Raw genomic sequence first — 57,671 nt, 5'->3', positions numbered from 1 at the left:
ATGGAAGATGTCCTCAACGACTGCGTGAAGCAGAAGGGCTGCCAGATGGGCACCCTGCTGGCCAGCTACAAGCGCCTGCTCAAGCATGATGCTGATGCCGCTGCCAGCGATGACGTGGCCGATGAAGGTGGTGACCGCCTGGAAGCCGACCCCGACCATATCGGCCCGCTTACCGCCGACGTGCCGGAGGCCGCGCGCTGCAGCGCTGCTCAACGACAAGCGACATGCCTTCGACAGCATGGTCGAATACAACCCGGCGGTGCAGGCCGGCATCCGCCGCTGGCTGACCGACATGCGCCCGGCGCTGCTGACCAGCTACGAGAACTACCAGAACCTGCGCGCGGTGATGTGGCCGGAGTGGGAAAAGCGTGGTCTGCCGGAGGCGCTGCTGTTCGGCATCATGGCCAAGGAGTCCAACGGCCGTGTGCATGCCTCCTCGCGTGCCGGCGCCGCCGGGCTGATGCAGTTCATGCCGGCCACCGGCCGCCGCTTCGGCCTGGGCCCGGACGGCACCGGCTTCGACACGCGCTTTGACGCACGCAGTGCCGCCGAGGCCAGCGCCAGTTATCTCAACGAGCGCCTGCGCGAACTGAACAACAACGTGGAAATGTCGGTGGCCGCCTACAACGGTGGCGAAGGCCGCGCCGCGCGCGTGTTCAAGCAGAGCGGTGGCCAGAGCTTCTGGACCGACAGCGTCTACAACCAGTTCCCCGGTGAAACCAAGGACTACGTGCCGATGGTGATCGCCGCGGCCTGGATCTTCCTGCACCCGCAGCAGTACGGTGTGGAGCTGCCGAAGATCAGTGCGCAGCCGGCCACGCTGCGCCTGGCCAAGTCCACCACCATCTACGAACTGACCATCTGCCTGGGCAGCCACGGCACCCGTGATGGCTACATGCGCGCTGCGCAATCTCAATCCGCGCTATGAGGCCGATGGCTGGATTCCGGCCGGCACGCTGATCAACGCCACCACCCGCATTGCCGGCCTGTACCAGCGCAACTGCGTCAGTGGCCCGCGTGCCGACCTGGCCCGCACCCTGATCACCGCCGATCTGAACGCGGCGATCAAGCGCCCGACCGCCGCCAGCTACACCGGCAGCGTGGCCGTGGGCGGCGTGGTGCCGGTGGCCGACGCCGCGGCCTCCACCAGCGTGCCGACCACACCGGTCGCTCCGGTGGCCACGCCGCGCCCGGCGGCGCGCCCGAAGCCGGTGCGCAGCCACAAGGTGGGCCGGGGTGAAACCCTGGGCGCCATCGCGGCCAAGTTCCAGTGCGACGTGCCGACCCTGGCCCGTGCCAATGGCCTGAAGGCCCCGGCCTACAGCCTGCGCCACGGCCAGACGCTGAAGCTGCAGGGCTGCGACAAGTAATCCCCCCGACCCTGGAATCCGCATGGACCTCGAAGACACCCGCAACCTGTTCGCCAACCTCCGCGAAAACACCGACTGGGACATCACCGGCCCGTTGCTGTGGGGGTACTTCTTCGTGCACTCCACTGCCGAGCCGTTGCAGGCACTGGCGCAGCACCTGCAGGCGCAGGGTTACACCTTCGTGGAATTGTTCGAGCAGGATCCGGAAGAGGGCGACGCGCCGTTCCACGTGCTGCATGTGGAGCGCGTGGAGATCCACGACGAAGCCTCGCTTGACCGCCGCAACCAGGAATTCGCAGCGCTGGCCGCGGAGAAGGGCGTGGAAGACTACGACGGCATGGACGTCGGCCCGGCCCCGGCCCTGCAGTAACGCGCGTACCGGTAGTGCCGGCCGCTGGCCGGCAATGCTCGTCGCGTTGGATCAACGGAGATGCCGGCCAGCGGCCGGCACTACCGAAGCCTCAGCGCAGCTTCGCCAGCGCCTGGCCCAGCTGCACCGGGCTTTCGGCGCCCAGCTGCGGGGCGAACTCGGCTACGCCCGGCGGCAGCAGCACGATCACGGTCGAGCCGTAGTTGAAGCGCGCCATCTCGGCGAAACGCTCCAGCTGGATGCCCTGGCCGCGGTAGTCCTTGCGGGTGATGCGGTCACCGTAGGCCGGAATTTCTTCGCCGCTCCACACGGTTTCCACGCCGGACACCAGCAGCGCACCGACCATCACGCTGACCATCGGGCCGAAGCTGGTATCGAAATGGCAGACCAGGCGCTCGTTGCGCGCGAACAGGCGCGGCACGCCGTTGACGGCGGCCGGGCCGACGCTGAACAGGCGGCCAGGCACGTGCACGGTTTCGCGCAGGGTGCCGGTCCACGGCATGTGCACGCGATGGTAGTCGCGCGGCGACAGGTACACGGTGGCGTACAGGCCGTCGTTGTACGGCTTGGCGTCCTCGTCACTGCCCAGCAGTTCGGCGGCGGTGAACGACTGGCCCTTGGCCTGGAAGATGCGGCCGGCCTCGATCTTCCCCAGCTGGCTGATGCGGCCGTCGGCCGGCATCACCAGGCTGCGCGGATCGGCATCGGCCACGCGCGCACCCGGCTTCAGCGCACGGGTGAAGAACTGGTTGAAGGTCGCATAGCTGCGCGGGTCCGGGTTGGCCGCTTCGTCCAGGTTGACGTTGAACTTGCGGGTGACCGTGTCGATCAGCCAGCGCGATACGCGCGGATCGTCCGAGTACGCCAGCGAACGCGCCATCGAGGACAGCAGGCGGTGGGGCAGGGCGTACGTCAGGGCGGTGGTGAGGCTCATGGGGCGGTTTTCTCGGTCAGCTTCTGCAGGTCGCGGGCAATGGCCGGCGCGTTGAACGGGGGCCGCACCAGGCCGGCAAGGCGGCCCTGCGGGTCGAGCACGGCCAGGCTGGCCGAGTGCTCGACGGTGTAATCCTCGGGGTTCTCGTCGAAGTGCTTGCCCGACACCTTCTGGAACACGAAGCCCAGCGAGGTGGCGAAGCGCTCCAGCGAGGGCACATCGGCGGTGGCGGCCAGGGTGTCCTTGTGGAAGCCGTGCACGTACTCGCCGAGGCGGGTGGCGCTGTCACGGTCCGGGTCGACCGAGATGAACAGCACGCGCGGGCGCAGGCTGTCGGGCAGGGCCTCCCACTGGTTCTGCGCGCCGGCCAGCTCGGCCAGGGTGGTCGGGCAGACGTCCGGGCAGAAGGTGAAGCCCAGGAACACCAGGGTCCAGTGACCCTTCAGTTCGCCCGGGATCAGGCGGGTGCCGTCGGACTGGGCCAGATTGAAGTCGGGCAGTTCGCGCGGCTGCGGGTACAGCGTGATCGCTTCGGTGGCCGGGGCATTGGCCGGCGGTTTCGGCGCGAACACCTGCTGGGCGGCCAGCAGGCCGAGACCCGCCGCCAGGGCGATCAGCAGGATGATGCCGGCGTTGCGATTGAACATGGGAGCCCCCGCGCGAAGTGGGCTCCATCATACCGGCTGCGGCCCGATCGTTTCTGCCGCAACGGATGCCGCCGCGGGCGCCAGCCCCTATAATCGAGGGCCACTTTGCCCGCAGTACCGCCATGACCGCTGAAACGGCCGCCGAACTCCACACGATCATCGATCTGATCCGCTACGGCACCAGCCGTTTCAACGAAGCCGGGCTGACCTTCGGTCACAGCTACGACAATGCGCTGGACGAGGCCACCCAGCTGGTGCTGCACAGCCTGCACCTGCCGCACGACCTCGGCCCGGCGTACGGCCAGGCGCGCCTGCTGCAGGAAGAGAAGGTGCGTGTGCTGGAACTGTTCCAGCGTCGCATCGACGAACGCATCCCGGCCGCCTACCTGACCGGTGAGGCCTGGTTCGCCGGTCTGAGCTTCAAGAGCGACAAGCGCGCCCTGGTGCCGCGCTCGCCGATCGCTGAACTGATCGAGTGCGGCTTCGAGCCGTGGTTGGCCGGCCGCGATGTCAGCCGTGCGCTGGACCTGTGCACCGGTTCGGGCTGCATCGCCATCGCCATGGGCCACTATTACCCGAACTGGGAAGTGGACGGTGTCGACCTGAGCGACGACGCGCTGTCGCTGGCCGAGGAAAACAAGGAACGCCTGCAGGCGCACAACGTGACCCTGCTCAAGTCGGACCTGTTCAACGGCCTGACCGGTCGCCACTACGACCTGATCGTCACCAACCCCCCGTACGTCACCAACGACGAGACCGATGCCCTGCCGCAGGAATACTCCTACGAGCCGGAGATGGGCCTGCGTGCCGGCGACGACGGCCTGGACCTGGTGCTGAAGATCCTGCGCGATGCGCCGCTGCACCTGAGCGAAGACGGTCTGCTGATCTGTGAAGTGGGCGAATCCGAGCAGCACCTGATCAAGCTGCTGCCGGAAGTCGACTTCGCCTGGATCGAATTCAAGGTTGGCCAGATGGGCATCTTCGCGGTCGAATGCCGTGAGCTGATCGCCCACAGCGCGCATCACCGAACTGGCGGCGCAGCGCCCGTGAGTTCCAATTCGTTCGGCAAGCTGTTCACCGTCACCACGTTCGGCGAGTCGCACGGGCCGGCCATCGGCTGCGTGATCGATGGCTGCCCTCCGGGGCTGGCGCTGGACGCGGCCGAATTCGCTCACGACCTGCAGCGTCGCGCTACCGGCAAGAGCCGCCACACCTCGGCGCGCCGCGAGGCGGACGAGGTCGAGATCCTGTCCGGCGTGTACGAGGGCCTGACCACCGGCACGCCGATCGCCCTGCTGATCCGCAACACCGACCAGCGCAGCAAGGACTACGCCAACATCGGCCAGCAGTTCCGCCCGGGCCATGCCGACTACAGCTACTGGCACAAGTACGGCATCCGCGACCCGCGCGGTGGCGGTCGTTCTTCCGCGCGCGAGACCACCATGCGCGTGGCCGCCGGCGTGGTCGCCAAGAAATGGCTGGCCGAGCGCTTCGGCGTGACCGTGCGCGGCTACCTGTCGCAGCTGGGCGACATCACTCCGGCCGGTTTCGACTGGTCGGCGGTGGAAGACAATCCGTTCTTCTGGCCGCACGCCGCACAGGTGCCCGAGCTGGAGGCGTACATGGATGCGTTGCGCAAGTCCGGTGATTCGGTCGGTGCGCGCGTTGACGTGGTGGCCGACAACGTGCCGCCAGGCTGGGGCGAGCCGATCTACGGCAAGCTCGATGGCGAACTGGCCGCCTCGCTGATGAGCATCAATGCGGTGAAGGGCGTTGAGATCGGCGACGGTTTCGCCAGCGCCGCACAGAAGGGCACCGAACATCGCGACCTGCTGACCCCGCAGGGCTTCGCCAGCAACCATGCCGGCGGCATCCTCGGTGGCATTTCCACTGGCCAGCCGGTGGTCGCCTCGATCGCCCTGAAGCCGACCTCCAGCCTGCGCCTGCCGGGCCCATCGCTGGACACGGCCGGCAACGTGGTGGAGGTGGTCACCACCGGTCGCCACGATCCCTGCGTCGGCATCCGCGCCACCCCGATCGCCGAGGCGATGGTGGCGATGGTGCTGATGGACCAGGCGCTGCGTCATCGCGCGCAGTGCGGCGATGTCGGCACGATCACCCCGCGCATTCCCGGGCAGATCGATGGCTGACACGCGGCCGACCGTGTGGGTGAGCCAGCCGCTGATCGACGCGGCCATCGCGCCGCTGCGCGATCTCGTGCAGCTGCGCAGCACCGACACCGTCACCGCCTGGTCGCCCGACCAGATCGCCGAACAGCTGGCCAGCGCCGACGGCGCCATCATCACCCTCAACGAGCGCATTGGCGCGGCACAGGTGGCCGATGCCGCGCAGCTGCAGGTGATCGCCAATGTCGGGGTCGGCTACAACAACCTGGACGTCGACGCGCTCAGCGCGGCCGGCATCCTCGCCAGCAATACCCCGGACGTCCTGACTGAAACCACCGCCGATCTCGGTTTCGCTCTGTTGATGGCCACCGCGCGCCGCATCACTGAATCCGAGCGCTGGCTGCGCGAAGGCCAGTGGCAGCAGTGGTCGTTCCAGACCATGCTCGGTGCCGACATCCACGGCAGCACGCTGGGTATCCTCGGCATGGGCCGCATCGGCCAGGGCATCGCCCGCCGCGGCGCGCATGGTTTCGGCATGAAGGTGCTGTACCACAACCGCTCGCAGCTGCACTCCGCGACCGAGGCGGAGGTGGGGGCCCGTTATGTGGACCTGGACACGCTGCTGGCGCAGTCCGATCACCTGCTGCTGGTGCTGCCGTATACCCCGGCCTCGCACCACCTGATCGATGCCGCCGCGCTGGCGAAGATGAAGCCGTCGGCGACGCTGGTGAACATCGCCCGCGGTGGCCTGGTCGATGAGATCGCGCTTGCCGATGCGCTGGCCAACGGCCGCCTTGCTGCAGCGGGTCTGGATGTGTACGAAGGCGAGCCAAAGGTACGCCCCGAACTGCTGGCGCTGCGCAACGTCGTGCTCACTCCGCACATCGGCAGCGCCTCGCTGGCCACACGCACGGCGATGGTACAGCTGGCCGTGGATAATCTGGTTGCCGGGCTCGGCCTCGACGGCGGTCCGTCGCGCATGCCGAGCGCGATCAACGCTGACGCGGCGATGGCCGCGCGCGTGACTCTGGGCAAAAAAACCGGGAAACGATAGGGAACCTCCGCGCGTCCCGCTTGAGGAGGTTCCCCGAACCCAGCTGTCGTGCGTGTTTTTCCCCATCCCCGTTTTCGTGAGAGTTTCCCCCATGAGCAATGCACAGCGCAGTTTCCACGTCGCCGTCGTCGGTGCCACCGGTGCGGTCGGCGAGACCATGTTGTCGATCCTGGCCGAGCGTGATTTCCCGGTCGGTACCCTGAGTGTCCTCGCTTCCGAGCGTTCGGCCGGCGGCGAGATCGAGTTCAACGGCCAGAAGGTCAAGGTCCAGGACCTGGCCACCTTCGATCCGAGCGGCGTCGAGATCGCGCTGTTCTCGGCCGGCGGCAGCGTGTCCAAGGAATACGCACCGAAGTTCGCCGCCGCCGGTGCGGTGGTGATCGACAACTCCTCGGCCTTCCGTTACGACGATGACGTGCCGCTGGTGGTGTCCGAGGTCAACCCGGAGCAGGTCGCCAACCGTCCGCGCGGCATCATCGCCAACCCGAACTGCTCGACCATGCAGATGCTGGTGGCGTTGGCACCGCTGCACCGCAAGTACGGCATCGAGCGCATCAACGTCTCCACCTACCAGTCGGTGTCCGGCGGCGGCCGTTCGGCCACCGAGGAACTGGGCAAGCAGACCGGCCAGCTGCTGAGCTTCCAGGAAATCGATCCGCAGCGCTTCCCGGTGCAGATCGCCTTCAACCTGATTCCGCACATCGACGACTTCCAGGACAACGGCTTCACCAAGGAAGAGATGAAGCTGATCTGGGAGACCCGCAAGATCCTCGGCGACGACAGCATCCTGGTGAACCCGACTGCGGTGCGCGTGCCGGTGTTCTACGGCCACTCCGAGTCGGTCGCGATCGAGACCCGCGATAAGGTCACCGTGGCCGAAGCACGCGCTGCTGGAGCAGTCGCCGGGCATCGAAGTGGTCGATCGTCACGAAGCCGGTGGTTACCCGACCCCGGTCACGCATGCGTCGGGCACCGACGCGGTGTACGTCGGCCGCATCCGTGAGGACCTGTCGCACCCGCGCGGCCTGAACCTGTGGATCGTGTCGGACAACGTGCGCAAGGGCGCGGCGTTGAATGCCGTGCAGCTGGCCGAGCTGGTCGCCGCCGAGCAGCGCTGATCACAGCGGTTGCCTCACCGGTAGTGCCGGCCGCTGGCCGGTATTGCCGTGATGGGGGCGTGCGTGTGTGCCGGCCAGCGGCCGGCACTACCGAAGGTCTCCCATCGGTGGGTGCGGACCCCGGTCCGCACGCTTTATAGTGTCGCCCATGAATAAACGGGCCAAGGGCGCAAAGCGCCCGCTCACCTATCTGTCCGCCGCACTGCTCGCCCTGGCCAGCAGTTCGGCGCTTGCCCTGGGGTTGGGCGACATCCGGGTCCTGTCCAAGCCGGGCCAGCCCCTGCTGGCCGAAATCCCGGTGGTCTCGGCGGACCCGTCCGAACTGGAAAACCTGCGCGTGGCGCTGGCCTCACCGGTCACCTTCGAACGTGTCGGCCTGCAGCGGCCAACCGGACTGGTCAGTGAACTGCAGTTCGAACTGACCCGCGACACGCAGGGCAGGGCGGTGGTGCGCGTCACCTCGCAGGCGCCGGTGGAGACGCCGTCGCTCAGCTTCCTGATCGAAGCCGACTGGGGCCAGGGCCGCCTGGTGCGTGAGTACTCGGCACTGGTCGATGCGCCGCCCAGTGCGTTGGCCGTGGCCGAGCCGGAAATCGTCGCGCCGGCCGGTACGCTCTCCAGTACCATCGTGCGCGAACCTGCACCGGCTTCGGTGCCAGCAGCAGAGACGCCCACGACGCCGCCACCAGCGGTGGCGCCAGCACCGGCACGCCCGCGTGCGGCCTCCGCGCCAGTTGCTGCACCGGCGGCCGATGGCAGCATCACCGTGCAGCGCGGGCAGACCCTGTCGGAGATCGCCAGTGCGGTGGCACGTGGCAACCAGGTCAGTCGCGACCGCGCGATGATCGCCCTGCTGCGTGCCAATCCCGAAGCCTTCATCCGCGGCAACGTCAACCTGCTCAAGCAGGGTGCGGTGCTGCGCATGCCCGGCAGTGATGCGCTTGCTGCGGTCGACGCTGCCGAAGCGGCGACGCTCGTGCGCGAGCATGCCGCGCAATGGCGGCAGGCACGTACCGTGCCGCAACCGGTGGGCATGGCCGCACCGGTTGCCAGGGCGGCAGCCACGAACGCTTCTTCCCCGGCTGCGGCCAATGGGGCACGACTTGAGATCGCTCCGGCGCTGGCGTCCGACGCCGCGCACGTGGGCACAACCACCGGCACCGCTGCCGGCAGCGAGGGTGACATGCTGGGCAACGAACAACTGCGCCAGGCGCGTGAGGACATCGCCACCCGCGATGCCGAGATCGGCGAGCTGAAGCAGCGCGTGGCCGACCTGGAAAAGCTCAAGGAACAGCAGCAGTCGCTGATCGCGATGAAGGACAACGACCTGGCCGCCGCGCAGCAGCGCCTGGCGCAGGCACCGGATGCCCGCGATGCGGCAACGCCGTGGTACTGGCTGGGGCTGCCGGTCCTGCTGCTGGCGGCGGGCGCCGCCTGGCTGCTGCGTCGTCGCAAGCCGTCGCCGCTGCCGCCGCTGCGTGAGGAAGACGATGCCGCCGGCCTGGCCGCAGCGGTGCCGGCGGGTGCGGCGCTGGATACGCTGGCCGAGCAGTCCTCGTGGTCATCGGCTGTTGCCGGCAATGGCCGCCAGGAACCGGCGATGCCCGACTGGGCGACCGAAACCGAAGTGCACGACGTAGTGGTCGCCGAACCTGTCGCCGAGCGCGCGGTACGGGCCGACTGGCAGGCCGACACGCTGCGCGACGAGGACGCGGTGGCCTTGCCCGAAGCGGTGACCGATCTGCCGCGCTGGGACGATTCCGCAACCACCGCCGACGAGGCTGCCGTCGCCGTGCCGCTGCAGGACGAACGCGTTGTACTGCAGGCGCCGGCCGACGTGGCGGTGCCGGATTACGCACTGCATGCCGAACAGCAGCCGCAGTTCCGCGGCGTGTTCGATCTGCCGGCCGACGCGCATGACAACGAGGCGCCGGCGGATGCCGCTCATCCCGAAGCCATCGACGGCATCGACCATGGCAGCATCGAGGCCTCTCATTCCGACGACATCGCGTCGAGCGCGGCCGCGCCTGCCGGCGACGCCGGCTGGTCGCCACGTGCCGGCCAGGAGCGCCTGGAACTGGCCATTGCCTACCTCGATCTGGGCGACGCGCAGACGGCGCGCACGCTGTTGCTGGAAGTCGCCGAAGGCGGTGACCTGCACAGCCAGGCCCAGGCCCGCGAACTGCTGGCCCGCCTGCCGTGACCGAATCTGCCGACAAGGACCTTGCCATGAGCCGCGAACGCCGCATCGACTACGTTGAATTCGCGTCCAGCGACCCGGCTGCCAGCCGTGCCTTCTTCGAGAAGGTGTTCGGCTGGTCGTTCGTCGACTACGGCAGCGACTACACGGCGTTCGACGATGGCCGCCTGCAGGGCGGCTTCTTCCGTGGCCAGCCGCAGCGGGCCAGCGACAGCGGTGCACCGCTGCTGGTGCTGTATGCCGACGCACTGGCACCGGTCGAGGCCGCCGTGCGCGACGCCGGCGGCGAGATCGTGCGCGCGGTGTTTTCTTTCCCCGGTGGCAGCCGCTTCCAGTTCGTCGAGCCCGGTGGCAACGAACTGGCGGTCTGGTCCGAACGCGATCCGGCGTGAGCGCCGCCCCATCCGCAACATCGAGGTAGCACATGCGTTATGCGCTTGGCGTCGAGTACGACGGCAGCGATTTCAGGGGCTGGCAGAACCTGGGCGAGGGTGGTCCCAGCGTGCAGGCCAGCCTCGAGCAGGCCCTGTCATCGGTGGCTGATGCGCCGCTGCAGGTGATCTGCGCCGGCCGTACCGATGCCGGCGTGCATGGCCAGTGCCAGGTCGTGCATTTCGATACCGACGTGGTGCGCGATCCGCGCGCCTGGATGCTCGGCACCACCACCCGCCTGCCGCGCTCGATCGCGGTGCGCTGGTGCGTGCCGGTGGCCGATGATTTCCACGCCCGCTTCTCCGCGCGTGCGCGCCGCTATCGCTATCGTCTGCTCAACCGCGAGGTACGGCCTGCGCTGGACCGGCAGACCCTGAGCTGGGAGCGCCGTGCGCTGGACGAGACCCTGATGCATGCCGCCGGCCAGGCATTGCTTGGTGAGAATGACTTCAGCGCGTTCCGTTCGGTGCAGTGCCAGGCGCTGCATGCGCGGCGTGAACTGCAGTCGCTGCAGGTCAGCCGTCATGGCGAAGTGATCGAAGTCGCAGTACGTGGCAATGCATTTCTTCATCACATGGTCCGCAATATCGTCGGATCGTTGATCCTGGTGGGCAGCGGCGAAAAACCGGTGGAATGGATCGCCGAACTGCTGGCCGGGCGCGACCGCACCGTAGCTGGTCCCACCGCACCGCCGCAGGGCCTGGTGTTCCTTGGGCCCCTGTACCCCGACAACTGGCATCTGCCCGCCGAGGTCACGCTATGAGCCGTTCCTACTACCGTACGCGCATCAAGTTCTGTGGAATGACCCGTGCCGGCGACGTCCGCCTGGCCGGTGAGCTGGGCGTGGACGCAGTGGGTTTCATCTTTGCCCGCGAGAGCAGCCGCCGGGTTGCACCGGCCGAGGCCCGCGCGATGCGCCAGGCGATCGCGCCGATGGTCGACGTGGTGGCGCTGTTCCGCAACAACAGCAAGGAGGAAGTGCGCGAGGTGCTGCGTACGGTACGTCCGACCCTGCTGCAGTTCCATGGTGAGGAAGACGAAAGCTTCTGCCGCAGCTTCAACATGCCGTACCTGAAGGCGATCGCCATGGGCGGCCGTGAAGAGGTCAACGCCCGCACCCTGCAGCTGCGCTACCCCAGCGCTGCCGGCTTCCTGTTCGACAGCCACGCCCCGGGTGGCGGTGGCGGCACCGGCGTGGCGTTCGACTGGGGCCGCGTTCCGACCGGGTTGCACCGGCCGTTCCTGCTGGCCGGTGGCCTGAACCCTGAGAACGTCTACGATGCCGTGCTGGCGACGCTGCCGTGGGGCGTGGACGTCTCCAGCGGTATCGAGCTGGAGCCGGGCATCAAGGACGGCTACAAGATGCGCACCTTCGTCGAAGAAGTGCGTCGCGCGGATTGCACCGTTCTGGAGTGATCCGCGTCACCTGAGGGGTCACCCGGAATGTCATCGTCGACGGTGCGGCCCGCCGTGCCGTGAAGGCGGGCGAATCCTGAATGCGATGAGTATCACGCTTTCGGTTGATTCAGGTTCCAGCGCCAAAAAGTCGACACCCCCCGAACATCTGATCGGACACAATGCGCCCAGCCTGTCTTGGCTGGGTGCGATGCCGTGTGCGTGTCGCTGGCCGCACCCTTGATATACGCCCTACCTTTCGAACGAGGACGCAATGGATATGCCCCATCTCTCTTCCCGCCGTATCCGCCTGGCCCGCCTGACGCTCGTGCCCAGCCTGCTGCTTGCCTTGGGCGCGTGTGCGGCCGGTGACTCATCCGCCCCGACCGCATCGGCACCGGCCGCTGCCGCACCGGCAGATGCACCTGCCACAGCACCGGCCACGGTTCCGGCGGCAGCACCGGCAGCCGACGGCCTGGCTGCGCTGATCCAGGCCAGTGGCGTGAAATGCAGCAACGCCAGTACAGGCAGCGGCTGCACGGCGGGCGATGTGGACAGCGGTGATTTCTACGATGTCGAACTGTCGCCGGACTGTGGCGACCAGGGTTTCTTCGCTGGCGTAGCCGATGCCAAGGGCGTGGAGACGTTGAGTGCGGTGCCATCCACCGGCAGCAAGGCCAGCGTGACCGCGAAGCTGTCGAAGGGGCAGCTGGTCTGCGTGCAGGGCATCGGACGCACCGGACAGAATCCGCTGTTCTATTACGTCGTTGCGGTTCCCGCTGCGACGGTCGGCAAGTGCAAGGGCAACACGTTGTGTGACACCTATGGCGACAGGCCGATCACTGGCCTGGCGACCACGGGGGGCGAGGCCTGCCATGCGGCGGCGCCGGGACGTTACGCCGGGAACTGCGCACAGGGCTGGGTCAGTGCGGACGTGCTCGACGTGTTTTCCAACGGAATGTAATCACCGCCAGGGGAGCGGTCCAATCAACCACTGGCAAAGGAACAGCTCATGTCGGATCCAAAAATCACCCGGCTGATCAGCAGCGTAGGTACCACGCGCACGCTGGAAATGGACGATGGCAGTGTCGTCGAACGATCAGGCGGCAGCGTCTCGTGGCGCAACAACAATCCTGGCAACCTCAAGTTTGAATTCGCCGGCAGCGCGGACAAGACGGTAACCAATCCGCGTACCCGCGAGCAGGCGCTGGAATCGGCGCAGGGGCGCTACAAGGGCGTGGTCGATCTTGACCAATGGGGCAACGCGGTTTTCGAAAGCTATGAAGCCGGCCGGGTGGCGAAGATCCAGCTGCTCGAACGCCGGTTCGGCGACAAGACCGTGGAGGAAATGCTGCCGAGCTACTCCACCAAGGATTACAGCGGCACCACCCACCACAAGGAGCAGGCGGCCACCATCTATGCCGAAGGCGATCGCCAGGGTGTCGACCTGCGCTCGAAGACCGTCGGCCAGATGAGCGTGCGCGAGCGTGAAGTGCTGGCCGACGGCATTCGCCGTTTCGAGGGCTGGCAGCCGGGCGAGGTTGCCACGCAGCAGCCTCCCACGCGCACACCGGCGGCTGCGCCCGTGCAGACCCAGACCCAACCGCAGGTACAGACGCCTTCGGCGGCGGCGCCCGCTGCGGGCCAGGCCGCGGCTGCAGTCGGCAGTGCCGCACTCTACAACGAGGCCTATCAGCATTTCATGGCCTCAGGCCGCCAGTACGAATACGGGCGCCCGGACCATCCGCGCCCGGGTCGCGACAGCAGCCGGCTGGAGCGTGACCTCGATGGTGACGGACGCTTCGGCGTGGATTGCTCGGCGTTCGTATGGCGCGGCCTGAAGAACGCGGGTTACGACGTGCGTGGCGAGAACGCTGCGGGGTTCACTACGTCGACGCTGTTCAATGGTGCGAACACCACGGCTTACGCACGCGAGCATTTCGATGTGACCTCGGCTGCCGAAGCACGCAAACCGAACGGATCGCTGAAGCAGGGCGACATCCTGATGTTCTCCTCGTCGCAGGGCCAGCATGTCGGCATTTTCAAAGGCTACGACGCGCAGGGAAACATCCAGTTCATCGGTTCACAGGGAAGCACCGGGCCGGCCGAAGTCACCATCCGGCCGGGCGGGTACTGGGATGGCGGAAGCACCCGCATCGTTGGTGCGCTGACACCGAAGCCGGAATTCCAGGTGCGCGCCGCTGCACGGCAATGGCGAACCTGCGCTGTCCCGGCCAACCGCCACCGTGCAGCCGGCTGCATCACACGCGGCCGCCAGCGAGGTGATGAAGCAGGGGCAGCGTGGCGCGGACGTGCAGGCGTTGCAGCAGACTCTCAACCAGCTCGGTGTGCGTGATGCGCAGGGCCATCGGTTGTCAGAGGATGGTCGTTTTGGTGATCACACCCGCGAAGCGGTGATCGCGCTGCAGAAACAGCAGGGGCTGGTGGCCGATGGGATTGTCGGTCGCCAGACCGCTGCCGCGCTGGCGGCGGGCCGTGCGCAGGGCCATGAACCTGCAGCGGCTGTACCGAAGGGGCCGTCGCTGAACGATGCATCGCATCCGGACCACGCACTGCACAACGCCGTCCGCAGCAAGCTTCCCAGCGTGTTTTCCGAAGAGGCTGCCGCCAATATCACCCTGCATGCAAAGCAGAACGGAATCGACGCGGCCGACAAGCTGCAGAGCATCACGGTGCAGGATGGCAAGGCGTTCGTGATGGGCACGACGCCGGGCTTCCGCACCGCGGTGGACCTGGCCCAGGCGCCGCCGTCGCTGGAGCAGACCAGTGCCAAGCTGCTGGCAGATCCTTCGCACCAGCAGCAGGTGCATGAGGAGCAGCAGCGGGTCGCGATGGGCGGTCGCTGAGGCCTGTGTTGCCGGCTCCGGGCGGTGAACGCCGCCCGGGGCCTCGTCTCATTGCAGCTGTGCTGCTGCCCAGTCGGCCAGGGCGTCCACCCGTGCATCGGCCGGGCCATCCGGCCGCGCCAGCACCCAGAAGCCGCCGGTGGCGGTAAACCCCCACGGTGCGACCAGCCGGCCTGCTGCCAGATCTTCGGCCACCAGTGGCTCCGGTGCGATCGCCGGGCCCAGCCCGGCCACGGCTGCTTCCAGCAGGTAGTACAGATGTTCGAAAGCGGTGCCCAGCTGCAGCTTCGCGGTGTCCAGATCGTGCGCCTGCGCCCACGCCGGCCACGCCTGTGGCCGTGAGCTGGTGTGCAGCAGCGTTTCCTGCAGCAGCGCCGAGGGCGGTACCTGCCGCAGGCGCTGCGCGGCCGGATGCGAGGGTGCCACCACCACGCCGACCCGTTCCGGCGCCAGCTCACGCACCTGCCAGCCCCGTGGCCACGGCCCCTGCGCCAGCAGCAGCACGGCATCCAGCGCCGCCTGTGCTTCGGTGAAACTGCCATCCAGCGCCGACCACTGCAGGCGCACGCCGGGCAGGGCGGCCTGCAGCACGGGCAGGCGCGGGATCATCCAGCGCGCCAGTACGCTGCCGCTGCAGCCCAGCACCAGTGCTGGGGCCGCCGTCGGCCGGCGCAGCTCGCGCACGCAGTCTTCGATGCCGCTGAACGCCTCGCTGCACGCAGCCTGCAGTCGCGTGCCCGCAGCGGTCAGACGCAGCCCGCGGCCGGCACGCTGGAACAATGCCAGGCCGAGATGATCCTCCAGCAGCTTCAGTTGCCGGCTGACCGCGCCGTGGGTGACATGCAGGTCCTGCGCGGCGCGCCCAACCCCGCCCAGACGGGCGGTGGCCTCGAACGCACGCAGCGCATTGAGGGGAGGCAGCAGGGAACGACTCATGTGAGATTTCCTGACGATATGCGCCAGATAATATCCATTTTCCGGTCACGACCCGTGCGCTAGAGTATCCACCTGTCTCGAACCAGCGGTCGCTTCCATGTCTGCCTCCCCCATTGCCGACTACCACGCCTTCCCGGATGCCCAGGGCCACTTCGGCCGCTACGGCGGCAGCTTCGTTGCCGAAACCCTGGTCGGCCCGCTGCAGGAACTGGCCCAGGCCTATGACCAGGCCCGCCAGGACCCGGCATTCCAGGCCGCTTACGACCGCGACCTGGCCCATTACGTGGGCCGGCCGAGCCCGATCTATCACGCCCAGCGCCTGAGCGATCATGTCGGCGGTGCGCAGATCCTGCTCAAGCGCGAGGACCTGAACCACACCGGTGCGCACAAGATCAACAACACCATCGGCCAGGCGCTGCTGGCCGCGCGGATGGGCAAGAAGCGCATCATCGCCGAGACCGGTGCCGGGCAGCATGGCGTGGCCAGTGCCACCGTTGCCGCGCGCTTGGGCCTGGAATGCGTGGTGTACATGGGCGCCACCGACATCGAGCGGCAGAAGATCAACGTCTACCGAATGAAGCTGCTCGGTGCGACGGTGGTGCCGGTCACCTCCGGCTCGGCCACCCTGAAGGACGCGCTCAACGAAGCGATGCGCGATTGGGTGACCAACGTGCAGGACACCTTCTACATCATCGGCACCGTGGCTGGTCCGGATCCGTACCCGCGCATGGTGCGCGATTTCAACGCCATCGTCGGCCGCGAAGCACGCGAGCAGATGCTGGCCGAGTACGGCCGCCTGCCGGATGCGATCACCGCCTGCGTCGGCGGCGGCAGCAATGCCATCGGCCTGTTCCATGCCTTCCTCAACGATCGCCAGGTCGAGATCGTCGGCGCCGAAGCTGCCGGTGATGGCATCAGCACCGGTCGCCATGCCGCCTCCATCGCGGCGGGTCGCCCCGGCGTGCTGCACGGCAACCGCACCTATGTGCTGTGCGACGACGACGGCCAGATCATCGAGACCCACTCGGTATCAGCCGGCCTGGACTATCCGGGTGTCGGGCCGGAGCACGCGTTCCTGGCCGATACCGGCCGCGCGCTACCTCGGCATCACCGATGAGGAAGCGCTGCAGGCCTTCCACCTGCTGGCGCACACCGAAGGCATTCTGCCGGCGCTGGAATCCAGCCATGCGCTGGCACAGGCGATCAAGCTGGCGCGTGAGCGACCGCGTGACCAGATCGTCCTCTGCAATCTATCCGGCCGTGGCGACAAGGACGTGCACACCATCGCCGCGCGCGAAGGGCTGGTGCTGTGAGCGCGCTGCTGCGGAACAGCGGGGTGCTTCTGCTGGTGCTGGGCCTGGCCGCGTGCCAGCCGCCGGAACCGCCAGTGCTTGCGCCGGCCGCCAAAGCCACCGCGCAGTCCGCACAGCAGCCGGCCGCCAACGATGACCTCGACCCGATGGCGCGTACGCCGATCGTCGATCCGCCGTCTGCGGAAGAGAGCAACGGCGACAACGCCCCCGCCGTCGCCTCGGTGGCACTGGACCATGCCGGCGAAGTGCTGGTCGGCCAGCACATGGGGGACCTGAAGTCACTGGGGCCCTGGAAGGCACAGGGCGCGAAAGAGTTCTTCGAAGGCGACTGCGAGTACTACGACGGCAGGGGGTTGCCGCCGGGCGTGTCGATGATGACCGACGACGACCGCGTGGTCCGTTTTGATCTGAAGCCGGGCGACGACCCGGAACTGCCGGTTGAACAGCCCGGTCCATTCGGCCTGCGCATCGGCATGACCCGTGCCCAGGCCATGGCGCAGTTCCCGAAGCCGCCGGTATCCAGCCCGCATGCCTACGACGGTGACCAGGGCGAGTACCTCACCTGGCAGGACCCGGGTTCGGACCTGGGTATCCGCCTGGAACTGTTTGAAGGGAAGGTCACCCGGATGTACTGGGGAACCAGCGATGCGATTGAACTGATTGAAGGATGTGCCTGAAATGCCCGTATCCCGACTCGATGCCTGTTTCCTGCGTCTGCGCGAACAGCAGCGCAAGGCGCTGATTCCCTTCATCACCGCCGGTGATCCCTCGCTGGAGGCGACCGTGCCGGTCATGCACGCACTGGTCGAGGCCGGCGCCGACGTGATCGAACTGGGCGTGCCGTTTTCCGACCCGATGGCCGACGGCCCGACCATCCAGCGCAGCTCCGAGCGCGCTGGCGCGTGGTGCTGGCAGCCGCTACGTGCTGCAGGCCGTTGCGCGGTTCCGCGAGCGTGACGCTCAGACGCCGGTGGTGCTGATGGGCTACCTGAATCCGGTGGAGATCCATGGCTACGCGGCCTTCGCAACGGCAGCCGTGGAGGCAGGTGTGGACGGCGTGCCGCTGGTCGACCTGCCGCCGGAAGAAGCCGGCGAAGCGCAGCAGGCCTTCGATGCAGCGGGCCTGGCACTGGTCCTGCTGGCGTCGCCGACTACCAGCGAGGCGCGCCGACAAGCTGCTGGCGCTGGCCCGTGGCTACCTCTACTACGTCAGCTTTGCCGGTGTCACCGGCGCGTCCGAGCGCCTGGACAGCGATGCCGCCAGTGCCCGCCTGCAGGCCCTGCGCGCGCGCGCTTCGGTGCCAGTGGTGGCCGGCTTCGGCATCAAGGATGCCGACAGTGCTGCGGCGATGGCCCGCCAGGCCGACGGCGTGGTGGTCGGCAGCGCGCTGGTGGCGGCGCTGGCCGAAGCGGGCTCGGCTGAAGAGGCCGCACAGCGCTCGAACCTTCCTGGCTCCGCTGCGGCAGGCGCTGGACGCCTGAGGGGTAGTGCCGGCCGCTGGCCGGCACACGCCTGGGCCGCGTGTGCGACAAGGGTTGCCGGCCAGCGGCTGGCACTTTCCCGCACCTAAACGTACGTCCCAGCATGGTTTTTTCCGGCGGCCCCGTGTCCGGCAAGGGGGTGCACGGGCGGGGAAAGCGGAGCTAGACTGTCCGCCTTTGCGGCCCTTGGGCCGCCCTGAACGGAAGTGTCCTCCCGCATGAGTTGGCTCAGCAAGTTGATGCCGTCCGGCATCCGCACCGACAACACCCCCAGCAAGAAGCGCAGTGTCCCCGAGGGCCTGTGGGAAAAGTGCAGCAACTGCGGCAGCGCGTTGTACCGTCCGGAACTGGAAGAGAACCTGGAGGTCTGCCCGAAGTGCGGCCACCACATGGCGATCCGCGCACGTGCGCGCCTGGCCGCCCTGTTCGACGCCGACAGCACCACCGAGATCGGTGCGCGCCTGGGCCCGACCGACCTGCTCAAGTTCAAGGACCAGAAGAAGTACAGCGAGCGCATCAAGATCGCGCAGAAGAACACCGGCGAGTACGACGCGCTGATCGCCATGCGCGGCCTGCTCAAGGGCCGTGCGCTGGTGGCCTCGTCGTTCGACTTCGCCTTCATGGGTGGCTCGATGGGCTCGGTGGTGGGTGAGCGTTTCGCGCTGGCCGCCGAAACCGCGGTCGAGATCGGTGCTCCGTACGTGTGCTTCTCGCAGAGTGGCGGTGCGCGCATGCAGGAAGGCCTGTTCTCGCTGATGCAGATGGCCAAGACCTCGGCCGCGCTGGGCAAGCTGCGTGAAGCGGGCCTGCCGTATATCTCGGTGCTGACCCACCCGACCACCGGTGGTGTGTCGGCCTCGTTCGCGATGCTGGGCGACATCAACATCGCCGAACCGCAGGCGCTGATCGGCTTCGCCGGCCCGCGCGTGATCGAGCAGACCGTGCGCGAGAAGCTGCCGGAAGGCTTCCAGCGCTCGGAGTTCCTGCTGGAGCACGGTGCCATCGACCAGATCTGCGACCGCCGCGAAATGCGCGACCGCCTGTCCGATCTGCTGGCAATGCTGGGCCGTCAGCCGGCGCCGGAGGTGGCTTGATGGGAGGCCGCAAGTACTTCGGTACTGATGGCATCCGTGGGCGGGTCGGCCAGGGCGTGATCTCGGCCGACTTCGTGCTGCGCCTGGGCAATGCCCTGGGCCGTGTCCTGGTCGCCCAGCGCGGCCAGGACGGGCGCCGGCCGATCGTGGTGATCGGCAAGGACACCCGCATTTCCGGTTACATGTTCGAAGCGGCACTGGAAGCCGGCCTGGTCGCCGCCGGCGCCGACGTACAGCTGCTGGGGCCGATGCCGACCCCGGCGGTGGCGTTCCTGACCCGCACGCTGGGCGTGGACGCCGGCATCGTCATCAGCGCCTCGCACAACCCGCATTACGACAACGGCATCAAGTTCTTCTCGGCCCAGGGCGAGAAGCTCGACGATGCCACCGAACTTGCCCTGGAAGCGGCGCTGGACGTTCCGTTCACCACCGCCGAATCGGAGAAGCTGGGCAAGGCATCGCGTGCGCGTGAAGCGGTCGGCCGCTACATCGAGTTCTGCAAGGCCAGCGTGCCGCGCGCGTTCGACCTGCGTGGCGTGCGCCTGGTGCTGGATTGCGCACACGGCGCCACCTACCAGATCGCACCGCTGCTGTTCCGCGAACTGGGGGCCGAGGTGATCGGCATCGGTGCCGAGCCCAACGGCGTCAACATCAACGCCGGTGTGGGTTCCACCCATATCGACAACCTGGCGGCCAAAGTCCGCGAGACCCGTGCCGATCTCGGCATCGCGTTCGATGGTGATGGCGACCGTGTGCTGATGGCCGACGACCAGGGCAACCCGGTCGACGGTGATGACCTGCTGTACATCCTGGCCCGCGCCTGGAAGGACGAAGGCCGCCTGCGCGGCCCGGTGGTCGGCACGCTGATGAGCAACTACGGCGTGGAGAAGGCTTTCGCCGATCTGCAGATCCCGTTCGTGCGCAGCAACGTTGGTGACCGCTACGTGCACCAGGCATTGGTCGAAGGCGGCGGTGTACTCGGTGGTGAAGCGTCGGGCCATCTGCTGTGCCTGGACCGGGCCACCACCGGAGATGGCATCGTCAGCGCTCTGCAGGTGCTGGTCGCGCTGCGCAACAGTGGGCAGACCCTGCGCCAGGCACTGAAGGGCCTGGTGCGGGTGCCGCAGAAGACCGTCAACGTGCGCCTGGGCAATGTCTCAGCCAAGGCCACGGTGCAGTCTGAAAGCGTGCAGTCCGCGCTGGCCGTGGCGCAGCAGGCCGTAGCCGGCCGTGGCCGCGCGTTCCTGCGGCCGTCCGGTACCGAGCCGGTGGTTCGGGTCACCGTGGAAGCCGATGACGCTACGCTGATGCAGCAGACGCTGGACCGCTTGTCCGCTGCGGTGCGTGAAGCCGCCAGCTGAGGCGACTGCACATCCGTACAAAGAATGCGCCCCGGAATTCCGGGGCGTTTTCTTTTGCGGCGGCCCGGGAGGATGGCGTGCTCAGGGCCCCGGCACCATCTTCTTCTGGCGTGCCTTGAACCCATTGAACAGCGGCGCGATCAGCGGGTTGTAACTCAAGCGGATGCGCTTGCGCAGCCAGTTGGCCGGGCGGTTGCGGATCGCAAAACGATAGATGCGTTCCGGGTCGCCACCGATCACGTTGCGGCCGAACGGGTGGGTGGTGTGCAGGTAGCGGAAGCCCTGCTCGCGCGCCACTTCGATGTGATCCTGGTCGAAATCACCGTACGGCCAGCACAAGGTATCGGACACGTCGCCAAGCTTGTCCTGCAGGACTTCGCGCGAGATCGCCAGATCCCGGCTCAGGCCCGCACGGCGCTGCGCACGGTCCAGATCGTCACGGCGCAGCCAGCGGGTGTGGGTATGGGTGTGGCAATGCACTTCGAAGGTGCCGGCGGCGATGGCTGCACGTGCTTCGCTCCAGCGCATCATCACATCGTCACTGCGGTCCTGCTCGTAGATCGCCGCTTCGCAGCCGCGATGGTCCGGCGTCGACGGCAGCGTCGCTCCGGCAATGCCGGCATGCGGACGTTCCGGGCCTTCGCCCATCCAGCCGGTGACCACGAACACCACGGCATGCATGCCGTACTTCTGCAGGATCGGATGGGCATACACCCAGTTGTCCAGGTAGCCATCGTCGAAGGTGATGACGATCGACTTGCGCGGCACCGGCTTGCCGGCCAGGAAGCCGGCGTACTGGTCCAGCGTCAGTGAGGTCCAGCCATTGCCTGCCAGCCACGCGATCTGGCTTTCGAAGTTTTCCGGCGACACGGTGATCATGCCCGGCGAAGGGCTGACATGGTGGTGCATCAGCACCGGAACGGTTCGCGCATCAGCCATGTCCCAGCTCCTTCAGCCACTGGTGGTAGTAGTGTTCGGTGGCTTCACCGTGGCCGTCCGGCGTGAAGCGGTGTGCGCCGTGCATCCAGTCCCAGCCAGCGCGGCCCATCTGCCGCCGCCGTTCCGGGTCGTCCACCAGCAGGCGCAAGGCACCTGTCAGGGCGGCATTGTCTCCCAAACGGGTGAGGATCGCATTGCTGCCATCGACCACCATCTCCGGCACGCCACCCACCCGCGTGGCTACGATCGGTACGCCCACATAAGCCGCTTCCAGGAACACGGTGCCGGCCGCTTCCTTGTGCGAGGCCAGCGCGAAGATGTCGAAGCCGGCCATCAGCCGGCAGGCTCCATCGCGGTAGCCGAGCAGGTGCACCTGGCGCTGCAGGCCGTGCTCGGCGCACATCGCCTGCAGTCGTTCCGTCACGGCCTGGCCATCACCGACGATCACCAGGTGCAGGTCCGGGTTGGCCTTGCACAGCGGGATCATCGCCTGCAGCAGGTCGGCATGGCCCTTGGGCTCGCGCAGTACCGCCACGCAGCCGACCACGATGTCCTGTTCGCCGAAACCGAGTTCGGCACGCACCTGCGCGCGCGTCCTGCAGGCACTGCCAGGGATCGGCCTTGCGGATCTCGCTCCAGCGCGGCGGAACCGCGATCGGCGGCACGATGCCGATGCGCTCGGCCGGAATGCCACGGTCGGCCAGCAGCTGCTTGACGAAGCTGCTGACGGTCAACACCCGGTGCGGAAGCCCGGTATAGGTCAGCAGCGAATTGACCGGGCTCATCAGGTGGCGCGAGCGCACCACCAGCGGCGTGCCGCCCAGGCGTGCACCGGCGGCGGCGATCAGCGCATCGCGGCGGCTGGTGGTGTTGACCACGTCGTAGCGTTCGCGGCGCACCAGTCGCGATACCGACCACACGCCGCGCAGCAGGCGTGCCAGGCCTCCCATGCGCAGCGTATGCACGGTGAAACCGTCGTCGCGTGCCAGTGTGGCCAGGCGCGCATCGGGCTGGCACAGCAACGACACTTCATGGCCACGCGCGCGCATCACCTGCATGTGCCGGAAGATATAGATCTCCTGCCCGCCCATTCCCTTGGCGGCTTCGGTATGCAGGATACGCAGCGGACGGTTCATGCAGGATCGGTCCTTGAAGTTCAGCGGTTGCGGAAGCGGGTCAGCGCTTCCCATGCGGAGCGGATGGCGGCGGCGTCCGGTGCCTGCTGCGACAGCGGACGGTAGTGCCGGTCGAGCGCGGTGGCGTTGCCGAACTTGTCGAACACGTAGATGGCATCGCCATGGCGTACCGCGCGCATGCGACCACTCTCCACCACCAGCGCACGTTCGCTGGTGGTGGGCGCAGCCAGCAGGTCCTGGCCAGTACTGAAGTCGCTCAGGGCGTTCTCGCAGCCCAGTGCGTGGCGCATCAACGTCGGCACCCAGTCCTCATGCGAACTGGTGCGCATCTCATGGCCGCTGGCCTGGCCAGGCCAGTGCAGCACGAACGGCACCTGCAGCTGGTAGTCGGAGAAGTTGCCGTTGTGACCCCAGTAGTTCAGCTTGAGGTCGTTGAACTCTTCGGCATGGTCACCGGTGACCAGCACGATGGTGTTCTCGGCCAGGCCTTGTGCGCGAAGGTCGTCCAGCAGCGAGCCGACCAGGCTGTCGGCGTAGTGCACGGCGGTGCGGTAGCGGTTGAGCTCCGGCGTCGGGTCGTGGTCCGGGCCGAAGGACAGGAAGTCGATCTCCTTGGCCATCGGCGTGGCCACCGGCGGGTAGCTGGCGGGCAGGTGGTAGCCGGCGTGGGTGGAGTCGAGGAACACGAAGCCGAACCACGGGTGCTGCGCGGCCTGGCTGGTGCGGATGTCGTTCTGCAGCGCGGTGACGATGGCTGCGTCACGCTTGTCGGGTGTCAGGGCGGAGGGGCCCTGGTGCAGCTGGTCGCGTACGTCGGCGAAGGCGGTGCGGTCGAACTCCGGGCTGTACAGCGGCGCGCTGCCGTACAGGTGCAGGTCGTAGCCCTGCTGGCCCAGCACCTGGAACAGCTGCGAGCCGCGCTGTTCGTCCAGCATGCTCTGCCAGTAGCCGCCGGGCAGGCCGTAGAGCAGGCCGAACAGGCCGTAGCGAGTGGCGTTGCCGGTGCTGAAATGCTGGTCGTACACGCGCGAAGCCTGTGCCAGTGCCGTCGTATTGGGCATCAGCTGCGGCGTCATGGCGTCCTGGCGCAGCGACTCCAGCACCACCATCAGCACATTCGGCCGATGTGGGTTCTGGCAGCGCAGGGGCTGCAGCGGATACAGCAGCTGCGCATGGCGCGGGTCAGGCAGGCCAGCCTGCTGTTCGCTGACAACGCCCAGTTTGCGCATGAAGCTCTTGGCGGTGATCGGCTGCGCCCAGGGCAGGTAGTTCCACTGCGCGATGACGTCGCGGTCGCCGCGGGCATCGTAGTAGGCGGTGGCGACCTGGCCCCCCCCCATCAGCAGAGCGACCACCGCCCAGGCCTGCAGGACCCGGCGGCGGCGGGGCAGGGCGGGCAACAGCTTCCAGCATGCCCAGGCCAGCAGGCCTTCGGCGGCGAAGATGGCGGCGACCAGCAGTCCGGCCTGCAGCCAGGTTTTCCAGGACAACGCGACCTGGTCCTGCAGCGCGCCGCCGAACACCATGTTCACCACCATGGCATTGAGGTGGAACCGATACAGAGTGAAAACCTTCGCATCAACCAGCAGCAGGCACAGCCACAGGCCCTGCAGCAGCACGGCGCTGATGCTCAGCGTGCGCGTGCTGCGCTGCCACAGGCCCAGCAGCAGCGGCAGCAGGCCTGCGAGGGCACCGAAGGCGAGCAGATGCCCCGGCAGAGCGACGGACAGGTAAACCAGGCCGATTGCGCCACCGGGGTTGTCGGCCAGCGGTACGTTGCCGAGCGTGATCGCCATCGCCAGCAGCGCGTTGCCGGCCACGAACAGCGACCACCAGGCCAATCGGCGCCAGTGACGTGCCGTGCCGGAGGGCAGGGAGGTGTTGGCAGAAGGAGCAGCAGGGCGCATGAAGGACGGAGGCGGCAGGTGGAGCAGGGGCGGGAGTCCCGGTTGTGACGGAATCGTTAATCCGCGCGCGGGTTGCGCATTGTATCGGTTTGTTTCTTCGTATCGAGTGGCGTCCCCCGGGCGATCTGTCACAATGTTCAGGTGGGCCATGAATGCGCTGGCCCTTCCAGACCCAACGACAAGCCAGGAACCGCTGTGAGCCAGATCCCCACCCTCGACATCACCCGTTTCGACAGCGACCGCGAGGCCTTCGTGGCCGAGCTGGGCGCGGCCTACCGCCAATGGGGATTCGCGGGCATCCGCAACCACGGCATCCCGCAGGCCGACATCGACGCGGCCTACGATGCCTTCAAGGCCTTCTTCGCCCTGCCGGAGGAGGTCAAGCGCAAGTACCACGTGGCCGGCAGTGGCGGCGCCCGCGGCTACACCCCGTTCGGCGTGGAGACCGCCAAGGGCTCCAAGCATTTCGACCTGAAGGAGTTCTGGCACATCGGTCGCGAGATCGCCGACGACTCCAAGTACCGCGACGTGATGGCGCCGAACCTGTGGCCGACCGAGGTCGAGGGCTTCCGCGAGCGCGGTTACGGCCTGTACCAGGCGCTGGACAACCTGGGTTCGCGCGTACTGTCGGCGCTGGCCCTGCACATCGGCCTGCCGGAAGACTTCTTCGCCGACAAGACCAACTTCGGTAACTCGATCCTGCGCCCGATCCACTACCCGCCGATCACCACCGACGACATCCCGAACGTGCGCGCCGGCGCGCATGGCGACATCAACTTCATCACCCTGCTGGTCGGCGCCAGCGCCGCGGGCCTGGAAGTGCAGTCGCACGAGGGCGAGTGGGTGCCGTTCACCTCGGACGCGGACACCATCGTGGTCAACATCGGCGACATGCTGCAGCGCCTGACCAACCACGTGTACCCGTCGACCATCCACCGCGTGGTCAACCCCCCGGGTGAGCTGGCGCGCCAGCCGCGCTACTCGGTGCCGTTCTTCCTGCATCCGAACCCGGACTATCTGATCGACGTGCTGCCGTCCTGCATCACCCCGGAGAACCCGAGCCGGTACCCGGAGGCGATCACCGCCCATGGCTTCCTCGAGGAACGCCTGCGCGAGATCAAGCTGAAGTAATGAGAAGTGAGGCCGCCGAAAGGCGGCCTTTTTCTTTAGCAGGGCTGCGCCCCGCACCCGCAGAGGCCAAAGCCAAAGCCAAAGCCAAAGCCAAAGCCAAAGCCAAAGCGGCACTGGGATGTTCCGTGGGGAGGCGGGGAGGTGTCGGATGGCGGGGACGCCGTGAACCCGTCCTGGGGGCTTGGCCGCGGCATCCATGCCGCGGACACCCCGCCATCCGACACCTCCCCGCCTTCGACAGTTTCCCGGTGACGGTGGGTAAATCGCGATTTCCGGTAGGTGTCGACCTTGGTCGACACGGTAGATCCACGCCATGGGTGCGGGCAGCTATCCGCACTGCCGCTTTTGCTTTTGATCTTCTTATTTCTTTCCGTGGCGGGCGGAACCGCCGGAATGTGTCAGAGGCCGGGCGGGTGGGGCTGCGCAGGGGCGTGAGCCGCATGGGCCCGAGGCATGCCTCGGGCGCGTTGGGCAGGACGCCCCACCCGGGTCTTGCTCGTGTGTGCAGGACCGCGCCCACGAGCAAGCGGCGACCGAGCTTACAGGGGTGAGGGCGCTTTGGTTGCGAAGCACTGCTTCGCAAGCGCCAGAACGCACAGCCGCCAGCGGCTGGGCCGGGCCCCGGAGGGGGACTTGCAGCGCCCCCTGCGCAGTCCCACCCGCCCGGCCAAGCCCCAAATCCAACCGGGTTCTCCGCGACCAACCCAACCCCACCCCCGCCACGAGGGGCTGCGCCGTTGGCTGAAAATCCATGTAACCGCTTACACGGAAACGGATTTTTGCCGTAACGGGTATCATGCCCGGCTGACTTCACACAGGAGCCACCCGCTCATGCGCCGCAAGATCGTCGCTGGAAACTGGAAGCTGCATGGCAGCCGTCAATTCGCCAATGAACTGCTGGGGCAGGTCGCCGCCGGGCTGCCGCTGGAGGGGGTGGACGTGGTGATCCTGCCGCCGCTGCCCTACCTCGGGGAGCTGGTCGAGGACTTCGGCGAGACCGGCCTGGCCTTTGGCGCGCAGGACGTGAGCAGCAACGAGAAGGGCGCCTACACCGGCGAGGTCTGCGCGGCCATGCTGGTCGAGGTCGGCGCCCGCTATGGCCTGGTCGGCCATTCCGAGCGCCGCCAGTACCACCACGAAAGTAGCGAGCTGGTCGCGCGCAAGTTCGCCGCCGCCCAGCACGCCGGCCTGGTGCCGGTGCTGTGCGTGGGCGAGACCCTGGAGCAGCGCGAGGCCGGGCAGACCGAAGTGGTCATCGCCGGCCAGCTGGCGCCGGTGCTGGAGCTGGTCGGCGCGGCCGGTTTCGCCAAGGCCGTGGTCGCCTACGAGCCGGTCTGGGCCATCGGTACCGGCCGTACCGCCACCAAGGAGCAGGCGCAGCAGGTGCACGCGTTCATCCGTGGCGAAGTCGCGCGTATCGATGCTAGAATCGCTGATTCACTGCCCATTGTTTACGGCGGTAGCGTGAAGCCCGACAATGCCGGGGAACTGTTCGCGCAGCCGGATGTCGATGGTGGGCTGGTCGGCGGCGCCTCCCTGGTGGCCGCGGACTTCCTGGCCATCGCACGGGCGGCGGCCGCGAACTAATCCTAGAAGTTTTGTCCGAGGGCGGTTTCCAATGCTGATGTTGATCCTCAATGTCGTCTACGTGCTGGTCGCTGTGGCCATGATCGCGCTGATCCTGATGCAGCGTGGCTCGGGTGCGGCGGCAGGTTCGGGCTTTGGTGCCGGTGCCTCGGGTACGGTGTTCGGTGCGCGCGGCGCCTCGAACTTCCTGTCCAAGTCGACCAAGTGGCTGGCTGTCGTGTTCTTCGGCATCAGCCTCTTCATGGCCTGGTATGCCGGTCATGGCAGCCGCCCGGCGGCCGACCAGGATCTGGGCCTGATGTCCGCACCGGCGGCAGTCGCTCCGGCGGCTCCGGCGGGCGAACTGCCGGCCGTTCCGAAGGCTGATGCGGTCCCGGCCGCCCCGGTTCCGGCCGCGAATGTGCCGGCTCAGGCGGAATCTTCGGTTTCTGGTGAAGAAAAGCCTTCGGAAGGCTCCCAGAAAGACTGAAGCCGGTTACAATACGCGGCGCATCGGGAAGATAGTCTGATGTGATCGTTTGCCCAGGTGGCGGAATTGGTAGACGCACTACCTTGAGGTGGTAGCGACGCAAGTCGTAGGGGTTCGAGTCCCCTCTTGGGCACCATTTGTAAGTAAAGCGGGTTCGTCTGGCGCGCAAGGCGCCAGGCAGATTCCCGTCCACTCCCCCATGCCAAAGCGCCTGCAGGCGCGGCGGCAGAGGCAAGAGAGAATCGCTGTGCTGGCCGAATATTTGCCGTCTCTGCTGTTTCTGATCGTTGCCACCGGTATCGGCATTACGCTGATGCTGGTTGGTCGATTCCTCGGTCCCCGCCGCCCCGATCTGGAAAAGCTGTCGCCGTACGAGTGCGGCTTCGAGGCCTTCGAAGACGCGCGCATGAAGTTCGACGTGCGCTATTACCTGATCGCGATCCAGTTCATCGTCTTCGACCTGGAAATCATCTTCATCGTGCCGTGGACCCAGGTCTTCATGGAGCTGGGTGCCCGTTCGCTCATCACCATGGGCCTGTTCGTCGGCATGCTGTTCCTCGGTTTCATTTACGTCTGGAAGAAGGGAGCGCTGGAATGGGAGTGATTCAGACTCTCGATGGCCTCATGAACAACCCCACGCCGGAAGGCCGGGTTGATGACATCCTGCGGCCGGAAGGCGACAACCCGCTGCTGGAAAAGGGCTTCGTCACCACCAGCGTCGATGCACTGCTGAACTGGGCGCGCACCGGCTCGATGTGGCCGATGACCTTCGGTCTGGCCTGCTGCGCGGTCGAGATGATGCATGCCGGCGCCGCGCGCCTGGACCTTGACCGCTACGGCGTGGTGTTCCGCCCGTCGCCGCGTCAGTCCGACGTGATGATCGTGGCCGGTACCCTGGTCAACAAGATGGCCCCGGCGCTGCGCAAGGTCTACGACCAGATGCCGGACCCGAAGTGGGTCATCTCGATGGGTAGCTGCGCCAATGGTGGCGGCTATTACCACTACTCCTATTCTGTGGTGCGCGGCTGTGATCGCGTGGTGCCGGTGGACGTCTACGTCCCGGGCTGCCCGCCGACCGCCGAGGCGCTGGTGTACGGGATCCTGCAGCTGCAGAAGAAGATCTGGCGTACACAGACCATCGCCCGCTGACCCCTTCACCTGACAAGAGCGCGCCAAGCCCCCATGGCAGAGCAAGCATCCTTCATCGACCGACTCTCCGCACGTTTCGCAGGTGCGAAGGTCATCGTGGTCGAACCCCGCGGCGAAGTGACGCTGGAAGTGCCTGCCGCCGAGTGGCACGCCACCGCCCTGGCGCTGCGTGACGAGTTTGGTTTCGAGCAGGCCGTGGATCTCTGCGGCGTCGACTACCTCGGTTATGGCTCCGACGAATGGGACACCGCCGACGTGTCCTCGCAGGGCTTCAGTCGTGGCGTCGAAGGCAAGGCCCAGGGCCGTTTCGCGTGGGGCGAGTTCCCCACCGAGGAAAACGGCGCCGACGGTGCCCGCCCGCAGCACATGCCGACCCAGCGTTTCGCCGTGGTCGCCCAGCTGCGTTCGTACCAGCACAACCTGATGATGCACCTGCGCTGCTTCGCCCCTGACGAAGCGCTGCCGGTGGTGTCCTCGCTGACCGGCATCTGGCCGGGCCTGAACTGGTTCGAGCGCGAAGCGTTCGACCTGTACGGCGTGATCTTCGAAGGCCACCCGGACCTGCGCCGGATCCTGACCGACTACGGTTTCGTCGGTCATCCGTTCCGCAAGGACTTCCCGCTGATCGGCAATGTCGAAGTCCGCTACGACGAAGAAAAGAAGCGCGTGATCTACGAACCGGTCACCTCGGTGGAGCCGCGTGTCGGCGTGCCGCGCGTGATCCGCGACGACGCCCGTCTGCAGACCGCAGAAGGTGAGCGCGCAGGAGGCAGTGAAGTGAGCCACGTACACCAGGCCGGCGAAGCATTCGCCAGCAACGCCGCCGAGAGCCGGCAGGAAATCCGCAACTACACCATGAACTTCGGCCCGCAGCATCCGGCCGCTCACGGTGTGCTGCGCCTGATCCTGGAAATGGACGGCGAAACCATCATGCGCGCCGACCCGCACGTGGGTCTGCTGCACCGTGGTACCGAAAAGCTGGCCGAGTCCAAGCCGTTCAACCAGTCGATCGGCTACATGGATCGCCTGGATTACGTGTCGATGATGTGCAACGAGCACGCCTACGTGCGCGCGATCGAGACCCTGATGGGCATCGAAGCGCCGGAGCGTGCGCAGTACATCCGCACCATGTACGACGAAATCACCCGCATCCTCAACCACCTGATGTGGCTGGGCTCCAACGCGCTCGACCTGGGTGCGATGGCGGTGATGCTGTATGCCTTCCGCGAGCGCGAAGAGCTGATGGACTGCTATGAAGCGGTCTCCGGCGCGCATGCACGCGGCGTACTACCGTCCGGGCGGTGTCTACCGCGACCTGCCGGACCACATGCCGAAGTACAAGGAATCGCGCTGGCACAAGGGCAAGGCGCTGAAGCAGCTCAATGCTTCGCGCGAAGGCTCGCTGCTGGACTTCCTGGAGAACTTCACCGTCGAGTTCCCCAAGCGCATCGACGAATACGAAACCCTGCTGACCGACAACCGTATCTGGAAGCAGCGTACCGTCGGCATCGGCGTGGTCACTCCGGAGCTGGCCCACCAGTGGGGCATGACCGGCGTGATGCTGCGTGGCTCGGGCGTCGCCTGGGACCTGCGCAAGAAGCGCCCGTACGCCAAGTACGATGCCGTCGATTTCGACATCCCGCTGGGCAAGGAAGGCGACTGCTACGACCGCTACCTGGTCCGCGTTGCCGAAATGCGCGAGTCCAACCGCATCATCAAGCAGTGCGTGGCATGGCTGAAAGCCAACCCCGGCCCGGTGATGGTGAAGAACTTCAAGGTTGCTCCGCCCAGGCGCGAGGACATGAAGGACGACATGGAAGCGCTGATCCACCACTTCAAGCTGTTCAGCGAGGGCTACTGCGTGCCGGCCGGCGAGACCTACTCGGCGGTGGAAGCCCCGAAGGGCGAATTCGGCTGCTACCTGGTCTCCGATGGCGCCAACAAGCCGTTCCGCGTGCACCTGCGTGCGCCGGGCTTCGCCCACCTGTCCTCGATCGATTCGGTCGTGCGCGGCCACATGCTGGCCGACGTGGTGGCGATGATCGGTACCTACGACCTGGTGTTCGGCGAGGTTGACCGGTAATGCCGTCCGCCACGCCAACGCCCGCTGCAGGCAGCCGGCGCAAGCCGGCGCCGCAGTTTCTGGAATTTCACGTTATGCATTTCGCTGAGGTCGGCCGATGAAGGCGACAGGTAATTTCGAGGCGGCGCGCGACGTCGACCCGATGGTGGTGCTGAGCGACAAGACCCGCGCTCACATCGATCACTGGCTGTCCAAGTTCCCGCCGGACCGCAAGCGCTCTGCCGTGCTGCAGGGCCTGCATGCGGCCCAGGAGCAGAACGAGGGCTGGCTGACCGACGAACTGATCGCCGGCGTGGCCAAGTACCTCGACCTGCCGCCGGTGTGGGCCTACGAGGTCGCCAGCTTCTACTCGATGTTCGAGACCGAGAAGGTGGGCCGCAACAACGTGGCCATCTGCACCAACATCAGCTGCTGGCTCAATGGCGCCGAGGACATCGTCCGCCATTGCGAGAAGAAGCTGGGCATCAAGCACGGTGAATCGACCCCGGACGGCCGCGTCTACCTCAAGCGCGAGGAAGAGTGCCTGGCCGGTTGTGGCGGCGCGCCGATGATGGTCATCAACGGTCACTACCATGAGCGTCTGACCCTGGAAAAGGTCGACGAGCTGCTGGACGGGCTGGAGTAAGGGCATGGCACATCACCACGAATCCAAGGGTCCGGTCGGCCCCGCGCCGCTGCCGCACCAGGTGGTCTACACCACCCTGCATTACGACACCCCGTGGTCGTACGAAAGCTACCTGAAGACCGGTGGCTACGCCGCCCTGCGCAAGATCCTCGAAGAGAAGATCCCGCCGGAGCAGGTCATCGAGATGGTCAAGGCCTCGGGCCTGCGTGGCCGCGGTGGCGCAGGCTTCCCGACCGGCCTGAAGTGGTCCTTCATGCCCAAGGGCAACATGCAGAAGTACATCCTCTGCAACTCGGACGAATCCGAGCCGGGCACCTGCAAGGATCGCGACATCCTGCGCTACAACCCGCATTCGGTGGTGGAAGGCATGGCGATCGCCTGCTACGCCACCGGTTCGACCGTGGGTTACAACTACCTGCGCGGTGAGTTCCACCACGAGCCGTTCGAGCACTTCGAGCAGGCCCTGGCCGACGCCTATGCAAATGGCTGGCTGGGCAAGAACGTGATGGGCTCGGGCGTGGACATCGACATCTACGGTGCGCTGGGCGCCGGCGCGTACATCTGCGGCGAAGAAACCGCGCTGATGGAATCGCTGGAGGGCAAGAAGGGCCAGCCGCGCTACAAGCCGCCGTTCCCGGCCAACTTCGGTCTGTACGGCAAGCCGTCGACGATCAACAACACCGAAACCTATGGTTCGGTGCCGGCGATCATCCGCAACGGTCCGGAGTGGTTCAAGGGCCTGAGCCTGACCGCCAACGGCGGTCCGAAGTGCTTCTCGGTGTCCGGCTGCGTGCAGAACGGCGGCAACTTCGAAGTGCCGCTGGGCACCAAGTTCCACGACCTGCTGGAAATGGCCGGTGGCCTGCGTCCGGGCCGCACCCTCAAGGGCGCGATCCCGGGCGGCGTGTCGATGCCGGTACTGACCGCGGCCGAGCTGCAGGATCTGCCGATGGACTACGACACCATCCGTGCGCTGGGCTCCGGCCTGGGTTCGGGTGCGATCGTGGTGCTCGACGACAGCGTCTGCTGCGTCAAGTTCGCCTGCCGCATCAGCCAGTTCTTCCACAAGGAATCGTGCGGCCAGTGCACCCCGTGCCGTGAAGGCACCGGCTGGATGCACCGCGTGCTGGAGCGCATCGTCGCCGGCAAGGCCACGATGGAAGACCTGCACCAGCTGAAGGCGGTGGCCGGCCAGATCGAAGGCCACACCATCTGTGCGTTCGGTGAAGCGGCTGCATGGCCCATCCAGGGCTTCCTGCGCCAGTTCTGGGACGAATTCGAGTACTACATCGTCAACGGTCATTCGATGGTTGACGGCAAGAAGGTGGAGGCAGCCGCCGCATGAGCGCGCAACCCGTAAACCCGAACGTGCCACCGGATCACGTGACCATCGAAATCGATGGCAAGTCGCTGGTCGTGCCCAAGGGTTCGATGATCATCCAGGCGGCCGACAAGGCCGGCATTTCGATTCCGCGCTTCTGCTACCACGAGAAGCTGCCGATCGCCGCCAACTGCCGCATGTGCCTGGTGGACGTGGAGAAGTCGCCGAAGCCGGCGCCGGCCTGTGCCACCCCGGTGATGGATGGCATGAAGGTCGCCACCCGCAGCGAGAAGGCACTGAAGTTCCAGCGCTCGGTGATGGAGTTCCTGCTCATCAACCACCCGCTGGACTGCCCGATCTGCGATCAGGGCGGCGAGTGCGAGCTGCAGGACGTGTCGCTGGGCTATGGCCGTTCGGTCAGCCGCTTCAACGAGCGCAAGCGCGTGGTGCCGGACGAGGACATGGGCCCGCTGGTCGCCACCGAGATGACCCGCTGCATCCAGTGCACCCGTTGCGTCCGCTTCACCGCCGACGTTGCCGGTACCTATGAACTGGGTGGCATGTACCGCGGTGAGAACCTGCAGATCGGTACCTTCGACGGCAAGCCGCTGACCACCGAGCTGTCCGGCAACGTCGTCGACGTCTGCCCGGTCGGCGCGCTGACCAACAAGGTGTTCCAGTTCCGCGCCCGCCCGTGGGAACTGACCGCGCGCGAATCGCTGGGTTACCACGACGCGATGGGTTCGAACCTGTTCCTGCACGTGCGTCGCGGCGAAGTGCTGCGCACCGTGCCGCGCGACAACGAAGCGGTGAACGAGTGCTGGCTGTCCGACCGTGACCGCTACTCGCACCAGGGCCTGTACAGCGAAGACCGTGCGGTCAAGCCGCTGCGCAAGGTCAATGGCGAGTGGAAGGAAGTGAGCTGGGCCGAAGGCCTGGCCGCGGCCGCCGAGATCCTCAAGGCCAACCAGGGCGACAACCTGGGCGTGCTGGTGCACCCGTCCACCTCGAACGAGGAAGGCGCGCTGCTGGCCCGCCTGGCCAAGGGCCTGGGCTCGAGCAACATCGACCACCGCATCAACAACCGCGATTTCTCCGACGCCGCAACCGCCGAAGTGTTCGGCCTGCCGCTCGCCGAGATCGAAGGCGCCGACCGCATCGTCGTTCTGGGCAGCAACATCCGCCACGAACTGCCGCTGCTGCACGCCCGCCTGCGCAAGGCGCAGACCACCAACGGCGCGAAGATCCACGTCGTCAACCCGGTGGACTTCGACTTCGCCTTCAGCATCGCCGGCAAGCAGATCGTCGCGCCGTCGAAGTTCGTCGACGCGCTGGCCAACGCCGAGCTGCGTTCGGCGGTGCAGGGCGGCAACAACACCGTGCTGATCGTCGGTGGCATCGCCGAAAACCATCCGCAGGCTGCCGCGATCCGCGCCGCCGCGCGTGACTTCGCCGCTGCGACCGGTGCCAAGCTGTGCCGCATCCCGCAGGGTGCCAACGCCGTTGGCCTGACCCGCGCAGGCGTGCTGCCGGCCGGCAAGGACGTCGCCGCAATGCTGGCGCAGCCGCGCCAGGCCTACGTGGTGTACGGCCTGGAGCCGGGTCTGGACTTCGCCGACGCCCCCGCCGCGCGCAAGGCGCTGGTCGGCGCCAAGGTGGTGGCCTTCAGCCAGTTCGCCTGCGTCTCCACCCGCGACGTTGCCGACGTGATCCTGCCGATCGGTGCGCTGCCGGAAATCGACGCCACCCTGACCAACCTCGATGGTCGCGAGCAGTCGGCGCGTGCCGGCGGCAAGCTGCCGGGCGAGGCCCGTGAGGGCTGGCGCGTGCTGCGCGCCCTGGGCGGTGAGCTGGCGGTAGCCGGTTTCGACTTCACCGACCTGGCCGGCCTGCGCGCCAGCCTGGCCCCGGTGTCGGTCGCCGTTGCCGCCTCGGCACAGCCGGTGGTTGCCGGCGAAGGCCTGGAAGTGGCTTCGACCGCCGCGATCTACCGCACCGATGCGGTGGTCCGTCGCGCCCCGGCGCTGCAGTCGCATCCGCTCAACAACGCCCCGCGCATCGTGCTGAACGCTGAAGATGCCGCTCGCCTGCAGCTGCAGGAAGGGCAGATGGCCAAGGTCGGCACCGATGCCGGCAAGGCCACCCTGCCGGTGGTGATCGACGCCCGCGTCGCTGCGGGTTCGGTCTGGATTGAATCGGGCCACGGCGCGACTGCGCCGCTGGGTGCCGCTCGCGTAACGGTGGTGGCTGCATGAACGAATTGCTGTTGAACGCGGTCGATCCGCTGCACCAGTGGCTGCTTGGCCTCGGTGACATCGGCGCGCTGATCTGGATCATCCTGAAGATCCTGGTGATCACCGTTCCGGTGATCATCTCGGTGGCCTTCTACGTGGTCTGGGAACGCAAGCTGATCGGCTGGATGCACGTCCGCCACGGCCCGATGTACGTGGGCATGGGCATCTTCCAGGCCTTCGCCGACGTCTTCAAGCTGCTGTTCAAGGAAGTGGTCCAACCGAGCAGCGCCAACAAGGCGATCTACCTGCTGGCCCCGCTGATCACCCTGGCTCCGGCCTTCGCGGCCTGGTCGGTGGTCCCCTTCGATTCGCAGATCGTGCTGTCCAACGCCAACGCCGGCCTGCTGTACCTGCTGGCGATGACCTCGCTGGGCATCTACGGCATCATCCTGGCCGGTTGGGCATCCAACTCGAAGTATGCGTTCCTGGGTGCGATGCGCGCCTCGGCGCAGATGATCAGCTACGAAATCGCCATGGGCTTCGCCCTGGTCGGCGTGATGATCGCGTCGGGCAGCCTGAACCTGAGCAACATCGTGATGGCGCAGGCTGGCAATTCCGGTTTCTTCGACTGGTTCCTGCTGCCGCTGTTCCCGCTGTTCGTCATCTACTGGGTGTCGGGCGTTGCCGAAACCAACCGCGCGCCGTTCGACGTGGTGGAAGGTGAATCGGAAATCGTCGCTGGCCACATGGTCGAGTACTCGGGCGGTGCGTTCGCGCTGTTCTTCCTGGCCGAATACGCCAACATGATCCTGATCAGCTTCCTGATCTCGATCTTCTTCCTCGGCGGCTGGCTGAGCCCCATCCAGGGCTGGGTCAACTTCGGCGACGTCTCGCCGCTGGTCGACTGGATCTGGAAGGGCGGTGCACCGTGGCTGTTCGTCAAGGTGTTCTTCTTCGCCAGTGCCTACATCTGGTTCCGTGCAAGCTTCCCGCGCTTCCGCTATGACCAGATCATGCGCCTGGGCTGGAAGGTCTTCATCCCGCTGGCCATTCTGTGGATCGCGGTTACCGCCGTCATGGTGTTCTTCGGCGTGATTCAAAAGGGCGTCTAAGTGATGAACAGGATTACCCATTACTTCAAGAGCCTGCTGCTGCTCGAACTGCTGGGCGGCCTTTGGCTGACGCTGAAGTACAGCTTCAAGCCCAAGTACACGATGATGTACCCGATGGAGAAGTTCCCGCAGTCGCCGCGCTTCCGTGGACTGCACGCCCTGCGCCGTTACCCCAACGGTGAAGAGCGCTGCATCGCCTGCAAGCTGTGCGAAGCGGTGTGCCCTGCATTGGCCATCACCATCGACTCGGCCAAGCGCGAAGACGGTACCCGCCGTACCACGCGCTATGACATCGATCTGTTCAAGTGCATCTTCTGCGGCTTCTGCGAAGAAAGCTGCCCGGTGGACTCGATCGTCGAAACCCACATCCTCGAGTATCACTTCGAGAATCGTGGCGAAAACATCGTTACCAAGCCGCAGCTGCTGGCCCTGGGCGACCGTCTCGAGTCCGAGATCGCCGAGCGTCGCGCCGCCGATGCCGCTTACCGCTGAGGTCGAGAGATGGATTGGGTAAATATCGCTTTCTGGGTGTTCGCCATCGCGGCAACGGTTTCGGCCGGTGCGGTGATCAGCGTGCGCAACCCGGTTCACGCCGTGCTCTGCCTGGTGCTGACCTTCTTCTCCATTGCCTGCGTGTGGCTGCTGGTCGGCGCCGAGTTCCTCGGCGTGGCGCTGGTGCTGGTCTACGTCGGCGCGGTGATGGTGCTGTTCCTGTTCGTGGTGATGATGCTCGACATCGACCCCACCAAGCTGCGTGAGGGCTGGGTCCGCTACCTGCCGGTCGGTCTCATTGTTGCCGTGGCGATGCTGGTGCAGATGCTGATCCTGATCGGCGTGAAGGGCAGGGCGGTGAACCCGTTCCCGGCCGACAACGCCGCCGCGGTCGCTGCCGACAGCTCCAACGTCACCTGGCTGGCGCGTACGCTGTTCACCGAGTACCTGCTGCCGTTCGAGTTCGCCGCCGTCATCCTGACCGTGGCCGTGGTTGCCGCCGTGATGCTGACCTTGCGCCGCCGTACCGGCGTGAAGAGCCAGAACCCGGGTGAGCAGACCATGGTCAAGGCCGGCCAGCGCCTGCGCATGGTCAAGATGGGCGCCGAAGCGCCGGTCGTGCACAGCAACAGCAAGCCGGCCGCCGGCGAGGAGACCCAGCCGTGATTACCCTTGGCCACATCCTTGCGCTGGGCGCGGTGCTGTTCGCCATCAGCCTGGCCGGCATCTTCCTCAACCGGAAGAACGTCATCGTCCTGCTGATGTCGATCGAACTGATGCTGCTGTCGGTGAACATCAACTTCGTCGGCTTCTCGCGTCAGCTGGGCGATCCGTCCGGCCAGCTGTTCGTGTTCTTCATCCTGACCGTCGCCGCCGCGGAAGCCGCCATCGGCCTGGCGATCCTGGTGACCCTGTTCCGTACCCGCCGCACGATCAATGTCGGCGAAGTCGATTCGTTGAAGGGCTGATCCACAGATGGAAATCACTCTCTCCAAGAGTCTGTTGATCGCAGTGGTGCTTGCACCGCTGTTCGGCAGCATCATCGCCGGCCTGTTCGGTCGCCAGGTCAAGCGCTTCGGCGCGCAGACCATCACCATCCTCGGCGTCGCGGTTGCCTGCGGCCTGTCGATGTACACGCTCTACCAGTTGCTGTGGGGCGGCGCGCAGCCGTTCAACCAGAACATCTACACGTTCTTCGAAGTCGGCCAGTACTCGGCCCACGTCGGTTTCATGGTCGACAAGCTGACCGCGATGATGATGGTGGTGGTGACCTTCGTGTCGCTGCTGGTCCACATCTACACGATCGGCTACATGCAGGACGATCCGGGCTACCAGCGGTTCTTCAGCTACATCTCGCTGTTCACCTTCTCGATGCTCACCCTGGTGATGAGCAACAACTTCCTGCAGCTGTTCTTCGGCTGGGAAGCGGTGGGCCTGGTGTCGTACCTGCTGATCGGCTTCTGGTTCAAGCGCCCGACCGCGATCTTCGCCAACATGAAGGCGTTCCTGGTCAACCGCGTCGGTGACTTCGGCTTCCTGCTGGGTATCGCCGGCGTGCTGTGGGTGTTCGGCACCCTGGACTACTCGCAGGTGTTCTCGCAGGCCGGCATGCTGGCTGACCCGCGCGCCCAGCTGCAGATCTGGGACGGCACGATCCTGGGCATGCAGCTGCTGAACGAGCCGGTGATCTGGTCGATCGCCACCGTCATCTGCATCTGCCTGTTCATCGGCGCCATGGGCAAGTCGGCCCAGGTCCCGCTGCACGTGTGGCTGCCGGACTCGATGGAAGGCCCGACCCCGATCTCGGCACTGATCCACGCCGCGACGATGGTGACCGCCGGTATCTTCATGGTCACCCGCATGTCGCCGCTGTTCGAGCTGTCGCAGACGGCGCTGAACTTCGTGCTGTTCATCGGTGCCACCACCGCGTTCTTCACCGGCCTGATCGGCATCGTGCAGAACGACATCAAGCGCGTCGTCGCGTACTCCACGCTGTCGCAGCTGGGCTACATGACGGTTGCACTGGGCGTGTCGGCGTACTCGGCCGCCGTGTTCCACCTGATGACCCACGCTTTCTTCAAGGCGCTGCTGTTCCTGGGTGCCGGCTCGGTCATCATCGCGATGCACCACGAGCAGGACATGCGCAAGATGGGCGGCCTGCGCAAGTACATGCCGATCACCTTCGTCACCATGTGGATCGGTACCCTGGCCCTGGTCGGTACGCCGTTCTTCTCCGGCTTCTACTCGAAGGACACCATCATCGAGGCGGCCGAGATCCACGCCCACATGCAGAACAGCTGGGTGGCCACCTATGGCTACTGGGCGGTGCTGGGTGGCGTGCTGGTGACCAGCTTCTACAGCTTCCGCCTGCTGTTCATGACCTTCCACGGCAAGGAGCGTTTCCGCGACGCGCACGACGATCATGGCCACGGCCATGACGATCACCACGCCGCCGATGCCCACCATGGCGATGCCCATGACGACCACGGCCATGGCCACGGTCCGCATGAGCCGCATGAAACCCCGTGGGTGGTGACCCTGCCGCTGATCCTGCTGGCCATCCCGTCGATCGCCATCGGTTTCTTCAGCATCGGTCCGATGCTGCACGGCACCGACTGGGCCGGCAACCATGCGCACGAGGCGATCAAGGGCCAGGCGCAGACGTTCTTCACCGGCATCGTCGACTTCTACGATCCGGCCAAGAACACCGTCGCGTTCCTGGGTGAAGAGTTCCATGGCCCGGTCGCGTTCGCGCTGCACGGCATGATGCTGCCGCCGTTCTGGCTGACCCTGGCGGGCTTCCTGCTGGCTGCACTGTTCTACCTGTGGAAGCCGGACCTCTCGGGCAAGGCGCGCAAGACCTTCGCCCCGCTGGTGTCGGTGCTGGAAAACAAGTACGGCTTCGACAAGCTGTGGATCGATGGCTTTGCCGGTGGCAGCGTCAAGCTGGGCAAGGTCTCGCGCTGGATCGACAGCAACATCGTCGACGGCGTGGTCAATCTCTCGGCACGTGTTGTGGACGTTGCAGCCGGCGTGCTGCGTCGTACCCAATCCGGTTTCCTCTATCACTACGCCTTCGCGATGATCATCGGCCTGATTGCCCTGCTGGGCGTGCTGATGCATTACCTGCGTTGATGACCTGTACGGAATAAGAAGACGTGTCGAACTGGCCTCTACTCAGTGTCCTCATCTGGCTGCCGATCATCGGTGGCGCCCTGATCCTTGCGATCCGTGATGCACAGACTGCCCGCTGGGCGTCGCTGGGCGTCGCGGTGCTCACCTTCGTTGCAAGCCTCTCGCTGCTGAGCGGCTACAACGCGGGCATCGACGGCCTGCAGTTCGTCGAGACCCATGCCTGGATCCCGGCGTACAAGATCGGCTACAACCTGGGCGTGGACGGCATTGCCGTGGCGCTGATCCTGCTGACCACCCTGGTCAGCGTGCTTGCCCTGATCGGCGCCTGGAGCGCCATCGACAAGCGCGTCAACCAGTACGTGGCGGCCTTCCTGATCCTGGAAGGCGTCACCGTCGGCATCTTCGCCGCGACGGACGCGATGCTGTTCTACGTGTTCTTCGAAGCCATGCTGATCCCGATGTTCCTGATCATCGGTGTCTGGGGTGGCCCGCGCCGCATCTACGCAGCATTGAAGTTCTTCCTGTACACCTTCCTCGGCTCGGTGCTGATGCTGGTGGCGCTGATCTACCTGTACATGAAGGGCGGCAGCTTCCAGCTGGCCGACCTGTACGCGCTGCCGCTGTCGGCCAAGGAACAGACCTGGATCTTCTTTGCCTTCCTGATCGCCTTCGCGGTCAAGGTGCCGATGTTCCCGGTCCACACCTGGCTGCCGGACGCCCACGTGGAAGCGCCGACCGCCGGTTCGGTGATCCTGGCCGCCATCGCCCTGAAGATCGGTGGCTACGGCTTCCTGCGCTTCAACCTGCCGATCGTCCCGGACGCGTCGCAGGAATGGGCCTGGCTGGTGATCGCGCTGTCGCTGATCGCGGTGATCTACGTCGGCCTGGTCGCCCTGGTGCAGGACGACATGAAGAAGCTGATCGCCTATTCGTCGATCGCGCACATGGGCTTCGTCACCCTGGGCACCTTCATCGCCCTGTGGCTGGTGCGTGAAGCCGGCAACGCCGATGCTGCCCGCCTGGGCCTGCAGGGCGCCATGGTGCAGATGATCTCGCACGGCTTCGTGTCCGGTGCGATGTTCTCCTGTGTCGGCGTGCTGTACGACCGCATGCACAGCCGCCGCATCGCCGATTACGGCGGCGTGGTCAACGTGATGCCGTGGTTCGCCACCTTCGCCATGCTGTTCTTCATGGCCAATGCGGGCCTGCCGGGCACCAGCGGTTTCGTCGGCGAGTTCATGGTCATCCTGTCGGCCTTCCAGCGTAATCCGTGGATCGCACTGGGCGCGGCCACCACCCTGATCATCGGCGCCGCCTACACCCTGTGGCTGTACAAGCGCATCTTCTTCGGCGAAGTGGCCAACAGCCACGTGGCCGAACTGAAGGACATCAACGGCCGCGAATGGCTGGTGCTGGGCGTGTTCGCCATCGGCGTGCTGGCCCTGGGCATCTACCCCAAGCCGCTGACCGACCTGATGGAGCCCTCGATCGCGAAGCTGGCGATGCAGATCGCATCCAGCAAGCTGCTGTAATTCCAGGATTTGATGATGACCACCTCGCCGCTGCTGCCATTGACCGCCGCTGACCTGCCACCGCTCGCTCCCGAGCTGGTGCTGATCGGCAGCGCCTTCGCCCTGATGATCCTCGACCTGTTCGTCAGCAACCGGAACAAGATCGTCACCCACCTGTTCTCGCTCGCTGCGCTGGCCGTGGTGCTGTTCATGCTGGCCACCGGCGTGGGCGGGCAGGGCGAGGTCTTCCATGGCATGTTCGTGCGCGATACCGCCGCGGACGTGATGAAGACCGGGATCGTGCTGCTCAGCGGCCTGACCCTGGTCTACGGCTGGCGCTACCTGCGTGACCGCAACCTGTTCCAGGGCGAGATCCCGGTGCTGATCCTGTTCGGCACCGCCGGCATGATGATCCTGGTCTCGGCGGGCAGCCTGCTGATGGTCTACCTGGGCCTGGAACTGCTGGCGCTGTGCTCCTACGCACTGGTTGCCAGCAACCGTGAGAACGGTCTGGCCTCGGAAGCGGCGATGAAGTACATCGTGCTGGGTTCGCTGGCCTCGGGCCTGCTGCTGTACGGCATGTCGCTGATCTACGGCGCCACCGGCAGCCTGCACCTGGACATCATCCGTGACGCCATCCCGCATTCGGAAGAGCGCGTGCTGCTGATCACCGGTGCGGTGTTCATGATCGCCGGCGTCGCCTTCAAGCTGGGTGCCGCACCGTTCCACATGTGGCTGCCGGACGTGTACCAGGGTGCCCCGGCACCGATCGCACTGTTCATCAGCTCGGCGCCGAAGCTGGCCGCCTTCGGCATGGCCTACCGCCTGCTGGAAATGGGCGTGGGTCCGCTGTCGACCGAACTGCAGCTGCTGATCGCCGGCTTGGCCGCGGTCTCGCTGGTCATCGGCAACCTGATGGCCATCGCGCAGAGCAACCTCAAGCGCATGCTGGCATTCTCCACCGTCTCGCACATCGGCTTCCTGCTGATGGGCATCGCCGGTGGTGGCGCGCAGGGCTATGCCGCCGCGCTGTTCTACGCACTGGCCTACGCCATCATGTCCACCGCCGCCTTCGGCGCGATCATCGCGCTGTCGCGTGCCGGTTTCGAAGCCGAGAACATCGAGGACTTCAAGGGCCTCAATGCCCGCAACCCGTGGATGGCCGGCCTGGTGCTGTGCATCATGGCGTCGCTGGCCGGCATTCCGCCGTTCCTGGGCTTCTGGACCAAGCTGGCGGTGCTGGGCGCGGCCGTCAACGGGGGCCTGCTGTGGCTGGCCATCCTCGGCGTGCTGTGTGCCGTGGTCGGCTGCTTCTACTACCTGCGCGTCATCAAGGTCATGTACTTCGATGAGCCGGTGGGCGAGGCCATGCCGCGCAGCAACGACCGCGTGCTGGGCCTGGTGCTGGGCGTGAACGCGCTGGCGCTGCTGGCGCTGGGCCTGGCCTGGAACCCGATCATGGTTTGGTGCCAGCAGGCATTTGCGCATCTTGCATAAAAGTTGACACAAAGCTGCGCGATTCGTGTAATATGCGCAGCCTGAGTTGTCACTGCAGCGGTTCAGCCAGAACATCGTTGCGGTAGCCCTCCTCGAAAGAGAGCAGGGCAGCAGTTCAAACACTTCCGGTGCGGGGTGGAGCAGTCTGGCAGCTCGTCGGGCTCATAACCCGAAGGTCGCAGGTTCAAATCCTGCCCCCGCTACCAACTTCAGATCGGCGCCAACCGGTTTGATGAATGAGGGAAGGCTTGCATGTTTTGAAGCATTCACTCATAATTCCGCTTCTGATGCGGGGTGGAGCAGTCTGGCAGCTCGTCGGGCTCATAACCCGAAGGTCGCAGGTTCAAATCCTGCCCCCGCTACCAAGTAAAGAGATCGCCTTCGAAGTCCTGCTTCGAAGGCGTTTTTCTTTGGGTGGCTGCGTCGTTTCTGCGTGATCGGGGTCAGCTCCCTTTTCCGCGGGAAAGAGGGGCTGACCCCAGGTCCGCACCTTGCACCAGCGCGGTGCAGCCGCTATCATCAGCGGCCTAGCAGTACCCCCTGAAGGCGGCCTCCCGGCGGGAGTCCGGACCCGGAAGGAGGGCCGCAACCGGCAGGCACTGCAGGTTGCAACCGGAATCCAGTCACCGGAGTCTTTCCGGAAAAGGGGCCCAGCGGGCCCTTTGTCGTTTCCGGGGCGTCATGTTTTCACGCCGGCCAAGGCCGGCACCCAACCAAGAGATCAAGGCAGGCTGTGAGCGACAAGGCAACCGACATCGCGAATCTGCTCGCCCCGACCGTTGTGTCGCTGGGCCTGGAGCTGCTGGGCGTTGAGTATCTGCCGGCCCCCGGCGGTGCGACCCTGCGCCTTTACATCGACGTGCCGCTGGCTGAACAGCCCGAGCGCATCATCAATGTCGACGACTGCGAGCGGGTCAGCCGCGAAGTGTCGGCGCAGCTGGACGTCGAAGACCCGATCAGCGGCAATTACACGCTGGAAGTGTCCTCGCCGGGCGTGGATCGCCCGCTGTTCAACCTGGAGCAGTTCGCTCGCCACCAGGGTGAATCGGCCAAGGTCACGCTGAAGCTGCCGCAGGACAACCGTCGTCGCCTGCAGGGCCGTATCGAAGCGACCGACGAGGCCGCAGGCACCATCACCTTCATCGTCGACAAGACCGAAGTGGTGGTGTCGGCCGACAACATCGACAAGGCACGGATCATGCCCGACTGGGTGGCGCTGGGGCTGGCCCCGAGCAAGCCGACCGGTCCGGCACCGAAGCGTCCGAAGCCGAACACGAATTCTTCTTCCAACGAGCCGGCGGCAAAGAAGCCGCGCGCGGAGTGAGCCAATGAGCAAGGAACTGTTGCTGGTAGTCGACGCGGTCGCCAACGAGAAGGGCGTGCCGCGTGAAGTGATCTTCGATGCCATCGAGGCCGCCCTGGCCTCGGCAGCGAAGAAGCGCTATCCCGACGAGGAAGTGCTGACCCGCGTGGTCATCGACCATAAGGATGGCAGCTACGAAACCTTCCGTCGCTGGGAAGTGGTGGCCGATGACGTGGTCATGGAATCGCCGGACCGCCAGATCCGCCTGATGGACGCCGTCGATGAAGCCGAAGGCGTGGACGTCGGCGACTACATCGAAGAGCAGATCGAGAACCCGGACTTCGGCCGCATTGCCGCCCAGGCCGCCAAGCAGGTCATCGTCCAGCGCGTGCGCGAAGCCGAGCGCCAGCAGGTCGTGGATGCATGGAAGGATCGCGTGGGTGAGCTGATCACCGGTGTGGTCAAGCGCGCCGAGCGCGGCAACATCTATGTCGACCTCGGTGGCAACGCCGAAGGCTTCATCCCGAAGGACAAGGGCATTCCGCGCGACGTGCTGCGCGCCGGTGACCGCGTGCGCGGCTACCTGGCCGAAGTCCGTTCGGAACCGCGTGGCCCGCAGCTGTTCATCAGCCGCGCCGCCCCGGAATTCATGATCGAGCTGTTCAAGCTGGAAGTGCCGGAAGTCGGCCAGGGCCTGGTGGAAATCAAGGCCTGCGCCCGCGATCCGGGCGACCGCGCCAAGATCGCCGTGCTCGCCCACGACCAGCGCACCGATCCGATCGGTGCCTGCATCGGCATGCGCGGTTCGCGCGTGCAGGCCGTGTCCAACGAGCTCAATGGCGAGCGCGTGGACATCGTGCTGTGGAACGACAACCCGGCCAACTTCGTCATCAACGCGATGGCGCCGGCCGAAGTGCAGTCGATCATCGTCGATGAAGACAAGCACTCGATGGACCTGGCCGTTGCCGAAGACCGCCTGGCCCAGGCGATCGGCAAGGGCGGCCAGAACGTGCGCCTGGCCAGCCGCCTGACCGGCTGGCAGCTCAACGTGATGACCCAGGACCAGGTCACCGCCAAGTCGGAGGCCGAGCAGGCTTCGGCCCGCCAGCTGTTCATGGACAAGCTGGAAGTGGACGAGGAAATCGCCGGCATCCTGGTGAGCGAAGGCTTCGGCACCGTCGAGGAAATCGCATATGTCCCGGTCGGCGAACTGCTGGCCGTGGAAGGTTTCGACGAAGACATCGTCGAAGAGCTGCGCGCTCGTGCCCGCGATGCGCTGCTCAATGAGGCCCTGGCAGTCGAGGAAGGCCTTGAAGACGGCCAGCCGGCGCAGGATCTGCTGTCCCTGAAGGGCATGGACGAAGCCACCGCGTATGCGCTGGCCGGCCACGGCGTGCGCACCAGTGAGGACCTGTCCGACCTGGCCGCCGACGAGGTCATGGACTTCGGCATCGAAGGGCTGGATCAGGCGCGCCGCTGCGCTGATCCTGGCCGCACGTGCCGAGGAGATCGCCCGACTGGAACGCGGCGAATGAGCCGGCAATGAACAGGGCCCTGAGCCGCTCAGGGCGTAGAATCCGCGCCACCTCCAGATGCGGGGGGGCGCCCACAAGATCATAGGATCCGAATGTCGCAGCAAACCACCATCCGCAAGCTTGCCGAACTGGTCAACACGCCGGTCGAAAAACTGCTGGAACAGCTGGCCGGTGCCGGCATGAAGTTCAGCGGTCCCGACCAGGTCGTGACCAGCACCGAGAAGGTGAAGCTCCTGGGCTTCCTTCGTCGTTCGCACGGCAAGCCCGAGCAGGCCCCGGAAGAAACTGATCAGTCCGCAAAGAAGATCACGCTCAACCGCCGGAAACAGCAGGAAGTGACGGTCAGTTCCGGTCGCAGCAAGACGACCGTGAATGTCGAGGTGCGCCAGAAGCGTACCTACGTCAAGGATGGTGCTCGCGCCATGACGCCGGACGAAGAGCGCGCCGACATCCTGCGCAAGCTGGAAGAGTCGCGTGCGCGCAACCTTGCCGAACAGCAGGCCCTGGCCGAGAAGGATCGTCTGCGCGACGAAGCCATCGTCCGTGCCCGTGAGGAAGAGGTTGCGGCCAAGGAACGCGCAGAGGCCGAGAAGAAGGCCGCCGAGGAAGCTGCGGCCGCCGCCAAGGCTGCCGAGGCTCTGGCTGCCAGCAAGCCCAAGCGCGCTCCGATCGATGAAACCGCGCCGCGCCCGCCGCGTGCTCCGGCCGCCGCTCCGGCTGCGCCGCGCAGCGCTCCGCCGCCGCCGCGCAACGACGACCGCAACAACCGCAGCGCGCCGCGCAACGAGCGTGGCCCGGGCGACCGTTTCGCCGGCCAGATGCACCTGTCGGCTGCCGACCGCGCGCGTCGTGGCAACAGCAACAACAGCAACACCCGTGGTCGTCCGGGCGGGCGTAACCAGGCCGGTGGCCGTCGCGACATGTCGCGCGGTGGCAACAATGCAGGTCCGCACGCCTTCGAGCGTCCGACCGCGCCGGTGGTGCGTGAAGTGGCGATCGGCGACACGATCACCGTGGCCGACCTGGCGCAGAAGCTCGCGCTGAAGGGCGGTGAGGTGGTCAAGGCGCTGTTCAAGATGGGCGTGATGGCCACCATCACCCAGTCCATCGACCATGACACCGCCGCGCTGGTGACCGAAGAACTCGGCCACAAGGCGATCCGTGCCAACGACAACGACGCCGAAGACGCACTGCTGGCCTCGACCGGTGAAAACCAGGGCGAAGCCACCCAGCGTCCGCCGGTGGTCACCATCATGGGCCACGTCGACCACGGCAAGACCTCGCTGCTGGATTACATCCGCCGCACCAAGGTCGCCACCGGCGAAGCCGGCGGCATCACCCAGCACATCGGTGCCTACCACGTGGATACGCCGAAGGGCGTGATCAGCTTCCTGGATACCCCGGGCCACGCGGCATTCACCTCGATGCGTGCGCGCGGCGCCAAGCTGACCGACATCGTGGTGCTGGTCGTGGCCGCCGATGACGGCGTCATGCCGCAGACCAAGGAAGCGATCCAGCACGCCCGTTCGGCGGGTGTGCCGCTGATCGTGGCGATCAACAAGATCGACAAGTCCGACGCCGACCCGATGCGGGTCAAGAACGAACTGCTGTCCGAGCAGGTCGTGGCCGAAGACTTCGGTGGTGACACCCAGATGGTGGAGATCTCGGCCAAGACCGGCCTGGGCATCGACGACCTGCTGGACGCCATCTCGATCCAGGCCGAACTGCTGGAACTGAAGGCCGTCGACGAAGGCCGCGCTTCGGGCGTGGTGATCGAATCGTCGCTGGACAAGGGCCGTGGCCCGGTCGCCACCGTGCTGGTGCAGCAGGGCCGCCTGAAGAAGGGCGACTACCTGGTGTGCGGCATCCAGTACGGCCGCGTGCGTGCGCTGTTCGACGAAACCGGCAAGCAGCCGGAGTTCGCCGGCCCGTCCATCCCGGTGCAGGTCCTGGGCCTGTCCGGCGTGCCGGAAGCGGGTGATGACTTCGTGGTCGTCGAGGACGAGCGCCTGGCCAAGGACGTTGCCCAGCAGCGTGAGACCAAGCGCCGTGAATCGCGCCTGGTCGCCACCGCCGGCAGCCGCATGGAAGACATCATGGCGACCCTGGGCAAGGGCGAGGGCCAGCAGGTCCTCAACCTGGTCATCAAGGCCGACGTGCAGGGTTCGGTGCAGGCCCTGAGCCAGGCACTGGTCGCGCTGTCCAACGAAGACATCCGCATCAACGTGATCCACTCCGGCGTGGGCGGCATCACCGAATCGGACGCCAACTCGGCGGCCGCTTCGAAGGCCACCGTCATCGGCTTCAACGTGCGTGCGGACGCTTCGGCCCGTCGCATCATCGAATCCAACGGCGTCGATCTGCGTTACTTCTCGATCATCTATGACGTGATCGATCAGGTGAAGCAGGTGGCTTCCGGTCTGCTGGGCGTGGAGATCCGCGAAGAGATCATCGGTATCGCCGAGGTCCGCGACGTTTTCCGCAGCTCCAAGCTGGGCGCCGTGGCCGGCTCGATGGTCATCGAGGGCGTGGTCAAGCGCAACAAGCCGATCCGCGTGCTGCGCGACAGCGTGGTGATCTTCGAGGGCGAGCTGGAATCGCTGCGTCGCTTCAAGGAGAACGTCGAGGAAGTCCGCAACGGTACCGAATGCGGTATCGCGGTGAAGGCCTACAACGACGTCAAGCCGGGTGACCAGATCGAGTGCTTCGAGCGTATCGAAGTGCCGCGCACCCTGTAATGCTGCAAGGTGGCCCGACCAACGGTCGGGCCCCACCATGGACCTGTAGCGCCCGACCGTTGGTCGGGCGACAACTGAACCAAGAGCTCCTCGTGCCCAAGACTTTCCATCGAACCGACCGTGTCTCCGCCCAGCTGCGCCGTGAACTCGGCACCCTGGTGCACAACGCCGTGCGCGAGCACGGGTTGCCCTCGGTGAGCGTGTCCGACGTGGAAATCACCCGCGACATGGCCCATGCCAAGGTATTCGTCACTGCGCTGATGCCGGAACGTTCGGCTGAAGCCGTGGCCGGCCTGAAGGAGCTGGGCTATCGCCTGCGCATGGACCTGGCCCGTGCGATGAAGCTGCGCCACGTGCCGGAGCTGCATTTCCACTACGACGACTCGGTCGACCGTGGTGAACACATCGACAACATCCTGCGCGACCTGCCCGATACGCTGGCCGCCGAGAAGCGTCGCGAGAGCGACGAAGAATAACCGCGCGACGCCGGGCATGCCCGGCGTTGTTGCATTCCGGCTGCGCGATGTCTGATGCAGACCGCGCTGCAGCAGTCGAGCATGGCTCGACTCTACAAAATCCTGTCATGACCCGAATTCAGTTCCGCCGCCTGGATGGCATCCTGCTGCTCGACAAGTCGACCGGCATGAGCTCCAACGCCGCCCTGCAGGTGGCCCGTCGCCTGTTCCGTGCCGAAAAGGGGGGCCATACCGGCAGCCTCGATCCGCTGGCCACCGGCCTGCTGCCGCTGTGCTTCGGCGAGGCGACCAAGATTGCCGGACTGTTGCTCGGCTCGGCCAAGGCCTACGACGCCGAGATCATGCTGGGCCAGACCACCGACACCGATGACTCCGAAGGCCAGGTGTTGCTGCAGCGCCCGGTGCCGGCGATCAGTGCCGAGGCCCTGCAGGCGGCGCTGGTGCCGCTGACCGGCAACATCCGCCAGCGTGCCCCGATCTATTCGGCGCTGAAGCAGGGTGGGGAGCCGCTGTATGTGAAGGCCCGCCGCGGTGACGTCATCGAAGCGCCGGAACGCGAGGTGCAGGTGCATGCCATCGAGGTACTGGAGCAGCAGCCGGAACGGCTGCGGCTGCGCGTGACCTGTGGTTCCGGCACCTATATCCGCAGCCTGGCCCGCGACCTCGGCGAAAGCCTGGGCTGTGGCGCCCACATCAGCGCGCTGCGCCGGCTGTGGGTCGAGCCGTTCCGCGAGCCTGCCATGGTCACGCTGGATCAACTGCGGGCGATGGTCGAGGCGGGCGACGAGGCCGGCATGGACGCGCTGCTGCTGCCGCTGGCGGCCGGCCTGGCTGAATACCCGCGGGTCGACCTCGATGCCGACCAGGCCCACCGCTTCTGCGTCGGCCAGCGCCAGCGCGACCTGTCCTGGCCGCATGGCCTGGTGGCCGTGTTTGGCCCGGACGATGCTGTCCAGGGCCTGGGCCAGGTCGATGACAGTGGCCTGCTGGCCCCGCAGCGTCGTTTCAACCTCTGACCTGGGCCGGGCGGTTCAGCCCCGGTCCTTGTCCCGGAAGCCCCCGACCGTTACAATTTCGCGGCCGTTTTCCGGCAGCCTGCCTCGCGCAGGTTTCATCCTCGTAGTCCACGGCGAGCCTGGCGGTGCGCGAAGCGCGTTCCTGCCGGCCACGCATCACAGAGAAAAAAGAAATGTCGATCGACACCCAGAAGGTCATTGAAGACAACAAGCGCAGCTCGGCTGACACCGGCTCCCCGGAAGTCCAGGTTGCACTGCTGACCGCCCGCATCGAACTGCTGACCGGCCACTTCAAGACCCACAAGAAGGACCACCACAGCCGCCGCGGCCTGCTGCAGATGGTCAACCGCCGTCGCAGCCTGCTCGACTACCTGAAGAAGAAGGACGTCGAGCGTTACAAGGCCCTGATCGAGAAGCTTGGCCTGCGTCGCTAAGCAACGAATCCCCCGCGGCGCAGCGATGCGCCGCGGTTTTGTTTTGTAGCACCGCAATCCCCGATTCAGGCCGGAACGATCCGGCCACCCGCTGGCGGCAAGGGTCGCCGACGGTCCAAATTCGCAGACAGCATCCCCAAGGACACCCTCCGTGGCAAAAATCACCAAAACCTTCCAGTACGGCAAGCACACCGTCACGCTCGAGACCGGCGAAGTCGCCCGTCAGGCCAGCGGCGCCGTCATCGTCAAGATGGACGACACCGTACTGCTGGTCACCGCCGTCGCCGCCAAGAGCGCGCGCGAAGGCCAGGACTTCTTCCCGCTGACCGTCGATTATCAGGAAAAGTTCTACGCCGGCGGCCGTATCCCGGGTGGTTTCTTCAAGCGTGAAGGCCGTGCGACCGAGAAGGAAACCCTGATCTCGCGCCTGATCGACCGTCCGATCCGTCCGCTGTTCCCGGAAGACTACAAGAACGAAGTGCAGATCATCGCCACGGTCATGTCGCTGAACCCGGACGTGGACGGTGACATCCCGGCCCTGATCGGCGCCTCGGCTGCCCTGGCCCTGGCCGGCACCCCGTTCATGGGTCCGATCGGCGCTGCCAAGGTCGGCTACAAGAACGGCGAGTACATCCTGAACCCGACCGTCAGCGAACTGGCTGACTCGCAGTTGGAACTGGTTGTCGCCGGTACCTCCAACGCCGTGCTGATGGTCGAATCCGAAGCCGCGCTGCTGTCCGAAGAAGTGATGCTGGGCGCCGTGACCTTCGGTCACCGCGAAATGCAGAAGGTCATCAACGCGATCAACGAGCTGACCGTCGAAGCCGGCACCAAGCCGTCGACCTGGGAAGCCCCGGCCAAGAACGACGCGCTGATCTCCGCCCTGAAGGAAGCCATCGGCCCGCGCCTGGGCGAAGCCTTCCAGGTGCGTGACAAACTGCAGCGCCGTGACGCCATCTCGGCGATCAAGAAGGACGTGGTCGAAACCCTGGCTGGCCGCGTGGCCGCCGAAGGCTGGAACCCGGCCGAGCTGTCGAAGGAATTCGGCGAGCTGGAATACCGCACCATGCGTGACTCGGTGCTGGACACCAAGGTCCGCATCGACGGCCGTGCGCTGGACACCGTCCGCCCGATCGCCGTGAAGACCGGCGTGCTGCCGCGTACCCACGGTTCCTCGCTGTTCACCCGCGGCGAAACCCAGGCCATCGTGACCATCACCCTGGGCACCGCCCGTGACGGCCAGGTCATCGACGCCGTCGCCGGTGAGTACAAGGAAAACTTCCTGTTCCACTACAACTTCCCTCCGTTCTCGGTGGGTGAGTGCGGCCGCATGATGGGCCCGAAGCGCCGCGAAATCGGCCACGGTCGCCTGGCCAAGCGCGGCGTGCTGGCTGTCATGCCGTCGCTGGAAGCCTTCCCGTACACCATCCGCGTCGTCTCGGAAATCACCGAGTCGAACGGTTCCTCGTCGATGGCATCGGTCTGCGGTTCGTCGCTGGCCCTGATGGACGCCGGCGTGCCGGTGAAGGCGCCGGTTGCCGGTATCGCCATGGGTCTGGTCAAGGAAGGCGAGCGCTTCGTCGTCCTGTCCGACATCCTGGGTGACGAAGATCACCTGGGCGACATGGACTTCAAGGTGGCCGGTACCGCTGAGGGCATCTCCGCCCTGCAGATGGACATCAAGATCGAAGGCATCACCGAAGAGATCATGAAGCAGGCCCTGCAGCAGGCCAAGGCTGGCCGTCTGCACATCCTGGGCGAAATGGCCCACGGCCTGACCGCTCCGCGTGAAGAGCTGTCGGACTACGCGCCGCGCCTGCTGACCATCAAGATCCACCCGGACAAGATCCGCGAAGTGATCGGCAAGGGTGGCTCGACCATCCAGGCCATCACCAAGGAAACCGGCACCCAGATCGACATCCAGGACGACGGCACCATCGTCATCGCTTCGGTCAACGCCATCGCTGCCCAGGCCGCCAAGGCCCGCATCGAGCAGATCACCTCGGACGTCGAGCCGGGCCGCATCTACGAAGGCAAGGTCGCCAAGATCATGGACTTCGGCGCGTTCGTCACGATCCTGCCGGGCAAGGACGGTCTGGTCCACGTGTCGCAGATCTCCAGCGATCGCGTCGAGAAGGTCGGCGACGTGCTGAAGGAAGGCGATGTGGTCAAGGTCAAGGTGCTGGAAGTCGACAAGCAGGGCCGTATCCGCCTGTCGATGAAGGCCGTGGAAGAAGGCGACGCCGTCAGCGCCGAGTAATCGACCTCCGGTCGATTACGGTAGGTGTCAACCTTGGTTGACACGCTCCTGGAATCGCTGAAATGAAAAAGCGGGCTTCGGCCCGCTTTTTCTTTGCCTGGAATCCTGTGGATGAGGACCGTTGGTCCTTGCACTTACGCGTCTTCTTCGTCCTCCCCCAGCCACCAGACCTGGCCTGGCTCCGGGTCGCTCATCGGGTGCTCGCGCTGTTCGATGGCCTCCAGCACCCGGCCGGGGGCTGCAGCGACCCACACCGCCATGAGCTTTTCCACCGCAGCCCGGCCCTGTGCGGCCACGCCGAGGTCACGTTCGCGTCTCCATTGGTCTTCATCTGGCGCCTCATCACCATGCTGGTGCGGCGTGCCGTAGCTGCAGCGGCGGCACAGCCGGCGCACGGTAGCCGTCCAGTCCTCGACCATGCCGATGCCGGGCAGGGTGATTGCCTCCAGCGCAGCGATGTCATCGGCCGAATCGCACTGCACGAACACAGTGAAGGTCGCCATGTCCGATGCCTGCAGGCGCTGCATTGCATTGAACACCGGCACCTCGTGTTCGCTGTACGTACGGCGGCCGGTCGAGGCGCCGTCGTGCAGCACGATGTCGCCGAAGCGAAAGCCGCTTTCGGGCAGCGGTACGTTGTGGATGCGTGCACGCACCGGATCAATGCGGCTCATGTACACCACTTCGGCATCCGACCACGGTGCCAGGCGCACGCAGGCCACGCCGAAGTGGCCCTCGATCGGGCCCTCGCCTTCGGGCAGGGTGATGCCACAGCGGGTCCACTGGCGTCGTGCTTCGGCCCAGTCCGCCATGCCGGTGGCGGCGATGCCGGCATTCCAGGCAGTGGCGACATCGAATTCCCCACGCAGCTGCTCCGATTGCAGGTTGTCCTGCAGTGAGGCAGCCCAGTCGCGCAGGTACTTGTGCGCCAATCCGCGCATGTAATGCAGGTACGGCACTTCGGGGGCGAGTGCGATCAGCTCACCGAACAGCGCCACCGCCTGCTGCAGGTCGCCCTCTCGGAAGGCGGCGTAGGCGCGTGCCTCCAGGGCCTGGCATTCGTCGAGGGTTTCGTCGTCCAGAAGGTCGCCGTCGTCGAGGTTGTCGTGGTCGGTGCTCATGTCCATGCGCGGTTGAAGGTCCGCGGCTACCTTAGCCGATGCGCGAGCCCGCGAAGGCGGCGTCGGCGTGTGTCCTGCTGCAGTGCATGAGGGTCGTTGCATGACTGGCGCGTTGTCGTCATCCGGCGGGATGCACTTGTCCACTGGACGACATGCCATGACAACCGTCCCACAACCCCTTCCGTTTGCTAACGTGGCTGCGCCTTCGAACCGGGAGATCCCATGTTCCGCCAGACCGTGGCTGCCCTTGCCGTGCTGATTGCCGGTGCCTTGCCCATTGCCGTGCATGCGGCATCCGCGCAGCCGCCGATCTTCGGTGCCTACTACCCCGGTGGTTCGGCCGAGCGCTACCCGGTGTCGAGCATTCCGGCCGAGCGCCTCACCCACCTGTTCTACGCGTTCTCCACCATCGAGGACGGGCGCTGCACGATCGGTGCGGAAGCGCCGAAGAATTTCGCGGCGCTGGCCGAGCTGAAGAAGGCGCACCCGCATCTGCGCACGCTGATCTCGATCGGTGGCTGGGGGGCAGGTGGATTCTCCGATGCAGCGCTGACCGAGGGCAGCCGCAAGCGCCTGGTCGACTCATGCATGGCGCTGTTCTTCGATCGTCATGCTGGCAGTTTCGATGGCGTGGACATTGACTGGGAGTTCCCGGTCAGTGGCGGACCGAAGGAGCTGGCACACCGCCCGCAGGACCGCGCCAATCTGACCCGGCTCGCGCAGGCGTTCCGCGTGGCCCTTGATGCGCATGGCCGCAAGGCGGGGCAGCCGATGCTGTTGACCGCTGCACTGGCCGCCGGTCGCCTGCAGACCGATGGCCCCTACGATCCAGCCGCAAGCTATGACCTGCCGGCGCTGGCCAAGGTGTTCGATTTCATCAACCTGATGAGCTACGACATGGGCACCGGCTTCTCGGCGGTGTCGACGTTCAATGCGCCCCTGCATGAAGTGCCGACCGATCCATTGGCGCCGGAACTGCGGCGCTGGAACAACGTCGCCGGCGCGGTGCAGTACTACCGCGAGCACGGTGTGCCGGCCGACAAGCTGGTGCTGGGTGTGCCGTTCTACGGGCGCGGCTTCAAGGTCACCGGCGATGCGCCGGATGGGCTGTACCAGTCCTACAGTGCACCGGCCGATGCCGGCGATTGGCGGGTGATCAAGGCGCGTTATCTCGACCAGCCGGGCTGGACGAAGCACTGGCAGCCACAGGCGCAGAGCCCGTGGCTGTACAACGCCGAGCAGAAGGTTTTCATCAGCTATGAAGACCCGCGCTCGATCGGCCTGCGTGCGCAGTTCGCCCGTGAGCAGGGCCTGGCCGGCGTCTTCATGTGGGAGCTGACCGGCGACGACGAACATGCGAGCCTGCTCAACGCCATGCTGGCTCCCTGGCAGAAGGCGCGCATCGGCGATTGAACCTCGCCTGGCTGCGCAGGGTCATGCCTGGCGCAATGCCGCAACGTCATCGGCCCGACACCGCACACTACCGCCACGTCCGCAGCGCTACGCTGCGGGCATGATCCATCTCGAACGCCTGGACCACCTGGTCCTCACCGTCGCCGACATCGACCGCAGCTGTGATTTCTACCAGCGCGTGCTCGGCATGCAGGTCGTGCGCTTCGGCGCCGGTCGTACCGCGCTGCAGTTCGGCCAGCAGAAGATCAACCTGCATCCGGCCAGCGCCCCGCTGCAACCGCATGCGCTGCGGCCCATGCCGGGCAGCGCCGATCTGTGCCTGGTCACGCGCACGGCGACGACCGATGTGCTGGCCCACCTGCAGGCGCAGTCCGTTGCAGTGGAGGAGGGGCCGGTCGCACGTACCGGCGCGCTGGGGCCGATCGAATCGGTGTACTTCCGCGACCCGGATGGCAACCTGATCGAAGTGAGTCGTTACCCCGGCGAGGCATGATCCTGCTTGGGTAGCGTCGAGCTTGCTCGACGGAGCTTGGCGCGAAATCAACAGCTGTCGAGCATGCTCGACGCTACAGGGGGCGTTGCGCGTAACGGTCGGTAGCGCCGGGCCATGCCCGGCGACGGCTCAGTTGGCCCAGACGCTGTTGGGGTCGCCGTTGCGGGCGCGGCGTTGGCTGGCCACAGCCAGGCGGGCGAAGCCGAAGGCCATGGCCAGCGCGATGGCATCGACCCAGAACAGCGGCCAGTGGCCACGCGCGGCAGCACGCCACAGCCAGTCACCATTGAGCGCGCCATGCAGGATCGGCACCAGTGCGGTACTGATCGCCGCCGCCCACAGCAGTTCGCGTGCCGCCTGCGCCGGGCGTCGCAGCGCGGCCCACAGCGCACAGGCCGCCCAGCTGCCGAAGCAGGCCCAGCGGATGCCGTGGTCGACCGCGGACGGTGCCAGCCGCTCCAGCACCAGTGCGGTGACGAAGGCGACCGAGATCGCCACGCACAGGCCGATGCACACGCCGACCGTGGCCCGCGCCATGTTCACACCGGCGCGTGGCTGCTGCGGCTGGCGACGCTTGCGCCGCGACTCGATCCACAACAGGTTGCCGGAGTAGAACAGGAATGCACCGCCGAGGCCTAGCAGGAAGTACAGCCAGACCACCACGCCGTTGCCGAACTCGCCAAAGTGCAATGCGTAGGCCGCGCTGAGCGTGGCGTGGTTGGCGTCGCGCTGGCCCGGCAGCTGGGAGGCCAGGACGTTGCCGGTGGCCACGTCCAGTGCCACCGCGCCGAGCGGGCCGAGCGTGCCGGTGGATTCGCCGGTGATCTCGATGGTGGCATTGGCATCGCCGGCGTTGGCCAGCTTCAGGTAGGTCGGCTCGAAGTTGGCCACGCCTTGTGCACGGGCGACTTCAAGCGCGCGTGCATGCAGCACGCGCAGGCTGCCCGGCGGCGCCGGAATGCCGCTGGCGTCGCGCACCGGCGCGGTGTCCATCGCCGTCGGCACCGCCTGCAGGGCCTTGCCGTCGTAGATCAACGGGTTGAGCAGGGCCATCTGCACGAACACCAGGCAGAGCAGGGCACCGGTCACCGCGAACATCAGATGGAAGGGCAGGCTGAGCACGCCGATCACGTTGTGCGCGTCCTGCCACAGCTGCTTCAGGTTGCGGCCCGGACGCAGCGCGAACAGATCACCGAACAGCTTCGGCAGGTGGATCACCAGGCCGCTGAGCAGGGCCATGCCATACAGCAGGCTGACGATGCCCATCACGTAGATGCCGGCCACCGGCAGTCCGAGGCTGTAATGCAGCTCGTTGACCAGTTCGGCCAGCCCGGTCTGTGGCGGCGTGGTGCTGCCGGCGATCTGTCCCGGCCAGGCGTAGCGCCAGCTGCCGTCATCGGCCTGCCAGTAGGCCAGTGGCTGCGGGTGTTCGGTGCCGGGGAAGGTCATGCCGACGTGGCGGCGCGCTTCCGGATGCGCGGCAAGCACGTCTTCCAGCAGGTACTGCGCGTCGTCCAGGCCGGCGGGGAGTGCGGTGGCTGCACCGGGCGTCTGCCACAGCGGCAGGTCGTGGTGGAACAGGGTCAGCGCACCCGCGTAGAAGGCCACGAACAGGCCGAAGCCGGCAACCAGGCCGACCCAGGTGTGCAGGGTGGTGAACGTGCGCAGCGTCTGCGAACTGAACTTCATGGGAAAGGTCTCATTGCACCGCGCCGGTCAGGCGCAGCAGCCCGAGCACGGCAAAGCCGGCGGCGGCGCTGCCGGCCAGCACCAGCCAGGCGCGCAGCGCGCTGCGGAAACTGAACGCCCACAGGGCGGCCAGCATCCACAGCGGGATGAAGGCGATGAGGGTCGG

Annotated in this window: 42 protein-coding genes, 3 tRNA genes and 10 pseudogenes (2 of these 55 only partly in view); 46 read left to right on the top strand and 9 right to left on the bottom strand. The window is 66.3% G+C overall.

Annotation, left to right across the window (positions count from 1 at the left end; all coding sequences use genetic code 11):
- A pseudogene (locus tag ACZK2V_RS16415) lies at positions 1–1,370 on the top strand (transglycosylase SLT domain-containing protein); it begins 231 nt to the left of the window's first position.
- Between the two features lie 22 nt (positions 1,371–1,392).
- Positions 1,393–1,740, top strand: coding sequence for a ribonuclease E inhibitor RraB (locus ACZK2V_RS16410; RefSeq protein WP_107433337.1), 348 nt, complete (start codon positions 1,393–1,395; stop codon positions 1,738–1,740).
- A 91-nt stretch (positions 1,741–1,831) separates the two neighbouring features.
- On the opposite strand, the gene asd is transcribed toward ACZK2V_RS16410, so the two are convergent.
- Both asd and ACZK2V_RS16400 read right to left on the bottom strand, forming a co-directional pair.
- A complete protein-coding gene (gene asd / locus ACZK2V_RS16405; protein WP_049436790.1) occupies positions 1,832–2,674 on the bottom strand; it encodes an archaetidylserine decarboxylase in 843 nt (280 codons plus the stop codon).
- Positions 2,671–3,321, bottom strand: a complete 651-nt coding sequence (locus ACZK2V_RS16400; RefSeq protein WP_329810641.1) for an SCO family protein — start codon at positions 3,319–3,321, stop codon at positions 2,671–2,673. Before ACZK2V_RS16400 ends, asd begins: the two co-directional genes overlap by 4 nt.
- A 122-nt stretch (positions 3,322–3,443) precedes the next feature.
- Between ACZK2V_RS16400 and prmB the strand changes: the two are divergent.
- The 10 genes and pseudogenes from prmB (at position 3,444) to ACZK2V_RS16350 (ending at position 14,513) form a co-directional block, all read left to right on the top strand.
- Positions 3,444–4,371, top strand: a pseudogene (gene prmB, locus ACZK2V_RS16395) (50S ribosomal protein L3 N(5)-glutamine methyltransferase).
- The gene (gene aroC / locus ACZK2V_RS16390) at positions 4,368–5,471 is read left to right on the top strand and encodes a chorismate synthase (protein ID WP_154264094.1); all 1,104 of its coding nucleotides are present in this window, start codon (positions 4,368–4,370) and stop codon (positions 5,469–5,471) included. The pseudogene prmB and the gene aroC overlap by 4 nt, the downstream one beginning before the upstream one ends.
- A complete protein-coding gene (locus ACZK2V_RS16385) occupies positions 5,464–6,501 on the top strand; it encodes a 2-hydroxyacid dehydrogenase (protein WP_201116921.1) in 1,038 nt (345 codons plus the stop codon). Before aroC ends, ACZK2V_RS16385 begins: the two co-directional genes overlap by 8 nt.
- A 91-nt stretch (positions 6,502–6,592) precedes the next feature.
- Positions 6,593–7,619: pseudogene (locus ACZK2V_RS16380) on the top strand (aspartate-semialdehyde dehydrogenase).
- Positions 7,620–7,767: 148 nt separating this feature from the next.
- Positions 7,768–9,822 carry a FimV/HubP family polar landmark protein gene (locus ACZK2V_RS16375; RefSeq protein ID WP_201116920.1) on the top strand — a complete coding sequence of 685 codons (2,055 nt, stop codon included), beginning with the start codon at positions 7,768–7,770 and terminating at the stop codon, positions 9,820–9,822.
- A gap of 26 nt (positions 9,823–9,848) precedes the next feature.
- Positions 9,849–10,211: a VOC family protein gene (locus ACZK2V_RS16370; protein WP_032128247.1), complete on the top strand. Its 363-nt coding sequence runs from the start codon at positions 9,849–9,851 to the stop codon at positions 10,209–10,211.
- A gap of 32 nt (positions 10,212–10,243) precedes the next feature.
- Complete coding sequence (gene truA, locus ACZK2V_RS16365; RefSeq protein ID WP_134952017.1) at positions 10,244–11,014, top strand: tRNA pseudouridine(38-40) synthase TruA; 771 nt, start codon at positions 10,244–10,246, stop codon at positions 11,012–11,014.
- Complete coding sequence (locus tag ACZK2V_RS16360) at positions 11,011–11,667, top strand: phosphoribosylanthranilate isomerase (RefSeq protein WP_019660598.1); 657 nt, start codon at positions 11,011–11,013, stop codon at positions 11,665–11,667. Before truA ends, ACZK2V_RS16360 begins: the two co-directional genes overlap by 4 nt.
- Positions 11,668–11,920: 253 nt before the next feature.
- Positions 11,921–12,610 (top strand): hypothetical protein, encoded by a 690-nt coding sequence (locus ACZK2V_RS16355; protein ID WP_080355441.1) that lies wholly within the window; start codon positions 11,921–11,923, stop codon positions 12,608–12,610.
- Between the two features lie 48 nt (positions 12,611–12,658).
- Positions 12,659–14,513, top strand: a pseudogene (locus tag ACZK2V_RS16350) (C40 family peptidase).
- 48 nt (positions 14,514–14,561) lie between these two features.
- On the opposite strand, the gene ACZK2V_RS16345 reads toward ACZK2V_RS16350, so the two are convergent.
- Positions 14,562–15,449, bottom strand: coding sequence for a LysR family transcriptional regulator (locus tag ACZK2V_RS16345; protein ID WP_032128249.1), 888 nt, complete (start codon positions 15,447–15,449; stop codon positions 14,562–14,564).
- Between the two features lie 97 nt (positions 15,450–15,546).
- On the opposite strand from ACZK2V_RS16345, the pseudogene trpB reads away from it, so the two are divergent.
- The 5 genes and pseudogenes from trpB (at position 15,547) to glmM (ending at position 20,699) form a co-directional block, all read left to right on the top strand.
- Positions 15,547–16,762, top strand: a pseudogene (trpB, locus tag ACZK2V_RS16340) (tryptophan synthase subunit beta).
- Positions 16,759–17,439, top strand: a complete 681-nt coding sequence (locus tag ACZK2V_RS16335; RefSeq protein WP_049423832.1) for a hypothetical protein — start codon at positions 16,759–16,761, stop codon at positions 17,437–17,439. Before trpB ends, ACZK2V_RS16335 begins: the two are co-directional and overlap by 4 nt.
- Position 17,440: 1 nt before the next feature.
- Positions 17,441–18,244: pseudogene (gene trpA / locus ACZK2V_RS16330) on the top strand (tryptophan synthase subunit alpha).
- 218 nt (positions 18,245–18,462) lie between these two features.
- Complete coding sequence (gene accD / locus ACZK2V_RS16325) at positions 18,463–19,338, top strand: acetyl-CoA carboxylase, carboxyltransferase subunit beta (RefSeq protein ID WP_005410473.1); 876 nt, start codon at positions 18,463–18,465, stop codon at positions 19,336–19,338.
- Entirely contained in the window at positions 19,338–20,699 is a 1,362-nt protein-coding gene (glmM, locus tag ACZK2V_RS16320; protein WP_032128253.1) for a phosphoglucosamine mutase, read from the top strand. The genes accD and glmM overlap by 1 nt, the downstream gene beginning before the upstream one ends.
- Before the next feature lie 81 nt (positions 20,700–20,780).
- On the opposite strand, the gene ACZK2V_RS16315 is transcribed toward glmM, so the two are convergent.
- The 3 genes and pseudogenes from ACZK2V_RS16315 to ACZK2V_RS16305 all read right to left on the bottom strand — a co-directional run bounded on the left by ACZK2V_RS16315 (position 20,781) and on the right by ACZK2V_RS16305 (position 24,681).
- A complete protein-coding gene (locus ACZK2V_RS16315) occupies positions 20,781–21,638 on the bottom strand; it encodes a polysaccharide deacetylase family protein (RefSeq protein ID WP_032128254.1) in 858 nt (285 codons plus the stop codon).
- A pseudogene (locus ACZK2V_RS16310) lies at positions 21,631–22,774 on the bottom strand (glycosyltransferase family 4 protein). Before ACZK2V_RS16310 ends, ACZK2V_RS16315 begins: the two are co-directional and overlap by 8 nt.
- A gap of 20 nt (positions 22,775–22,794) precedes the next feature.
- Positions 22,795–24,681, bottom strand: a complete 1,887-nt coding sequence (locus ACZK2V_RS16305; RefSeq protein WP_486322588.1) for a DUF3413 domain-containing protein — start codon at positions 24,679–24,681, stop codon at positions 22,795–22,797.
- Between the two features lie 195 nt (positions 24,682–24,876).
- Here ACZK2V_RS16305 and ACZK2V_RS16300 point away from each other — a divergent pair, with 195 nt between their 5' ends.
- The 27 genes and pseudogenes from ACZK2V_RS16300 (at position 24,877) to pnp (ending at position 52,789) form a co-directional block, all read left to right on the top strand.
- Positions 24,877–25,812 (top strand): isopenicillin N synthase family dioxygenase, encoded by a 936-nt coding sequence (locus tag ACZK2V_RS16300; protein WP_032128257.1) that lies wholly within the window; start codon positions 24,877–24,879, stop codon positions 25,810–25,812.
- An 831-nt stretch (positions 25,813–26,643) separates the two neighbouring features.
- Positions 26,644–27,399, top strand: coding sequence for a triose-phosphate isomerase (gene tpiA / locus ACZK2V_RS16295; RefSeq protein ID WP_154264088.1), 756 nt, complete (start codon positions 26,644–26,646; stop codon positions 27,397–27,399).
- A 31-nt stretch (positions 27,400–27,430) separates the two neighbouring features.
- Positions 27,431–27,868 (top strand): preprotein translocase subunit SecG, encoded by a 438-nt coding sequence (secG, locus tag ACZK2V_RS16290; RefSeq protein ID WP_010486424.1) that lies wholly within the window; start codon positions 27,431–27,433, stop codon positions 27,866–27,868.
- A 51-nt stretch (positions 27,869–27,919) separates the two neighbouring features.
- Positions 27,920–28,004 (top strand) — tRNA-Leu (locus tag ACZK2V_RS16285).
- Positions 28,005–28,115: 111 nt separating this feature from the next.
- Positions 28,116–28,472 (top strand): NADH-quinone oxidoreductase subunit A, encoded by a 357-nt coding sequence (locus ACZK2V_RS16280; RefSeq protein WP_008265012.1) that lies wholly within the window; start codon positions 28,116–28,118, stop codon positions 28,470–28,472.
- The gene (locus ACZK2V_RS16275; protein ID WP_005410463.1) at positions 28,463–29,017 is read left to right on the top strand and encodes a NuoB/complex I 20 kDa subunit family protein; all 555 of its coding nucleotides are present in this window, start codon (positions 28,463–28,465) and stop codon (positions 29,015–29,017) included. Before ACZK2V_RS16280 ends, ACZK2V_RS16275 begins: the two co-directional genes overlap by 10 nt.
- Before the next feature lie 33 nt (positions 29,018–29,050).
- Positions 29,051–29,800, top strand: a pseudogene (locus ACZK2V_RS16270) (NADH-quinone oxidoreductase subunit C); the annotation flags it as partial.
- Positions 29,795–31,100: pseudogene (locus ACZK2V_RS16265) on the top strand (NADH-quinone oxidoreductase subunit D). The pseudogenes ACZK2V_RS16270 and ACZK2V_RS16265, both read left to right, overlap by 6 nt.
- A 97-nt stretch (positions 31,101–31,197) precedes the next feature.
- Positions 31,198–31,725 (top strand): NADH-quinone oxidoreductase subunit NuoE, encoded by a 528-nt coding sequence (gene nuoE / locus ACZK2V_RS16260; RefSeq protein WP_006381132.1) that lies wholly within the window; start codon positions 31,198–31,200, stop codon positions 31,723–31,725.
- Between the two features lie 4 nt (positions 31,726–31,729).
- On the top strand, positions 31,730–33,070 hold the full coding sequence (gene nuoF, locus ACZK2V_RS16255) for an NADH-quinone oxidoreductase subunit NuoF (protein WP_006381131.1): 1,341 nt from the start codon (positions 31,730–31,732) through the stop codon (positions 33,068–33,070).
- Complete coding sequence (nuoG, locus tag ACZK2V_RS16250) at positions 33,067–35,301, top strand: NADH-quinone oxidoreductase subunit NuoG (protein WP_006381130.1); 2,235 nt, start codon at positions 33,067–33,069, stop codon at positions 35,299–35,301. Before nuoF ends, nuoG begins: the two co-directional genes overlap by 4 nt.
- Positions 35,298–36,392 carry an NADH-quinone oxidoreductase subunit NuoH gene (gene nuoH, locus ACZK2V_RS16245; RefSeq protein WP_006381129.1) on the top strand — a complete coding sequence of 365 codons (1,095 nt, stop codon included), beginning with the start codon at positions 35,298–35,300 and terminating at the stop codon, positions 36,390–36,392. The genes nuoG and nuoH overlap by 4 nt, the downstream gene beginning before the upstream one ends.
- Positions 36,393–36,395: 3 nt before the next feature.
- Entirely contained in the window at positions 36,396–36,884 is a 489-nt protein-coding gene (gene nuoI / locus ACZK2V_RS16240) for an NADH-quinone oxidoreductase subunit NuoI (protein ID WP_006381128.1), read from the top strand.
- A gap of 9 nt (positions 36,885–36,893) precedes the next feature.
- Entirely contained in the window at positions 36,894–37,550 is a 657-nt protein-coding gene (locus ACZK2V_RS16235) for an NADH-quinone oxidoreductase subunit J (protein WP_032128645.1), read from the top strand.
- Positions 37,547–37,852: an NADH-quinone oxidoreductase subunit NuoK gene (nuoK, locus tag ACZK2V_RS16230; protein WP_005417921.1), complete on the top strand. Its 306-nt coding sequence runs from the start codon at positions 37,547–37,549 to the stop codon at positions 37,850–37,852. The genes ACZK2V_RS16235 and nuoK overlap by 4 nt, the downstream gene beginning before the upstream one ends.
- Positions 37,853–37,859: 7 nt before the next feature.
- Entirely contained in the window at positions 37,860–40,019 is a 2,160-nt protein-coding gene (nuoL, locus tag ACZK2V_RS16225) for an NADH-quinone oxidoreductase subunit L (protein ID WP_201116912.1), read from the top strand.
- A 23-nt stretch (positions 40,020–40,042) separates the two neighbouring features.
- Positions 40,043–41,551 carry an NADH-quinone oxidoreductase subunit M gene (locus tag ACZK2V_RS16220; protein WP_005410452.1) on the top strand — a complete coding sequence of 503 codons (1,509 nt, stop codon included), beginning with the start codon at positions 40,043–40,045 and terminating at the stop codon, positions 41,549–41,551.
- Positions 41,552–41,566: 15 nt separating this feature from the next.
- Positions 41,567–43,027 carry an NADH-quinone oxidoreductase subunit NuoN gene (gene nuoN / locus ACZK2V_RS16215; protein WP_049462729.1) on the top strand — a complete coding sequence of 487 codons (1,461 nt, stop codon included), beginning with the start codon at positions 41,567–41,569 and terminating at the stop codon, positions 43,025–43,027.
- 129 nt (positions 43,028–43,156) lie between these two features.
- Positions 43,157–43,233 (top strand) — tRNA-Met (locus ACZK2V_RS16210).
- Between the two features lie 82 nt (positions 43,234–43,315).
- A tRNA-Met gene (locus ACZK2V_RS16205) sits at positions 43,316–43,392 on the top strand.
- A 368-nt stretch (positions 43,393–43,760) separates the two neighbouring features.
- Complete coding sequence (gene rimP, locus ACZK2V_RS16200) at positions 43,761–44,351, top strand: ribosome maturation factor RimP (RefSeq protein WP_005410450.1); 591 nt, start codon at positions 43,761–43,763, stop codon at positions 44,349–44,351.
- Between the two features lie 4 nt (positions 44,352–44,355).
- A pseudogene (nusA, locus tag ACZK2V_RS16195) lies at positions 44,356–45,865 on the top strand (transcription termination factor NusA).
- 92 nt (positions 45,866–45,957) lie between these two features.
- Entirely contained in the window at positions 45,958–48,603 is a 2,646-nt protein-coding gene (gene infB, locus ACZK2V_RS16190; protein ID WP_032128650.1) for a translation initiation factor IF-2, read from the top strand.
- A 92-nt stretch (positions 48,604–48,695) separates the two neighbouring features.
- The gene (gene rbfA / locus ACZK2V_RS16185) at positions 48,696–49,079 is read left to right on the top strand and encodes a 30S ribosome-binding factor RbfA (protein ID WP_005410447.1); all 384 of its coding nucleotides are present in this window, start codon (positions 48,696–48,698) and stop codon (positions 49,077–49,079) included.
- Between the two features lie 107 nt (positions 49,080–49,186).
- A complete protein-coding gene (truB, locus tag ACZK2V_RS16180) occupies positions 49,187–50,095 on the top strand; it encodes a tRNA pseudouridine(55) synthase TruB (protein WP_201116910.1) in 909 nt (302 codons plus the stop codon).
- A gap of 173 nt (positions 50,096–50,268) precedes the next feature.
- Complete coding sequence (gene rpsO / locus ACZK2V_RS16175) at positions 50,269–50,529, top strand: 30S ribosomal protein S15 (RefSeq protein WP_005410445.1); 261 nt, start codon at positions 50,269–50,271, stop codon at positions 50,527–50,529.
- A gap of 151 nt (positions 50,530–50,680) precedes the next feature.
- Positions 50,681–52,789 carry a polyribonucleotide nucleotidyltransferase gene (pnp, locus tag ACZK2V_RS16170; RefSeq protein ID WP_032128652.1) on the top strand — a complete coding sequence of 703 codons (2,109 nt, stop codon included), beginning with the start codon at positions 50,681–50,683 and terminating at the stop codon, positions 52,787–52,789.
- A gap of 134 nt (positions 52,790–52,923) precedes the next feature.
- Here pnp and ACZK2V_RS16165 read toward each other — a convergent pair whose 3' ends face one another.
- On the bottom strand, positions 52,924–53,910 hold the full coding sequence (locus ACZK2V_RS16165) for a tetratricopeptide repeat protein (RefSeq protein WP_236494365.1): 987 nt from the start codon (positions 53,908–53,910) through the stop codon (positions 52,924–52,926).
- 222 nt (positions 53,911–54,132) lie between these two features.
- Here ACZK2V_RS16165 and ACZK2V_RS16160 point away from each other — a divergent pair, with 222 nt between their 5' ends.
- Both ACZK2V_RS16160 and ACZK2V_RS16155 read left to right on the top strand, forming a co-directional pair.
- Positions 54,133–55,323, top strand: a complete 1,191-nt coding sequence (locus tag ACZK2V_RS16160; RefSeq protein WP_486322587.1) for a glycoside hydrolase family 18 protein — start codon at positions 54,133–54,135, stop codon at positions 55,321–55,323.
- A 100-nt stretch (positions 55,324–55,423) separates the two neighbouring features.
- A complete protein-coding gene (locus tag ACZK2V_RS16155) occupies positions 55,424–55,816 on the top strand; it encodes a VOC family protein (RefSeq protein WP_049401221.1) in 393 nt (130 codons plus the stop codon).
- 129 nt (positions 55,817–55,945) lie between these two features.
- Here the strand turns inward: ACZK2V_RS16155 and ACZK2V_RS16150 are convergent, their stop codons facing one another.
- Together ACZK2V_RS16150 and ACZK2V_RS16145 are read right to left on the bottom strand one after the other, a co-directional pair.
- The gene (locus ACZK2V_RS16150) at positions 55,946–57,505 is read right to left on the bottom strand and encodes a PepSY-associated TM helix domain-containing protein (RefSeq protein ID WP_049423853.1); all 1,560 of its coding nucleotides are present in this window, start codon (positions 57,503–57,505) and stop codon (positions 55,946–55,948) included.
- Positions 57,506–57,515: 10 nt separating this feature from the next.
- On the bottom strand, positions 57,516–57,671 hold the 3' portion of the coding sequence (locus ACZK2V_RS16145) for a hypothetical protein (protein WP_049401219.1). Its footprint extends 108 nt past the window's final position; 156 of the gene's 264 nt are visible here — the last part of the coding sequence; its start codon lies beyond the right edge, outside the window; its stop codon occupies positions 57,516–57,518.

Source organism: Stenotrophomonas sp. 93052_Sma, assembly GCF_056481145.1.
This window is presented reverse-complemented; position numbering and strand designations above follow the sequence as displayed.

Excerpts from the sequence above, each read along its gene's own strand:
- infB (WP_032128650.1), top strand. The coding sequence starts at position 45,958 with ATGTCGCAGCAAACCACCATCCGCAAGCTTGCCGAACTGGTCAACACG.
- ACZK2V_RS16275 (WP_005410463.1), top strand. The coding sequence starts at position 28,463 with ATGGGAGTGATTCAGACTCTCGATGGCCTCATGAACAACCCCACGCCG.
- nuoL (WP_201116912.1), top strand. The coding sequence starts at position 37,860 with ATGGAAATCACTCTCTCCAAGAGTCTGTTGATCGCAGTGGTGCTTGCA.
- ACZK2V_RS16155 (WP_049401221.1), top strand. The coding sequence starts at position 55,424 with ATGATCCATCTCGAACGCCTGGACCACCTGGTCCTCACCGTCGCCGAC.
- ACZK2V_RS16165 (WP_236494365.1), bottom strand. The coding sequence starts at position 53,910 with ATGAGCACCGACCACGACAACCTCGACGACGGCGACCTTCTGGACGAC.
- ACZK2V_RS16150 (WP_049423853.1), bottom strand. The coding sequence starts at position 57,505 with ATGAAGTTCAGTTCGCAGACGCTGCGCACGTTCACCACCCTGCACACC.
- tpiA (WP_154264088.1), top strand. The coding sequence starts at position 26,644 with ATGCGCCGCAAGATCGTCGCTGGAAACTGGAAGCTGCATGGCAGCCGT.
- ACZK2V_RS16355 (WP_080355441.1), top strand. The coding sequence starts at position 11,921 with ATGGATATGCCCCATCTCTCTTCCCGCCGTATCCGCCTGGCCCGCCTG.
- truA (WP_134952017.1), top strand. The coding sequence starts at position 10,244 with ATGCGTTATGCGCTTGGCGTCGAGTACGACGGCAGCGATTTCAGGGGC.
- ACZK2V_RS16410 (WP_107433337.1), top strand. The coding sequence starts at position 1,393 with ATGGACCTCGAAGACACCCGCAACCTGTTCGCCAACCTCCGCGAAAAC.
- accD (WP_005410473.1), top strand. The coding sequence starts at position 18,463 with ATGAGTTGGCTCAGCAAGTTGATGCCGTCCGGCATCCGCACCGACAAC.
- ACZK2V_RS16385 (WP_201116921.1), top strand. The coding sequence starts at position 5,464 with ATGGCTGACACGCGGCCGACCGTGTGGGTGAGCCAGCCGCTGATCGAC.
- nuoH (WP_006381129.1), top strand. The coding sequence starts at position 35,298 with ATGAACGAATTGCTGTTGAACGCGGTCGATCCGCTGCACCAGTGGCTG.
- nuoN (WP_049462729.1), top strand. The coding sequence starts at position 41,567 with ATGACCACCTCGCCGCTGCTGCCATTGACCGCCGCTGACCTGCCACCG.
- ACZK2V_RS16345 (WP_032128249.1), bottom strand. The coding sequence starts at position 15,449 with ATGAGTCGTTCCCTGCTGCCTCCCCTCAATGCGCTGCGTGCGTTCGAG.
- nuoI (WP_006381128.1), top strand. The coding sequence starts at position 36,396 with ATGAACAGGATTACCCATTACTTCAAGAGCCTGCTGCTGCTCGAACTG.
- ACZK2V_RS16360 (WP_019660598.1), top strand. The coding sequence starts at position 11,011 with ATGAGCCGTTCCTACTACCGTACGCGCATCAAGTTCTGTGGAATGACC.
- ACZK2V_RS16305 (WP_486322588.1), bottom strand. The coding sequence starts at position 24,681 with ATGCGCCCTGCTGCTCCTTCTGCCAACACCTCCCTGCCCTCCGGCACG.
- nuoF (WP_006381131.1), top strand. The coding sequence starts at position 31,730 with ATGGCACATCACCACGAATCCAAGGGTCCGGTCGGCCCCGCGCCGCTG.
- rpsO (WP_005410445.1), top strand. The coding sequence starts at position 50,269 with ATGTCGATCGACACCCAGAAGGTCATTGAAGACAACAAGCGCAGCTCG.
- truB (WP_201116910.1), top strand. The coding sequence starts at position 49,187 with ATGACCCGAATTCAGTTCCGCCGCCTGGATGGCATCCTGCTGCTCGAC.
- glmM (WP_032128253.1), top strand. The coding sequence starts at position 19,338 with ATGGGAGGCCGCAAGTACTTCGGTACTGATGGCATCCGTGGGCGGGTC.
- asd (WP_049436790.1), bottom strand. The coding sequence starts at position 2,674 with ATGAGCCTCACCACCGCCCTGACGTACGCCCTGCCCCACCGCCTGCTG.
- ACZK2V_RS16315 (WP_032128254.1), bottom strand. The coding sequence starts at position 21,638 with ATGGCTGATGCGCGAACCGTTCCGGTGCTGATGCACCACCATGTCAGC.
- nuoG (WP_006381130.1), top strand. The coding sequence starts at position 33,067 with ATGAGCGCGCAACCCGTAAACCCGAACGTGCCACCGGATCACGTGACC.
- ACZK2V_RS16160 (WP_486322587.1), top strand. The coding sequence starts at position 54,133 with ATGTTCCGCCAGACCGTGGCTGCCCTTGCCGTGCTGATTGCCGGTGCC.
- ACZK2V_RS16370 (WP_032128247.1), top strand. The coding sequence starts at position 9,849 with ATGAGCCGCGAACGCCGCATCGACTACGTTGAATTCGCGTCCAGCGAC.
- nuoE (WP_006381132.1), top strand. The coding sequence starts at position 31,198 with ATGAAGGCGACAGGTAATTTCGAGGCGGCGCGCGACGTCGACCCGATG.
- secG (WP_010486424.1), top strand. The coding sequence starts at position 27,431 with ATGCTGATGTTGATCCTCAATGTCGTCTACGTGCTGGTCGCTGTGGCC.
- ACZK2V_RS16375 (WP_201116920.1), top strand. The coding sequence starts at position 7,768 with ATGAATAAACGGGCCAAGGGCGCAAAGCGCCCGCTCACCTATCTGTCC.
- ACZK2V_RS16400 (WP_329810641.1), bottom strand. The coding sequence starts at position 3,321 with ATGTTCAATCGCAACGCCGGCATCATCCTGCTGATCGCCCTGGCGGCG.
- ACZK2V_RS16235 (WP_032128645.1), top strand. The coding sequence starts at position 36,894 with ATGGATTGGGTAAATATCGCTTTCTGGGTGTTCGCCATCGCGGCAACG.